Source organism: Rathayibacter sp. AC182 (assembly GCF_979253875.1).
Window position 1 is genome coordinate 569,788 of sequence record NZ_CEEDEK010000003.1, and the last position, 54,045, is coordinate 623,832.

The following is a 54,045-nucleotide window of genomic DNA, read 5'->3' on the forward strand; positions in this document are numbered from 1 at the left end:
GAGAACGCGTCGACCTGCCGGATGTTGTACCTGGTGGTCAGCGCGCCCAGCCGCTGGAAGCGCTCGCGCTGCGGGCGGGCGAGGCGGTTCACGACCTCCTGGGCCGTCGCGCGGGCCTCCTTGAGCCAGACGTCCTCCCCCTTCGTGGCGATGGCGTACTGCCGCTCCCTGCTGGCGAACGCGTCCTCGAGCCGCTCGAGCGCGGCGTCGACGTGCGGCGCGGAGTAGCCGCCCTTGCGCAGGGTGAAGGCGGTGTGGCGGAGGTCCGCCGCGCGAGGTCGGCCGGGCCTCCCGAGAGCTGGGCGTACGCCTCCCGAGCCGAGGAGAGGAAGGAGTCGACCTCCTCGACGCCGTAGCCGGGGCGGTTGTCACGGGCACGAGGGAAGGGAGCGGTCACCGGCCATCGCCAACTGCGGGGCCGAGTCCGAGCACCGGCGCGTCGCCGGGCGGTGGGAGCCGCCTCCGAGACCGGATCGACCTCGGTTCCTCTCGTCGCGCGCGAAGACGAAGCGCGTTTACGTACGCCGCCGCGGCGGCCGACGGCAGGATCGAGTCCAGCTGGTCGAGCACCTGGCCGTGGCCCGGCAGCCAGGAGCTCATGTCCTTGATGCCGATGTCGCGCTTGATCAGCGACTCCGCGAGGTCGCCCAGCGTGGCCGTGAGGAGCACCACCGCGCCGAACACGGCGCTGACCCACCACGGCTGATCCAGCAGCAGGACAGCGAGCAGGACTCCCGCGACGATGCCGGCCACGGCGGCACCGGCGAAGCCCTCCCAGGTCTTCTTCGACTGATCCGCGGCGCCATGGGGTGCTTCCCCACGTCAGACCGCTCGCGTACGCGGCGATGTCCACGAGGATCACGAGCAGCAGGAAGGAGAGCGCCCAGAGCTGACCCTCCTCGGCCACCAGGCGCACCGCGAAGGCGCCCAGGAACGTCACGTAGGCCTGCACGAACGCACCGAGGCCTGGTCGAGCAGCAGATCGCGGCGCGACGAGGAGGCATGGCCGAGGACCTGCTCCCCCAGCCGCCAGCGACGAGGAGCGAGCCGCCGAGGACCGCGAGCCAGGCGGCCGACAGTCCGCCGTAGTAGGCGGCAGGCACCACGATCACCCCGGCGATGCCGGTCGGGATCCGCGGGTCGCGGCCGGCGTGCCGAGCGCGTTCGAGAGCTCCAGCGCCGCGAGGAGCACAAGGGCCCCGGCCAGCACCATGAAGAGCTCCTTGATCAGGAGTACCACGCCCATGGCGCCGACGCCGATCAGGCCTTCGATCAGCGTGGCCGAGACGAGGTTGCGGCCGGATCGAGCGGTGAGCCGGTCGTTGTACTCCTCGAGCTGCGCCCGGGTCGCCTCCAGTTGACGCTCCACATCGGCGCGACGTTGCGCCCGCGCGACGAGAGCGTCGCGGGTGACCATCCGCGAGCCGCGGGCACCCGGGACGTGCGGGCGTTCGTCGCTCCTCCCCGTGCTCGGAGCCCTCGGATTCGTCGGCCACCACTAGACCTCGAGCAGCTCGGTTTCCTTGCGCTTGAGAGCCTCGTCGATCGCGTCGACGTGCTTCTTCGTGACGGCCTCGAGCTCCTTCTCGCGCGGCCGACTCGTCATCGCCCAGCTCGCCCTTCAGCGCGTCCAGGCTCGTCTTGCCCTTGCGGCGGATGTTGCGGACCGCGATCTTCGCATCCTCGGCCTTGTGCGGACGATCTTCACGAACTCCTTGCGGCGCTCGGCGGTGAGCTCGGGCAGGGTGACGCGGATGATCGTGCCGTCGTTCGTCGGGTTGGCGCCGAGGTTCGGCATGTCCCGGATGGCCTGCTCGATGTCGCGGAGCGAGCCCTTGTCGTACGGCGTGAGGACGAGGGTGCGCGCCTCCTGGTTCTGCATCGACGCCAGCTGCGAGAGGGGCGTCGGGGTGCCGTAGTAGCTCACGAGCACCCTGGAACATGCCGGGGTTCGCGCGGCCGGTCCGCACGGTGGCGAAGTCCTCCTTCGCGACCTCCACGGCCTTGTCCATCTTGGTCGTCGCGTCGGCGAGTACATCCAGATCACGGAGCTCCAGAAGAGTAGGCGGAAGCGGTCAGTCTAGTTCGAGACGAGAGTGCCGAGCCGGCCCCGCGGATGGCCTTCGCCACGTTGCCTGAGGGCTCCATGCCGAACACCTGCATCGGCATCCCGCTGTCCATGCAGAGGCTGAAGGCCGTGGAGTCGACGACCTTCAGGCCGCGCTGGAGCGCCTCCTGGTAGGTCAGCGCGTCGAGCTTCTTGCTGCTCGGGTTCAGGCGCGGGTCGGCGTCGTACACGCCGTCGACACCGTTCTTCGCCACGAGCACCACGTCGGCGTGGGTCTCGGCGCGCGCTGCGCGGCGACGGTGTCGGTCGAGAAGAAGGGCAGGCCGGCCTCGGCGCCGAAGATCACGACGCGCCCCTTCTCCATGTGCCGGATGGCGCGGCGGGGGGATGTACGGCTCGGCGAGACTGGGTCATCGCGATCGCGGACTGGACGCGCGTCTCGGCGCCGGCCTGCTCGAGGAAGTCCTGCGCGAGGGCGGCTCATCACCGTGCCCAGCATGCCCATGTAGTCGAGTCCGCGGTCCATGCCGCGCTGCGACAGTTCGCGGCCGCGGAAGAAGTTGCTTCCTCCGACCACGACCGAGATTTCGACCTCGGTCGCCGCGTCGGCGATCTCGCGAGCGAGCGCGCTGATCACATCGGGATTCACCCCGAGGGTCCCAATTCGAACGCCTCCCTCGAGAGCTTCAGAAGCACCCTGCGGCGCCGCCCGTCGTCATCGCATCCGTCTGCGTCATGGACGTTTCCTCCCGTGGACCTGCGCCAGTCCTGGTCCTGCGCGGAGCACGCCCCAGACCACGCCCGGGGCACTCCCCCGGGTAGAGCGAAGGGAGTCCGGTCGACTGAACGACCCGGACTCCCTGCTGCGTGCTACGCGCCGACCTTGAACCGGGCGAAGCCCGAGACGGTCAGGCCCGCGTCGCCGACGACCTTGCTGACGGACAGCTTGTTGTCCTTGGCGTAGTCCTGGTCGAGCAGCGCGATCTGCTTGAAGTACGCGTTGACGCGACCCTCGATGATCTTCGGCAGGGCGGCCTCGGGCTTGCCTTCGCCGCGCGAGACTTCGACGATGCGGCGCTCGTTGTCGACCTCCGACTGCGGGACGTCGTCGCGCGAGAGGTAGGACGGGTTGGCGAACGAGATGTGCTGCGCGATCGAGCGGCGGTCTCGGCGTCGTCCCTGGCGTAGCCCACGACCGCCGACCTGCGGGGGCAGGTCCTTGTTGGTCTTGTGCAGGTAGATGGCGAAGTGCTCGCCCTGCACGGTGGCGATGGCGGAGCCTCGACCTTCTCGCCGAGGATCGCAGCCTCGTCGTTGATGAGGTCGGCGACGGTCTCTATCACCGGCGGGGCCGCGAGGGCCTCCTCGACGGTGGTGGAGCCGGCGGCGACGATGGCGAGCACCGAGTCGGCCAGGGCGATGAACTTCGTGCCCTTGGCGACGAAGTCGGTCTCGCACGCGAGCTCGATCAGGGTGGCGACTCCGCCGTTCTCCGCGGCGGCCACGAGGCCCTCGCTGGTGAGCGGCCGGCGCGCTTCGCGTTGCCCTTGGCGCCCTTGAGGCGGAGGATCTCGACCGCCTTGTCCAGGTCGCCGTCGGCCTCGACGAGCGCGTTCTTCGTGTCGACCATGCCGGTACTGAGCTGCTCGCGCAGCGTCTTGACGTCAGCGAGGCTGAAATTGGCCATAGTTCTGCGAACCTTCTGTGGTTCTGGCGTCCGGCCGACCCGGTGGTTCCCGGTCGACTGCGGGACTCCAGTCTGTCTGAAGCGGCGATCGCGGTGGCGATCGGGTGCCTGTCCGAGCGAGCCGGGCGCCTGCGGTCAGCAGTGCGCCCGGCTCCGGCTCAGGAGGGGTGTCAGGCGGTGGCGGTCTCGTCGGCCGGGGCCTCGGTGGTCGCCTCGTCGGCGGCGGGCGCCCGGTCTCGGCGGGAGCCTCGTCCGCGGCGGGGGCCTCGGCGGCCGGCGACGGCCTCATCGGCGGTGGCGGCCTCGGCGTCGGCGACCTTCTCGGTCTCGGCGCCGGCCTGCGGCCCGCTCCGGCCCTGGAGAAGCTCCTTCTCCCACTCGGCCAGCGGCTCGACGGCGGAGACGCTGCCCTCGGCCTCGGGCTTCTGGTGGCGCTGAAGCCCTCGGCGGCGGCGTCGGCGACGATGCGGGCGAGGCTCACCGAGCGGATCGTCGTCGTTGCCCGGGATCGGGTACTCGACCTCGTCCGGTCGCAGTTCAGGCCGAGGATGCCGATGACCGGGATGCCCAGCTTGGCCTCGTCGATCGCGAGGCGTTCCTTCTTGGTGTCGACGACCCACAGCGCGGACGGGGTCTTCGACAGGTTGCGGATGCCGCCGAGCGACTTGTGCAGCTTGTCGAGCTCCCGCTTCTTGATGAGGAGCTCCTTCTTGGTGAAGCCGCTCTTGGTGGTGTCGTCGAAGCCGAGCTCCTCGAGTTCTTCATGCGCGCGAGGCGCTTGGAGACCGTCTGGAAGCGGCAGGCGGCCACCGAGCCAGCGCTGGTTCGCCGGCTGGCCGACGCGGGTCGCCTGCTCGGCGATCGCGTTCTGCGCCTGCTTCTTCGTGCCGACGAAGAGGATGGTGCCGCCGTGGGCGACCGTCTCCTTGACGAAGTCGTAGGTCTTGTCGATGTAGGCCAGCGACTGCCGGGAGGTCGATGATGTAGCTGCCCGAGCGCTCGGTCAGGATGAAGCGCTTCATCTTCGGGTTCCAGCGGCGGGTCTGGTGCCTGAAGTGGACGCCGCTGTCGAGCAGGCTGGCGCGAGCGGTGACGACTGCCATGAGTCGTTCTCCTTGTCTCGGGGTCCGGGCGCACGACGGCGCCGAACTCCCGTTCGGTTGTCTGCGACGGCCGGTCGGCACGTCGCCCTGGCGCCCGGCGTGCTCCCGCCTTCCCCGCGAGCGGAGGAGGACCGTGGGGAGCGGAGGCCGAATGGGCGCGCGTAGTCACCCCGACGAGCGAGGTGCTCCGAGCATCCTACTGCGGAGGCCGCCTCCCCCGCTGATGCGGGAGGGCCTCCGGGCGCCGTGGGGCGCCGCTAGTTGCGCGCCGACTTCATCACGGTGCGGATGCAGGGTGTCCATCTCCTCCAGCGATCGGCCCTTGGTTCCGGGCACGAACAGGCTGAAGATCGAAGACGAACGAGATGGCGGCGAACGCGGCGTAGAGGCCGTAGGCGAGCGTCAGCGAGACGTCCTGCGAGAGGACCGGGAACGTCACCGTGATGGCGAAGTTGGCGATCCACTGAGCCGAGGCGGCGAGTCCGAGCGCGGCGGCGCGGATCCGGTTCGGGAAGATCTCGCCGAGCAGGACCCAGACCAGCGGGCCCAGGTCGCGCCGAAGAAGACCACGAAGGCGTTGGCCGAGACCAGGGCGATCGGCCCCAGGCACTGGGCAGCGAGACGTCCTCGCCGTTGATCGTCGACTGGTTGAACGCGATCGCCATCAGAGCGAGCGAGACCGCCATGCCGGCGGAGCCGATGAGCAGCAGTGGCTTCCTGGCCGACCTTGTCGACCAGGAAGATCGCGACGAAGGTGACCACGACGTTCACGACGGAGGTGAAGACCGAGATGGCGAAGGAGTTCGACTCGTCGAAGCCGACCGCGCTCCAGAGCGACGTGGAGTAGTAGAAGATCACGTTGATGCCGACGAACTGCTGGAACACCGAGAGCAGGATGCCGACCCAGACGACGGGCAGGAGGCCCAGTGCGGGACCGCGCGTGCCCGAGCGCTTGGCGTTCTCGGCGTCCTCGTCGATGCGCTTCTGGATGTCGGCGAGGTGGCCGTCGACCTCTTCGCGGGCGTGACGGTCGCGAGGACGCGGCGCGCCTCCTCCGTCTTGCCGCGCGTGGCGAGGAAGCGGCGACTCCGGAAGGGTCAGGGCGAGCAGGCCGTAGATGACGGCCGGGACGGCGCAGGCGATGAACATCCAGCGCCAGGCGGCTACGCCGAACCAGTACGGCTCGGACGCGCCGTTCGCGCCCTCGGCGATGAGTGTGTCCGAGAGCAGCGCGGCGAAGATGCCGAGCGTGATCGCGAGCTGCTGCAAGCGAGGCGAGGGGAGCCCGGGCGGATCGCCTTGGGGGCGATCTCGGAGATGTAGGTGGGGGCGATCACCGAGGCGATGCCGATGCCGAGGCCTCCGACGACCCGCCACAGGACCAGGTCCCAGACGGCGAACGCGGCGCCGGCGCCGATGGAGGAGACGGCCAGGGCGATGCGGCGGCGCCGAGCAGCATGACCTTGATGCGGCCCCAGCGGTCGGCCAGGCGCCCCGCGATGTACGCGCCGAGCGCGCAGCCCAGCAGCGCGGACGCGACGAAGCCGATGAGCGCGGCGGAGAGGTCGAACTCGCCCTGCACCGCCTCGACCGCGCCGTTGACGACGGAGGAGTCGAAGCCGAAGAGGAACCCGCCGACCGCGGCGGCGATGGCCAGGCCGATCACCTTCCTCCGGAGCTTGGCGGCTGGAAGGGGCCGGTGTCTCGGATCGTCCGCTGGTCAAGTACCGTCTCCGCTCTTGCCGCCGGTCGGCGGCGCTGATGGCGCCCTCGTCCCGGATTCACGCGAAGCGACGTTACCCCGCCCGCGAGTCGGCCTCGACGGGTTGCGCTCGAGGTGATCAGGGAGACTCTCCACCGGAGGGGTTCGTGGAGCGCCCTGGTCGCGCCGCTGGTCGGCCCGCGGCGGTCGTCCGAGCACCAGGGTGGCGGGATGCCGACCTCCCCTCGCTGCCCGCCCGGGCGTGTTCCTGGCGCTCGCGCCGTTCGCCTCCGCCCTGCCTCCGGCCTTCCCGCCGCGTTCATCGCGCCTGCTGCGGCCTCGCCGGCGCCTGCGCTCTGGTCGTCTCCGGTGCCGGGCTTCGAGGTGATCGAGCCGTGGCGGGCGCCGGAGCACCGGTTCGCTGCGGGTCACCGGGGCATCGACCTGGCGGCGATCGCGGGCGCCCCGGTCGTGGCGGTGACCGGCGGGACGGTGTCGTTCGCCGGCCGCGTCGTGGACCGCGGGTGGTATACCGCACACGCCGACGGGCTGGTGTCGAGCCTGGAGCCGGTGGAGGCGACCGTGGCGGAGGGAGCCGTGGTCGTGGCCGGTGAGGTCATCGGCACCGTCGGAGCGGGAGGGCACTGCGACGGGCGCTGCGTGCACCTCGGAGTGCGGGCCGACGGGGACTACATCTCTCCGATGCGCTTCTACGGCGGCATCCTGCGGGCGGTTCTGCTGCCGCTCGACGGAGCGTCAGGCGCGCGGGTGCGCGAGCCGGTAGGCGTCGCGGATGCGCTCGGTCGAGACGTGTAGATCTGCGTGGTGCCCAGGCTCGCGTGACCGAGCATCTCCTGCACGGTACGGAGGTCCGCGCCTCCGTCGAGCAGGTGGGTGGCGGCGGAATGGCGGAGCGTGTGAGGACCCGAGGGGCCGGACCCGTCCTCGAGGAGGCGGGTGACCACCTGTAGACCGTGCGGGGCGTCAGGCGCGCACCGCGGCGGCCGAGCAGCGCGGTTCCGCGACTCCGGCTTCGCGAGGAGCGGCCGGGCCTTCCGAGGTAGGCGACGAGCGCTTCCTTCGCCGGGACCCCGGAAGGGGACGACGCGCTGCTTGGAGCCCTTGCCGGTGACGAGGACGGTGAGCCGCGAGAGGTCGAGGTCGTCGACATCGACGGCGACCAGTTCCGAGACGCGGATTCCCGACGCGTAGAGCAGCTCGATGATCGCCAGGTCGCGGAGGGCGACGGGATCGTCCGTGGTGCCGCGCGCCGCGACCACGTCGATCACCTCGCGTTCGCCCTGCGCCCGTGCGAGGACGCGGCGGGAGCGGCCGCCTCGGCCTTCGGGGTGCGCAGGCGTGCGGCGACGTCGGGATCCGCTCGGTCCGGGCTGCGCCCAATGACGAGAACGAGCGGACTGCCGCGGCGGGTGGCGCGCGAGCGTGGCGCGGGCGACTCCGGTCTGCGTCTGGTGCCAGAGCCAGTCGCGGGAGAGCTCGAGGTCGACGTCGGCGAGGGCCGTGACTCCCTTCGTGGCGGCATGCGCCGTCAGGGTGGCGAGATCGTCGCGGTAGCCCTTCGCGGTCGCCGGTGAGAGCGAGCGCTCGTCGAGGACGTAGCGGAGGAAGTCGTCGACGGCGCCGGCGAGGCTCTGCTCACGCACTTGGCCTCACGCCTCGACGGCGGGTGCGCGACCAGAGGTCGATGCGCCCTTGCTCGTCGAGCTCCTCGAGCCGCTCGAGGAGGTCGTGGTGCCGAAGCGGGTGGCGATCGGAGCCGACGCACTCGGCACGAGGGAGGTCGCGATCGTCTCGGGGTGCACGTGGACGAGCGAGAAGTCGCGCGGACCGTCGATGCCCTGCAGCCTGCGCTCGGGGGCGCCGAGATCCATGGTGTAGCTGGTGGCCTCGGCGACGAAGACGGGGACATCGGCGAACGTCGCGGCTGTGGGGTAGTGCAGGCGCCCGCCGAGGATCGCGCGGACGTCGCTGCCTCTGACCACCTCCTCGAGGCGCTCCATCCCGCGCAGCTCGAGCACCGTCATGGCGCCGAGCGAGTGGGGAGCGGCGGTGATGGAGGGCGGAGAGGACCGTGCCGAGCGGTGCGGGCGTCGCGTGAGTTCGCCGAGGCCTTCGAGCTGCGTGGCGGTGAGCTCGCCGTGGTGGAAGCTGAACTCGCGCTGTCGAGCGCGATGAGCCGAAGTCCGTCGAGGTCGACGACTGGGTCGACGGGGGTCTCGCGGTCGTCGGGCTGCTGCTCGAGGAGCACCCGGCGGAACGCGGACCGCTCGTCGTGGTTGCCCATGACCCAGACGACCGGGCAGCCGAAGCGCGCGCCGAGCGGATCGACGGCCGCCTTCACCCGCCGGTACGCGTCCTCCTCGCCCCGGTCGGCCACGTCACCCGTGATGACGATCGCGTCGAGCCGGCCGCCGCGCTCCTCGAGCCGCGCGAGGGCCTGGTCGAGGCGCGCGACCGTGTCGACGACTCCGTAGAGAGGAGCGCCTTCGGCGAGGAAGCGTGTGTCGCTGAGGTGGGCGACGGATCGGCCGCCCGGAACTGCCCGAGCTGCGGGCGCTCCCCCGTGTTCGCCTCGTCGTTCATGCCGCTCCCCTCACTGACCTGCTGTCAGCGTAGGGCGGACGACCGAGCTGGGCGGCGGGCCGACGAGTCAGAGGGTGGCCGCGGTCCACCTCCCGTCGTCGGCCCTGTCGATGTGCGCCTCGACGAGCAGCGCTCCGAGGATCGCGAGGGTGTCGGGAATCGGCGGAACTCCAGTTGTGCGCGAGAGCGCCGGTCTCCTGCGGGTACGTGCTCCCGGAGAGCAGCGACGATCCGGGAGGCGGGCTCGGGGCGCGACGTCCTCGGCAGGGCTCTCCCTCGCGCCGAGGAGCTCGAGGACTCGGAGCCGTGGTGACGCACGTCGCCGCGAACTCGCGGAAGAGGCGGTGGCAGCCTGCTGAGGACGCGCCGTCACGGGTCCGGGGACGGCGCCGAGCGGGACGGCCGAGGGCCGCCGCATGGCCCGCGGTGTTCAGCGAGCCCGAGCGGCCCCCGCCTCCACGACGACTGTCGCGTCCGCGGACGCCGCGATGAGCCTGTTCCTCTGAGAATCGCCACCTCGTGGGAGCGTTCCCGGCGGCACCCCCGTCACCACCGCGCATCCGGGGTCGCGATGATGCGGTGCAGGAGTTCGGAGTGGGCGGTCGGGTAGAGCCGGTCGGGGCCGCCGGCGAGGAAGGCGATCGGTAGTCCTCCGCGCCGAGGACGGCGTGACCGACGGCCGATCCGAAGGCCCGCCAGGACGACGAGGACGCCGCGGTCCGCGACTCACCGCGGCCAGTTCGGCCGTGACGTGCTCGCCAGCAGCCGAGTCGCCGCCGCGCACCGACGAGGGCCAGCCGGTGGGAGGGGGCGAAGGCGCCGGTGTCGCCGCGCGCCCACAGGACGAGCGGCGCGGTGCGGTCCGAGATCGTCTCATCGACTCCGGCCAGCCGGGCGAGCCCGGGAGGAGCAGATGAGCCCTCAGCTTCTGCGCGATCTCGACCCGGCGCAGGAGCAGCGCGCGATCCACGACGCGGCCGCCAGCGATCGAGACCCGCCGCGAGAGCGGTCAGCCCAAGCCGGGAGTGCAGTCGGAGTCGGCGAGGATCTCGGAGGCGGTCGCCGACGAGACCACGTGCGCAAGCGCCGTCGCGGGCCCGCAGGCGTCGACGAGCATCAGCCGCCACGGCGTCCCCCGGTTCCGTCAGACCGCTCCAGGCCGCGCGAGCGAGCACCTCAGCCGGCCGGAGGGCGTCGCCGACGGCGAGCAGGGACCGCCTCGGCGCGGAGCTCGGTGCGATCGAAGAGGTCGGCGGTCATGACGCACCTCCGCGCAGGACGAGCGCACGACCCAGGTGTGCGGCCGAGGGGCGGTCGACGTCGTCGAGATCGGCGAGCGTCCAGGCCAGGCGGAGGACGCGGTCGTAGCCCCGCATGGTGACGAGTCCGCGCTCGAGCGCCTTGTCGAGAGTGCGGGATTCGGCGGCGGTCGGCCGCTGGTCCGTGGCGCGGAGCCAGCTCCCGGAGACCTCGGCGTTCTTCGTCGACCAGGGCGCTCGACGGAGGCGCTCTGCGGCAAGGACGCGAGCGGCGGTCACGCGACGGCGCGCCTCGGCTGTGGTAGCCCCTGTTCGTCCCGCCGAGCGGCGAGCTGGGCGGCACCGATCCTCCGCACCGTCAGGCGCGATATCGACCCGATCGAGCAAGGGACCGCTCAGCCGCGCGAGGTGGCGGCGGCGCAGCGCGGGAGCGCAGGCAGGTCTCCCCGGGATGCCGCGCCGGCCGCACGGGCAGGGGTTCGCCGCGAGGACGAGTTGGACGCGCGCGGGGAACTCGGCGACCGCGCCTCGCCCGGTGGATGCGGATCACCCCCGACCCCCGAGCGGTTGCCGGGAGTGCATCGAGAGCGACGGAGCTGAACTCCGGCGCCTCGTCGAGGAAGAGGACGCCGCGGGTGGCGCGGGCGACGGCTCCGGGGCGGATGCGTCCGCCGGCTCTCCGCCAGACGACTTCCGCGCGGCGGCCGAGGCGGAGTGGTGCGGGCTCTCGAACGGCGGACGGCGGATCGCGAGGGCGCCGCCGGTTGGAGCACCGCGGACGAGGGACCGCATGAAGGTCGCTCCGAGCGCGGCGTCGTCGTCGAGGTCGGGCAGGATGCCGGGCAGCCGCGACGCGAGCATCGTCTTTCCCGCGCCGGGCGGACCCAGGAGGAACACGTGGTGACCACCGGCCGCCGCCGCGATCATCGCCTCCGCGGCTTCCTCGTTGCCGATCACGTCGGCGAAGTCCAGGCGCGAGACGGGTTCGACGGGGACTGTCATCGCAGTCGCGGGCTCCGGCAGCACCGGCACCTCCCACTCCGCCTCCCGTGCCACACCGCAGCCGCCGCGAGCGACGACACGCAGCGGGATGATCTCGACTCCGTCGATCAGCTCCGCCTCGGCGCGGTCCTCGAGCGGCACCATGACGCGCGCCGCCAGTCCTGCCCGGGCCGCGGCGAGCACCGCGGGCAGCACGCCGGGCACCGAGCGCAGCCGTCCGTCGAGACCGAGCTCACCGACGTGGACCACGGCCGCCACGGACTCGCCGTTCACCTCCCCCAGTGCCGCCAGCGCGGCGAGTCCGATCGCGAGATCGAACGCGGACCCGTGCTTGGGCATCGCCGCCGGCGAGAGGTTCACCGTGATCTTGTACTCCGGAGATCACGCCGCCCGAGTTGATCGCCGCCGACCGCACCCAGCTCCTTCGCCTGCGACAGCGCCGCATCCGGCAACCCGATGATCCCGATGCCGGGAGTGCCGTCGGAGGAGTGCGCCTCCACTCCGACGACCGCACCGGTGAACCCGACGGTAGCGCACCCACCGCGGAGGTGCGGCCCATCCCCATCACGCCACCGCCCGGAAGTGCCGCACCTGCACCGGCACCCCGTCCGGCGCGATGATGCCCACCGCGTCGATCCGCAGATGCCGCGACCGCTGACCGTGCTCCCGCGCCCACGCATACGCGAGCCGCCGCAACCGCTGGCAGCCTTCGCCCCTGGTGATCGCTTCGGATCGGCATCCCGAACCGCGCGCCGAGGAGCGCGTCTTCACCTCCACCACCACCAGCGCCACACCCTCGCGCGCCACGATGTCCAACTCGCCCTCCCGTACCCGCCAGTTCCGGTCCAGGAGCTCGAAGCCCTTCGCCCTCAGATGCTCAGCAGCGATGTCCTCGCCCCGCCGTCCCAACTCGTTCTGTGTCCATCATCACGACCTCCCGCACGAACCCTCACCGAGAAGGCATGCGCGGGAGGCCCCGTCGGAACGAACTGGGGAGAGGCGAGCGGATGCGGATGCGTGAGGGACTCAGACCACCCGAGCGTGATCCGCAGTGCCAGCGCCTGTCCCTCCGGCAGCTCGACCGCACCGTCGGCGTACGCGTCGTTGCGCAGCACCTCCGTCAGCGCGAAGCGCCGGCCCACCGGGGTCATGGTCATGCCCCAGGTGTCGATAACGTCGACCTCGAAGACGTCGCCCACTCCGGAGCCGCTCCCCCACGTCCCCCTGCGGCAGCCGGAAGCTCCACGACGCGGGCGACGACGACCCCAGATACTGCACGTACTGCACCCGCGGAACCCCGGCCACGTAGCCCGGGTCGTCCCACCGGTCGATCGGATCCGTGGCCGGGCACCACCAGCGAGTCGAGCACCTCGCGGAGGAACCCGAGGCGGGCCGGACTCGTGCCCCGCAGCTCCTCCGCCCTCCACGATGTGCAGGCTCGCCGCTCTGGGTGCGGAAGCCTCTCGCCGTGCGAGGCGCGTTGCAGCCGGCGACGGTCGCGACCCAGAAGCGGTGCACGAGCTCCTCGCCGGCCAGATGGCCCCAGCGGTCCTGGATGTCGCCCTCGTACTTGGGCGATCTCGTCGAGGACGATCGGCTTGGGGTACGCGTCGCGGTAGAGCGAAGCGCGGCCGAACTGTTCCGTTCGCCGCGCCGTTCTGGATCGACGCGTGGGTGACCCAGGGCTGGCTGTGGTCGTAGAACTCCATCCACCGGTGGATCGAGCGGGAGGCGCTGCGTGCGGGTCGACCCCGGCCAGCAGCTCGCCGAGGGCGAGTCCAGCGGCTCGACGGGACGCGGCAGGATGTCGAACTCGCTGCAGAGCGACCACCATACGTTCGGAGAACGCCGGACAGGCGGGCGACGAGGTAGCGCAGGTACGCCGCGTCCTCCTCCTCGCTAAAGCCGTCGAGTCCGAAGGCGCCGCCGTCGTAGGAGTTGAGGATCAGGACGTCGGCCTGGATCCCGTGCTGGCCGAGCGTCACGACGGCCTCGTCCAGGCAGCCGGAAGAAGGCGACGACGGGGCGCGAGACGTCCCACTGTCCGTCCTCGCCGCGCTCGAAGGCGCAGCAGCTTCGGGCACGTGCTCCACGTGACCGCCCGCCTGCGGGAACACCAGGAAGCGCAGCTTCGGTGAACTCCCGCGTCGACGATCGCGGTGACCGTCGAGGCGACCAGCTCGTCGGTCTGGTGCAGCCAGTTGTAGACGGTCGCCCCGACCGGACGGTACGGCGTGCCGTCGGCGTGGGCGAAGTGGCACGTCGCGACCACGCCCACGGGGCCGGGGGTCTCGCGCGGGTCGACCGAGACCGACCCCGACGCGCCGTCCAGTTCGGCCGTGCCGCTGCGGCTTCGTCCACGACCACGGACCCTCGAGCGACGGGCTGAAGCGCACACGGTAGACGTCGTCGCCGTCCCAGAAGCCCGGCACCTCGACCGACGCGTCGGCGTGCCGGAAGAGCACGGTCACCGGCGTGCGATCCGCCGGAAGCGCTTCGGCGGGACTGCGGAGCCCGAGCTCGACGACGCCTCCGACCGCGGTCATCGGCCGCTTCCGAGCACGCCGTCCACGCGGCGGGGCACGCCGAGCGGGTTCGACTCCCGAGCTCCTCGGGCAGCAGCTGCTCCGGTGCGTCCTGGAACGCGATCGGGCGCTGGAAGCGGCGGACGCTCGTTGCACCGACGGAGGTGAAGAGCGAGGTCGTGGCCGGCCAGGGTCCGCCGTGGTGCTGCGACCAGGTGACCGCGACGCCGGTCGGCCAGCCGTCGAACAGCACGCGGCCGACGCGCTCGGCGAGCACGGCGACGAGTGCGGCGACGTCCTCCTCGGCTCCGCGTGCACGGTGCCGGTGAGCGAGCCCTCGAAACCGGCCAGCGCCGCGACCGCCTCCCGAGGCCGGAGTAGGTGACGAGCAGCGTGACGGGGCCGAACAGCTCCTCGCGCAGGAGCGGCTCCGCGAGCAGCACCTCGAGGGGCACGCGCAGGAGGCCCGGCGTGACCCCCTCGGGGCCGGCGGTCGCCTCGGTCAGCACCTCGACGCCCGGGAGCGCGGCGAGCGAGGCCCAGCCGCCTGCGAACGCGTCGGCGATCGACGGAGTCAGCAGCTCGGCGGCCGCGGTCCCCGCCACGGCCGACGCGGCGGCACCGGGATCGCGCTCGCCTCGGGCACCAGCACGATGCCGGGCTTGCGCAGAACTGACCCGCGCCTGCGGTGAACGACGCCGCGAGTCCGCGCGCCAGCTCGTCGGCCCGGGCGTCGCTCGCTCCCGGAGTGACGACGACCGGGTTCACGCTGCCGAGCTCGCCGTAGAACGGGATCGGGTCGGGTCGTCCGGTCGCGATGTCGAAGAGGGCGCGACCGCCCGCGACCGAGCCGGTGAAGGACGCGGCTCGGACGGCCGGATGCGCGACCAAGGCCGTGCCCGCCTCGCGCCCCTCCACCAGGGCGAACACGCCGTCGGGCGCGCCCGCCTCGCGCAGGGCGTCGGCCACGACCTCGGCCGTGCGCCGGGAAAGCTCCCGGTGCCTGCTGTGCGCCTTGACGATCACGGGGCACCCGGCCGCCAGAGCGGCGGCCGTGTCTCCGCCCGCCACGGAGAACGCGAACGGAAGTTCGAGGCGGCGAAGTTCGCGACGGGACCCAGCGGCACGAGGATGCGGCGCAGATCCGGACGCGGCGGCACCGCCTGCGGGGCGGCGTGGTCGATCACGGCCTCGCGGAACGAGCCTCGCGGACCACCGCGGCGAACAGGCGGAGCTGCCCCGTCGTGCGCGCGACCTCGCCCACGAGGCGGGCCGGGGCGAGGTGCGTCTCGTCGTTCGCGATCGCGACGAGCTCGTCGCGGGCGGCGTCGAGGGCGTCGGCCACCGCCTCGAGCCAGCCCGCGCGGTCGGTGTCGGGGGTCGAGCGCAGGATGCGGGCGGCCGAGGAGGAGCGGTCGAGGACGGCGTCGAGCGCGGTCGTCTCGGTGAGGGTCACGGGGTCTCCAGGGAGGTCGAGGTGAGGGGCGGTGAGGTCGAGGCCGAGGCCGAGAGACGTGCCGACGGTCGCGGTGGCGCCGTCGATCCGCACCGGAGAGGGGAACGCGAGGACGCCGAGGGCGTCGAAGCCGGCGTCCTCCACGTCCTCGACCCAGGTCGGCTGCTCGCGCGCGACGGCGAGCTGCGCCGAGAGGTCGGGCAGGAGGTGCGGGCGACGATGACGCCGCGCTCGTCGGCCAGCGCGGCGATGGCGAGGAACGGCGTGATTCCGCCCACGCGGATGACGTTGGGCTGCACGACTCCGGCGTACCCGTCGTCCATCGCCTCGCGGAAGCGGTGGACCGTGTGCAGGTTCTCGCCGAGGGCGATGCGCACGTCGATCCGTTCGGCGAGTCGGCGGTACCCGGCGGTGTCGTCGGCGCGCAGCGGCTCCTCGATCCAGTCGAGACCGAACTGCGCCAGCTCGCCGGCGGCGCGCGCCGCTTGCTCGACGTCCCAGCGCTGGTTGGCGTCGATCATCAGCAGGCGTTCGGGGCCGAGCAGTTCGCGGACCAGTCCGACTCGCGCGACGTCCTCGCCGAGGTCCGGTCGGCCGACCTTGATCTTGACGGCGTCGAGGCCGCGAGCGATCCAGCGCCGGACCTGCTCGGCGAGCTCGTCCTCGCTGTAGTGCAGGTTGACCCCGGAGCCGTAGACGGGCAGCCGCTCCTGCCTGCGGCCGAGCAGGTCGGGCAGGCCGAGACCCCGCGAGCGCGCCCGCATGTCCCAGAGCGCCAGGTCGAGACCGGCCATGGCGATGGTCGTGATCCCTCCCCGCCCGCCTCGTGCAGGTGCTCCCACAGCCGGGGCCAGAGCACCTCGGATCCGCCCGCGCCCGAGCGCGAACCGCGGACGTCGTCGCGCAGCAGCGCGGCGACGGCGCTCGCCCCGATGGTCGGCGTCCACGAGAAACCGGAGCCGGAGCAGCCGTCCGAGTCGCGGACGTCGACCCGCACGAGGTGCAGATCGGGCGCCGACGGCACCCAGGGCCGCGGCATGCGGGCCGAGAGCGACCGGACGCTGATCGCCTCGATCGTGCTCATGCGGCGACGAGCTCCTCACCCGCGCGCAGGAGGGCCCGCGGAGTCGCTCGAGGTGCTCGGCTCCCGGGTCGGTCAGGGGGAGCGCACTCCGCCGACCTCGGCGCCGGAGAGCCGGAGACCGGCCTTGATCAGCGAGACGGCGTAGCCCGGGGTCGTGTCGCGCAGGTGGATGAGCGGATGGAAGAAGCCGACCAGCAGGCGGTCGCAGGCGGCCTGATCGCCCGCCGTGTACGCGCGGTAGAACGCGGTGGCGATCGCCGGGGCCATCGCGAAGACGGCGGAGGAGTAGAGGGCACGCCCAGCGCGCGGTACGCCGCCTGGCTCGCCTCCGCGGTGAGGAGCCCGTTGAAGAACTGCAGGTCGTCGCGGACGCTCCGCGCGGCGAGCACGATCTCCTGCGCGAGGGCGACGTCGCCCACGCCGTCCTTGAACCCGGCGATGGTCGGGTGCTCGGTCACGAGCCTCCGCACCGTCTCGGCCGTGAACTGCGCGGTGCCGCGGTGGTACACGACGACCGGCAGCCCGGAGGCGTCGGCCACCCGGCCGACGTAGCGGACAGTCCGTCCTGCGAGGAGCCGACGAGATAGGGCGGCAGGAGGAGGACGCCGTCGACGCCGACTCCCCGAGATCCCGCACCGAGGCGACGGCCTGGCCGAGGGCCCGCCCACGCCGGCGAGCACCGGCACGCGTCCGCCCACGACCTCGACCGCGTGGAGACAGCCAGCGACTCCTGGGGAGACAACGCGTGAACTCGCCCGCGCCGCAGGCGGCGAACACACCGCCGGGACCGTGCTCGAGACCCGCCGAGAGGACCTGCGCCGTCACCTCGAGGTCGACGTCGCCGCCGGCGTCGAAGGCGGTGACGGGGAAGTACAGGGGGCCGTCGGGAAGGCGAGGTCATGAGGGGGTCCTTTGCGAGAGGGCGGGTTCGTGAGCGGAGGCCGCGAGCGCGTCCGACGGCAGGAGGAGGCGAGCGCGGCCGGATCGAGTTCCGTCCGCCACGAGCGCCGGGCCACCCACCCGGTGTCGCGCTCGGCGGCCGAGCTGTCGAACGCGGGCAGCGTGCCCAGGAGGTTCCGGGCCGCGGAGGCGGTGCCCGACGTGCTCCGGCAGCAGCTCGGCGAGCGGACGGGTGGCGAACGCGTCCTGAGCACCGACGAAGTAGCAGGCACCGCTCGGAGCCGAATCGGCGGCGAGCCAGCGCTCGACGAACTCCCCGCGTCCCGGGCGTCGACGTAGTTGAAGAGCGAGACGGAGGCCAGCGCCGGGTCGCGCAGTCGATCCAGGATCGAGTGCCCCTGCTGGGTGGTCGCGCCGGCCCACCCTCGGGAGCGATCACGAAGCACGGGCGGAAGGACGCGAAGCGGACGCCGGGCGTCGACCGCGCGAACATCGCGGCCATCTCCTCGACGCAGACCTTCGACAGCGAGTAGGCGTGCGCGGGGGCCACCGGGATGCGCTCGTCGAGCGGCAGCCGCTCGGGACCCAGTCGCGCGCTCCGTAGCCGAGGACGGTCGGGCTCGACGCGACCAGCACCCGCGTCGCGCCGGCGGCGACGGCGGCCTCGACGACCGAGAAGGCCATGACCGTGTTCGTCGTGAAGATGCGGTGCTCGGGGCGCTGAACGGCACGGCGATCGCGGCCAGGTGGACGACCGCGTCCGGAGCGATGCCGGCGAGGACCGTGCGCGCGGCGACCGCGTCGACCAGGTCGACGGCGACCGCCCCCGGCCCCTCCGGCAGCTCGCGATCCAGTGGACGGACGTCGTGGCCTGCGCCGCGCAGCACCGCCACCACGCTCCGGCCGAGCCGGCCCGATGCTCCTGTCACAGCGATGCGCATGCTCCGCCTCCCATTGCACCGGCGATGTCGTCGACAAGTCAGAAACCGGTTTCTCGCCCACCGTAGCGGTCGGATATCCTCGCGGCAAGGATCCGACAATGGGACCCCGCACGCCAGGAGGACCCGGATGAGCACACCAGAGCAGGCGCGACCGGCCCGGATCGCCGACGTGGCCGCCGCCGCGGGCGTCTCCCGAGCCACCGTCTCGCGCGTGATGAACGGCCTGGCCACGGTCGATCCGGCGATCGCCGAACGCGTCCGCACGGCCGCGGTCTCGCTCGACTACCGCCCCAGCGAGATCGCCCGCAACCTCTCCCTGGGACGCACGCACACGGTGGCCGTGGTCGTTCCCGACCTCGGGAACCCGATGTTCCAGGCCATCCTGCGAGGGGTGACCCGCGCCGCCGCGGAAGACGGCTACCGGGTGCTCGTCGGGGACACGCAGGAGACCGCGGAGGCCGAGCCGGACGCCGCCGTCCAGGCGCGGCGCCGCTGCGACGCGCTGATCCTCTGCGCCCCGCGCATGAGCGACGAGCGCCTGGCCCGGATCGTCGACGAGACGGCGCCGGTGGCCCTGATCAACCGTGTCGTGGCGCGGGACGGAGTGCCGCAGGTCTCGATGGACTACGCGCAGGCCGTGAACCTCGTCGTCGACCACCTGGTCGAGCTCGGTCATCGGCACCTGGTCTACCTCGGCGGACCGATCACGAGCGCCTCGAACCGGCTCCGCATCGCCGGCCTCGACGCGGCGGAAGCGCGCATCGACGGTCTGCGGATCGACCGGCGGACGGTGGGCTCGAGCCTGGACGACGGCTTCGAGAGCGCCGAGGCGGTCCTCGAGACAGGAGCGACCGGAGTGGTCGCCTTCAACGACCTGACCGCGCTGGGACTCCTCCCGCGGCTGCGCGAGCTGGGGGTCGACGTGCCCGGGCGCCTCTCGGTGGTCGGTGTCGACGACATCCCCTACGCGCGGTTCAGCGAGCCGACTCTGACCACCGTCTCGGTTCCGCAGGACGATCTCGGGGTGGACACGTGGCGGCGACTCCGACTCGCGATCGACGGGCGGGCGGTCCCGGGTCCGCTCTGGCTCGAGGGAGCGCTCCGCCAGCGCGAGAGCTCCGGCCCCGCGCCGCGCTGAGCTCAGGCCGCGACCGCCTCCCCGTGCTCGGCGAGCTTCGCGAACAGGTCCTCGAGCAGGTAGCGCACGTCGATCCGCTCGACGACGGACACCGCCGACCCCGCCGTCGCCGGCTCCCAGTGCCCGGTCGAGGTGAAGCGGACGGGCGTCTGCCGACGGAACACCGCGCACCACGGATCCAGCATCAGGGCGATCGCCGGGGAGTCGCCGAGCGCAGCGCGATTCCACCGGCACGCGGTGGTGCTCGCGGTTGAAGTCGGCGACGGTCTGCACGAGGTACCGGCCCAGCGCGCCGTGCGGCTCCACCTTGCGGCGCAGCTCGGCGTAGCCCACGCTCACCAGGCGGTAGACGTCCGACGGCACCTGCTGGAGGGTGATGCCGGAGCCGAAGACGACGTTGGCGGCCGCGATGTCGTCTCCCGCAGGTTGAACTCGGGCCAGGTGCCGCGCCACTCGACGTCGCCGTAGGGCGGGCCGCCGATCCAGATCACGGTGGTGTCGGTCGCGGCGAGGTCCGGAGCGAGGAGGAGCGCGCTCGCGACGTCGGTCAGCGGCCCGAGGACTGCGACGAACAGCGGTCCGGCATCGGCGCGACGCGCCTCCTCGATGATCAGGCGGGCGCCCGGGCTGTCCTGCGGCTCGGTCTCACCGGCCAGCGCGCCGGTCGCTCCGTTCGCGGATCGGCACCGTGCCGGTGCGTCCCATCAGCTCCAGGAGGCGGTCGAGCTCCTCGCGCGAGTCGAGCATCGACCGCGACGACCGGGAGTCGCCGAAGTGGGAGGGCGCGACGGCCCGGACGTCGAGGGACGGCGAGAGCAGGGCGTGCACGACGGCGAACTGGTCGTCGGCCTCGTTCGCGACGTCCGACACCACGATGACGCGGCGGGTGGGGGGTCGTCGACGATCACCGCGGCGCCTCCCCGTCGCGGTCCATCGCCAGGGCGGCGAGGGCCAGCGGACCCGCCATCACGACGACCAGCAGCGGCACGACGGCGATCACGGCGCCGGCGGAGGCGACGGCCAGGATCAGGACGAACGGTCCCGCCGGCGTCGGCGGACATCCGGCGCCACGCCAGGGCGAGAGTGCGGCGAGCCGGCACATCGTCGCGCCAGGCCCCCGCCACCCGCAGCGCCACGGCGCCCGCGGTCGCCGCGAGCACGATCGGGACGACCGCGGCGGCGGTCGTCGGCGCCGAGGAACGGCAGCACGAGCACATCGAGCACGAGCAGCGCCGCGACGACGGTGGGCAGCAGCTGCGCCACCGGGTGCCGGAGGCGCCGGCCGAAGGCCCGCAGGACGGAGCCGACGCTCACGTGCCCGTCCGCCGCCCGCGCCTCCCGGAGAGCCTGCACCCCCGCCCCGAGGGCGGCGAAGCCGGTGACGACGGGCAGGGACAGAGCGAAGACGAGGACTCCGGTGTAGAGCACGTCCGCGAACGCGTGGAAGGTGTCCGAGTGGGGATCGAGGCCGCTGCGGCGCCGGATCGGAGCCGGCGCACGGTCGTCGACCCTCGTCGCGCTCATCCTTCAGCCCCGACGTCGCGACCCCGTCGACGAGGTAGCGCTGGAAGAGCGCGAAGAAGATGACCACGGGCAGGATCGCGAGCACGCTCATCGCGAACATCGGGCCGAACGCCGACGCGCTCGTCTGGTCGACGAAGAGCCGCAGACCCATCTGCAGCGTGAACGACTCCGGCCTGTTCAAGTAGATGAGCTGCGGGAAGAAGTCGTCCCAGCTCCAGATGAACGAGAAGATCGTCGTCGTGATGAGTGCCGGCCGCATCAGCGGCAGGATGATCGACCAGAACGAGCGGTACGGACCGGCGCCGTCGATGAACGCGGCCTCGTCGAGCTCGCGCGGGATGCCCCGGATGAACTGCACCATCAGGAAGACGAAGAACGCCTCCGTCGCCAGGAACTTGGGCAGCACGAGCGGCAGGAACGTCCCCACCATCCCGAGCTCGTTGAAGATGATGAACTGCGGGATCAGGACCACGTGCATCGGCAGCATGATCGTGGAGATCATGAAGGCGAACAGCAGCCCGCGCCCGCGGAATCTCAGCCGCGCGAAGGCGCACGCCGCCAGGGCGCAGCTCACCACGTTGCCGATGACCGACAGCGCCGAGATGGTGAGCGAGTTCCCGAGCAGCTGGGCGAGGCTCAGTCCCGCCACGCCCTGCACCGCGATCTCGAAGTTCTCGAGGGTGAACTGCCGCGGGATCGGCGTGGGGTTCGTGAGGATCTCCGTGCCGGGCTTGAACGCCGACCCGAGGAGCCAGAGCACGGGGTACAGCAGCACCGCGAGCAGGGCGAACGAGAAGACGTGCCAGGCGACCGAGGCGAGCCGCGCCTTCAGGAGCGGGGGGCGGTGGGCGACGGCGGCGGGGCGCGCGGCGGTGGCGGTCATCGGTCGTCTCCTGCGTATGGACCCAGTCCGCGGGAGCTCCGGAAGATGAGGGCCGTGACGACGGCGATCACGATGAGCAGGAACCACGCCATGGCGGAGGCGTAGCCCATGTCGAACGCCGTGAACGCCCGGTCGTAGAGGTAGAGCGTGTAGAAGAGCGTCGAGTCGATCGGCCCGCCGCGCCCGCCGCTGACCACGTACGCCGACGTGAACGACTGGAACGCTCCGATCATCTCGAGCACCAGGTTGAAGAAGAGGACGGGCGAGAGCATCGGCCAGGTGACCGACCAGAAGCTGCGCCACTTGCCCGCTCCGTCGACCGACGCCGCGTCGTACAGCTCGGACGGCACCTGCTTCAGCCCGGCGAGGAAGATCACCATCGGCGCGCCGAACTGCCACACAGCGAGCGAGACCAGCACGTAGAGCGCGAGCGACGGGTTCGAGATCCAGCCGCCGAGGTCGAGCCCGACGAGTCCGAGACCGGAGTCGACGACGCCGTCCTGCGAGTAGAGCGTGCGGAAGACGATGGCGACCGCGACGCTCGCTCCGAGGAGGGACGGCGCGTAGAACGCCGAGCGGTAGAAGCCCTGCCCCCGCCGGGGACGGTTGAGCAGCAGCGCCACGGCGAGGGCGAGGCCCAGCTTCAGCGGGACCGCGACCAGGACGTAGGTGAGCGTCACGCCCACGGACTTCCAGAACCGCGGATCCTCCGTCAGCATGCGCTGGTAGTTGTCGAACCCGACGAACTGCGGCTGCGTGAACAGGTCGTAGTCGGTGAACGAGAGGACCAGCGAGGCGATCATCGGCCCGATGGTCAGCAGGGTCGCCCCGATCACCCACGGCGAGAGGAACACCCAGGCGGCGCTCTCGGACCGCCGCTTCGACCTCCTCGGGCGGGTGGGCGCGCTCGCGGGCGCCTGAGGAGGGCGGGGTGACCGCCTCTTCGGTGAGGGTCATCGCCGTGCCTCCTGATGGGGTGACCCCGCCGACCGGCGGGTCACGAGATCGCGGCCTCGAAGGTCGCGTAGAGCGACTTCGCGGCGTCCTTGTTCGACTGCTGACCGAAGGTGATGCCCTCGTAGGCGAGGGTGAAGTCGGCGGGCAGGGTGCTCACTCCCGGAGGAGCCAGCGGCGCGGGGTCCGGAGAACTGCGGCTGGTACTTCTGCACGAAGTCGTTGACGATCTTGTCGCCACCGCTCAGCGTCGGCGCCAGAGCGTCGTAGTTGTCGGTGTTGAGCGGGATGCCGCGGCTGAGCTTCAGGATCTCGGCCGCCTCGGGGTCGTTGATCAGGAAGTCGAGGAACGCGGCCGCCTCCTCGGGGTGGTCCGACTGCGGCGAGATCGCGGCCACGTTCGTCCCGGCCATGCCGAGCCCGATCACACCCGTGTCGGTCGGCATCGGAGCGAGTGCGACGTTGCCCTCCCCGAGCGTGTCGACGAACGCGCCGGTGATCGACGCCGCGATGAACTCGCCGGCGGCGAGCCCACGGGCGAATCCGGAGTTCTGCATGCTCTGGTCGATCGTCGACGTCGTCTGCGGGTCGGTCGAGGCGCCGGAGTCGCGCAGCTCCTGCATGAGGTCGAACCAGCCGAGCAGGTCCTTCTCGGTGAAGCCGAGCTCGCCGTCCTCGGTGAACAGGAGCTTGTCCTGCTGGCTCAGCCAGGTCGAGAACAGGGCGATGTAGCCGCCCGGGTCGCTGATCGCGGCTTTGGCGCCTCCGCTGGCCTCGCGGATGGCGGTGCCCGCGTCGATCAGGTCGTCCCAGGTGAAGTCCTCGTCCGGCGTCTCGAGTCCGGCGGCGGCCCAGACGTTGGGGTCGTAGGCCCACCCGTAGGTGGCGGTGCCGAGAGTGAAGCCGTAGGTCTTCCCGTCGATCTGCCCGATCTTCTGCGTGGCCTCGGGGATCTTGTCGACCGAGATGATGTCGCCCACGTACTCGCTGATGTCGGTGGTGGCCTGCTTCTGCGTGTACTCCTTCACCGACTCCATGGGGATCAGGAACAGGTCGGGCTGCGACCCCGAGGCGATCTGCGTCGCGAGCTTGGGGATGTAGGAGTCGATGGCCGAGAAGGACGTCTCGACCGTCACTCCCGGGTTCTTCTCCTCGAACACGTCGATGGCGGCCTCGGTGAGCTCGGCACGCTCGTCGTTGCCCCACCACTGGAAGGAGATGGTGACGGGGCCGGCGGACTCCTCGCCGGCCTCCTGGGACGGGCCGGAGCAGGCGGTGACGCTCACGGCCAGGCCGAGCGCGACGGCGCCGGCGCTGAAAGCCCTGAGCGCCCGGTGCGGGGTGGGACGGATCATGTGCAACTCCTCGTTGAGCGTGCGCCCGGTTCGGGCGATGGCGGCGGCCGGGTCAGGTCGCTCGAGACGGTTCCGAGAAACCGGTTTCTCACGTACTGTAGCAGGAGGCACACAGGGTGCCAACAGGTGCACTGCAAGAAAGGCGACGATGCCCGACGACCGCGAGACCACCTCCGTGTACACGAATCCCTCTGCTGGATCACGACGTCCCCGATCCCGATGCGATCGCCCTCTCGACGGGCGGATGGGGCCTGGTCGCCTCCAGCTTCGACCGCGCTCCCGGACTCCCGCTCTGGCACTCGGACGACCTGATGACCTGGAGGCCCGTCGGCCACGCCGGCGGCTACCGGCCGGACTCCCCTCACGACGGCGGAGTCTGGGCGCCCAGCATGAGGGAGCACGAGGGCCGCCTCTTCGTCGTCTGGGGGGATCCCGACCGCGGGGTGCTCGTGGTGGACGCGCCCTCGATCGAGGGTCCGTGGAGCGAGCCGCGACTCGTGCTCGAGGCGAGAGGAGTGATCGACGCGTGCCCGTTCTGGGGCGAGGACGGAGCGGTGATCGTGCACGGCTGGGCCCGCTCCCGCGCCGGCTCCGCCAACCGACTCGACGTGTTCGACGTCGATCCGGCGCTGACTCGCGCTCTCGGGGCCTCGCGCACGGTGATCGACGGTGACGCGATCGAGGGCTGCTCGACCCTGGAAGGCCTGAAGGCCTACTCCCGCGACGGGATGCTCTGGGTGCTCGCGCCGGCAGGCGGAGTCGCGACCGGCTGGCAGTACGCCTTCCGCGCACCGACGTGGGACGGACCGTGGGAGCACCGCCTCGTGCTCGAGCAGGGTTCGACACCCGTCAACGGCCCGCACCAGGGCGCGTGGATCCGGGGCGAGGACGGGGAGGAGTGGTTCCTGCACTTCCAGGCGAAGGGCGCGCTGGGCCGGGTGCTGCATCTGCAGCCGCTGCGCTGGAGCGACGACGGCTGGCCGCTGATCGGGGAGACGGACGAGGACGGCACCGGGACCCCGGTGCCCTCCTGGCCGACTCCGCGCGGCGGATCGGCGCCCGCGCCGCGACCGCGCGGTGGAGACGCGTTCTCCGAGGAGCGGCTCAGCGCTGCCTGGCACTCCCGGCACGCGCTGCCTGCGGAGCTGGTCGAGTCCGTCGGCGGCGGGCGGCTCACCCTGCTCGGGCATCCCGACGCCGCGCTCCTGCGCCTGCTCGACGGCGCGCACCGCCGCATCGAGACCGACGTGCTCTCCGCGCACGGCGCCGAGGCCGCGTTCGTCCTCGTCGACTCCGTCACCAGGGAGCTGCGCCTGGACGCCGACGGCCGTGCCCACCTCGTCCTGGGCGACTCCCCCGCGACGCCGCTGGACGCCGTCGGCACCCGGATCGGCGTCGGCATCGACGGATCCGTGGCGCGGTTCCTGCTCGACGGCCGCGCCGTCGGCGAGCCGTTCGCCCTCGAGGGCCGGCGGTGGACGGGCGCGGAGTGGGGGCTCGCGGCCCGCGGGCCCGGCCGGGTCGCATTCGGACCCGTCGAGGTGACGGCGTGAGCGCCGGCGACCACGCGGTCAAGCGCGAGCGGGTCCTGGCGCTGCTCGACGGATCCGACGCCGACGCCGTCGCGCTCACGTCCTCCACCGCCCTCTCCTGGTACCTCGAGGGGCACGGGTGCACACGAGTCCGCTCGGCGCCCCGATCGCCGCCGTGCTCGTCGACCGCGAGTGCGACCGGGTCCGCGTGTTCTCGAACGAGGTCGACCGCCTGCTCGACGAGGAGCTCGGCGCACTCGCCGGGAGCGTCGCCGTCGAGACCGTCCCGTGGCACGCGCCGCTCCTGCCCGAGGGCGTCGGCCGCGTCGAGATCCGAGGAGTCGCTGGCCGCGGGCCTGCGCGCCGCCCGCGCCGTGCTGCTGCCCGTCGAGCGCGAGCGCTACCGCTCCCTCTGCCGGGACGCCGCCGCAGCCCTCACCCGCGAGCTCGTCGGTGCTCACCCGGAGGACTCGGAGAGGGAGATCGCCGCTCGGCTGGCCGGAGCGCTCGTCTCCGCAGGGGCGGATCCCGTCGTGGTGATGGTGGCCGGCGACGGACGCCTCGCCCACCGCCACCCTCTCCCGACCTCGGCTCCCTCGGCCGCCGGGCGATGATCGTCGTCTGCGCGCGCCGCCACGGACTGGTCGCCAACCTCAGCCGCTGGATCCGCTTCGACGCCGAGGATCCGGCCGCCGCCGCGCGCTCCGCCGCCCTGCGGCGGGTCGAGGCGGACGCGCTTCCGCGCCACCCGACCGGGAGCGCCGCTCTCGGAGGTCCTCGCCGAGATCGCCGCCGCCTATCCGCGCCACGGCTTCGACGAGCACGAGTGGACCCGCCACCACCAGGGCGGCGCCGCGGGATACGCCGGGCGGGACCCCCGTGCCACGCCGACCGCGGACGATGTCGTGCACGACGGCCAGGCCTTCGCCTGGAACCCGACCGCCTCAGCGGCCAAGATCGAGGACACGATCGTGATCGACGGCGAGCGGGTGGAGGTCCTGACCCGTGACGGCGAGTGGCCCGAGACCCTCGTCGACGCGGTGCCGCGTCCCCTGGAGCTGATCCTGCTGACCACCCTCGCCCGCACCGGCACCCGACCCGACCCGGAAGGACTCCCCGCCATGGGAACCGACTCCCCGCCCGCCCGCTCCGCTACGCCCTCGTGGGCTCCGGCCACCGCGCCGAGATGTACATCGCGGCGATCGCCGGACCCCACGCCGACGTGGCCGAGCTGGTCGCCGTCATCGAGTCGAATCCGACGCGCGCCGAGTACGCCGCGGAGGCGGCGCTGCGCCACGGCGCCGCCCCACGACCCCGTCTCGCCGGACCGGACGAGCTGGAGCGCGCACTGGCGCAGGAGCGGGTGGACCGCGTCGTGATCACGACACCCGACGTCACGCACGCCGGACTGCTCGACCGCTGCCTCCGCGCCGGCGTGGACGTCGTCGTCGAGAAGCCGCTCACGATCGACGAGCCCGGCGCTCGGCTGGTCGCCGAGGCAGCGCGCGACACCGGACGAGAGCCGGTCGTCACCTTCAACTACCGGTACTCGCCCCGCAATTCCGCCCTCAAGGAGCTGATCGCGGGCGGAGCGATCGGCGACGTCACGTCGATCACGTTCGAGTGGCTGCTCGACACCGCGCACGGTGCCGACTACTTCCGCCGCTGGCACCGCGACAAGCGCAACTCGGGCGGCCTTCTCGTGCACAAGGCCTCCCACCACTTCGATCTCGTGAACTGGTGGATCGGCGACGTCCCGTCGCGCGTCTTCGCCTCGGGGGTCTGCGCTTCTACGGCGAGGCCAACGCCGGCCGTCAGAGCGCACCGGTCAGCACCGAGCGCGGGAGCAGCGACGCGTCGGCGGCCGATCCCTTCGCCCTCGACCTCCGCCGCGACCCTCGCCTGCGCGCGCTCTACCTCGAGGCCGAGCACCACGACGACTACCGGCGCGACCAGTCGGCGTTCGGAACCGGCATCACCATCGAGGACAACCTCGCGCTGGTCGTCGACTACCGCCGTGGAGCGACGTTGAGCTACTCGCTGAACGCGCACTCGCCGTGGGAGGGGTACCGCGTCGCCGTGAACGGCACCCGCGGCCGCGTCGAGCTCGACGTCGTCGAACGCGGGGCCGTCCTGCCCGGGCCCGACGGACGGATCGCCGTGGATCCCTCGCTGGCCGGCGCGGAGGCCGCCGACTACGGCCCGCGACCCGACAGCGACCGCCTGCTCCTCCAGCGGCACTGGCAGGCGGCCGAGGAGATCCCGATCCGCACCGAGGGCGGCGGGCACGGAGGCGGCGACGACAGGATGCTGCGCGACCTGTTCCGGGGTGCGGCGGAGGATCCGCTGGGCCGGGCGGCGGACTACCGCGATGGGCTCCGCTCGATCGCCGTCGGGATCGGCGGCAACCGCTCGCTCGATACCGGCTCCGCAGTCGCGATCGACGAGCTGGGGATCCTCGTGGAGTGAAGCGCGGAGCGCTACTCGTCGAGCGCGAGCTCCTTGGGGAGCTCGAACTCCTTGCGGGAGAGCTCCTCGACGTTGACGTCCTTGAAGGTCAGCACGCGCACCGACTTCACGAAGCGGTCGGAGCGGTAGACGTCCCAGACCCACACGTCGCGCATCGTCAGCTCGAAGTAGAAGTCGTGCTCGGTGTCGCGGCGCACCAGGTCCACCTCGTTCGCGAGGTAGAAGCGGCGCTCGGTCTCGACGACGTACGAGAACTGCGAGACGACGTCGCGGTACTCCCGGTACAGTGCCAGCTCGACCTCGCGGTCGTAGTCCTCGAATTCGTCCTCATCCATCGTCCGTCAATCCTACGCCGGTGCGGGAGCGCCGGACGCCGAGAGCTCGTCAGCGGGGGCGGCCTCCTCGGCGGGCGCGGCGTCCACGGCCGGAACCGCCTCGCGCGGCTTCGACAACCACGTCACCCTGTGCAACGGGGACGGCCCCACGCGATCCAGCCCCGCCCAGTGCGCGGCGCTGCCGTAGCCCTTGTTGCTGTCCCAGGCGTAGTCGGCGAACTCGTCGTGGTGGCGCACCATCTGGCCGTCGCGGCCGACCTTCGCCAGGACGGAGGCGGCCGAGACCGACGCGCAGTCGCGGTCGGCCTTGATGCGGGTGACGATGGTCAATTGCGCGGCCCACTCCCCCAGCGCGGGCGTCAGCCAGTCGTGCTTGCCGTCGAGGAGCACCACGGACGTCGCGAGGTCGACTCCCTGGTCGACGAGGCGCTCGATCCCGCGGGACGCGGCGCGGCCGAGGCCGGCGATGATGCCGGAGTCGTCGATCTCGTCGGCGGAGGACTCGCCGATCGCCCAGCCGGACACCCACCTCACGACGCCGGGCAGCAGCGCCTCACGGCGGGCGGGAGCCAGCAGCTTGGAGTCGCGCAGTCCTTCGGGGAAGCGGCCGCAGCGACGGGCGATCGAGACGACGCCGACCGAGACGGGGCCGGCGATCGCTCCGCGGCCCACTTCGTCGCAGCCGATGATGCTCTCGTAGCCCTGGCGGAACAGGCGCCGTTCCATCGTCAGAGTGGGTTCAGTGACGACCACCTAGTCCTGCCCGGCCTCGGAGGAGGAGTCCGAGGAGTCCGACGACTCCGCGTCGTTCTCGACCCCGCGGAACACGGCCGGGTAGTCGTCGAGCCATGCCCACTGCTCCACCGGCCAGGTCACGAGGATCGCGCGGCCGACCACGTTGTCGATCGGCACGAAGCCGCCGCCGGGCTTGTCGGTGTTGTAGCGGGAGTCGGCGGAGTTGTAGCGGTTGTCGCCCATCACCCAGAGCGATCCCTCGGGCACGACCACGTCGAAGGGCGTCGCCGAGACGGCCTGGACGCCGTCGGGCAGCTTCACGTAGGGCTCGTCGATCGGCTTGCCGTTGACCTCGACCTGGCCGAGCGGAGTGCAGCAGGTGACGGTGTCGCCGGGCAGCCCGATGACCCGCTTGATGAGGTGGTCGTTGCTGTCGGGAGCGGTGAGGCCCACGATCGCGAGAGCCGAGTCGACGGCGGCCTGGAACGGCGGCACATCGGGCTCGGTGCTCGGCGAGAGCCATCCGCCCGGATCGCGGAAGACGACGACGTCGCCGCGCGAGATCGGCACGAGATCCGGCACGAGCTCGTTCACGAGGATCCGGTCGTTCTCGACCAGCGTCTGCTCCATCGAGGAGGACGGGATGTAGAACGAGCGGATGAGGAAGGTCTTCACGAGGAAGGAGACCAGCACCGCGACGACGAAGATGATCAGCACGTCGCGGAGGAAGAGCAGCACCCGCGGCGACGGCGCGGCCGGTGCCCGTCGCCCGGTGCGGCGGAGTGGCGCGCGTGGTCGCCGTCGCTGTGGATCGTGACCGGGGCCGTGCTGTCTGTCATCGCGTGCCGTCGCCCCTACTGTGCATCATCCGGGGCCGTGCATCCCCGGTCGGGAGAGGCCCCTGGAAAGGGTCGAACCCCGGTCCATCATAAGTGGACCGGGGTTCGGGGAGAGTGTGCGGAGACCCGCTGGGGGTCAGCGCTTCTCCTTGATCTTGGCCTTCTTGCCGCGCAGGTTGCGGAGGTAGTAGAGCTTCGCGCGACGCACGTCTCCGCGGGTGACGACCTCGATGTGGTCGATCACCGGGGAGTGCACCGGGAAGGTGCGCTCGACGCCGACCTGGAAGCTGACCTTGCGGACGGTGAAGGTCTCGCGGACGCCCTCGTTGGAGCGGCCGATGACGACGCCCTGGAAGATCTGGACGCGCGAGCGGGTTCCCTCGACGATGTTGACGTGGACCTTGACGGTGTCGCCCGCACGGAAGTCGGGGATGTCGGTCCGGAGTGACGCCGCATCGACGTTATCGAGGATGTGCATGTTCTATCGCTCTCCCGTGCCCGCCACAGGTCGAGCACCGTTTCGTGGGTGGGAAGTCGGTGCGCGCCCGCGTCGTAGCGGCTCCCCTGTGGCAGAGCCTGCGCGAGGCACAAGCGCTTATTCTGTCACGGCGCGGCGATCGGCGTCAAAGTGGAGACGGCGGGACGGTCGGCCGCGCTGCGACGGCGCGCTCCCCTCGGGGAAGGAGCGTCCGCTCGCGCGGTCAGAGGATGAGCGTCTGCCCGTCCTGGGGGCGCTCGGGATCGAAGCCGTCGCCCACCACGGGCCGCTGCCCGCCCTGCGCCTGCACCGCGGACGCCTCGGCGAACGCGATCAGCGTGGCGCGCGCGTCCTTCACGAACCGCCACAGGGAGTGACTGAGCGCCACGACCCCGAGGAGCACCGACAGCAGTCCGATCGCCCACGCCCCCGGAGGGAAGAAGCCGAGCGCGATCAGCGACGCGTGCCAGGCGCCGACCGCGGCGACGTCGCCCCACGCGGGGGTGCGAGTCGGCCGCACGGTCACCGAAACGCCACGATGCTCGCCACGGCGGCGAGGCTGAGCGCCAGAATGGGGAGGGCGATGACGAGACCGACGACGGTCCACCCGCTCGATCCCCCGAAGAGTCCGTACCCGAGGAGGATCCACAGGGCAGGACGATCGCGGCCGGATACTGCCAGGAACCGAATGCCCGTCGCGTGCGCATGCACCGACCGTACCCACCACCGCTGAGCAACGCCTCAGCGACCCCGGAGGATCAGGATGATCGAGCTGCGCACGCCCGCCGAGATCGAGGAGATGCGGCCCGCCGGCCGCTTCGTGGCCGAGGTCCTGCAGGCCACCGTCGCCGCCGCCGGGGTGGGAGTGAACCTCCTCGAGCTCGACCGCCTCGCGCACGACATGATCCGGAAGGCCGGGGCCGAGTCCTGCTACATCGACTACCACCCGTCCTTCGGGGCCAGCCCGTTCGGCAAGGTGATCTGCACCTCCGTCAACGACGCCGTGCTGCACGGCCTGCCGTTCGACTACCGCCTCGCGACGGCGATCTGCTGACCCTCGACTTCGCCGCCTCCGTGAACGGCTGGGTGTCCGACTCCGCCGTCAGCGTCGTGGTCGGCACGCCCCGTGCCGAGGACCTGGCGCTGATCGACACCACGACGCGCGCTCTCGACGCCGGCATCGCCGCGGCGAAGCCCGGCGGGAAGATCGGCGACATCTCGCCGCGATCGCCGCGGTCGCCCACGCCGAGGGGCTCACCATCAACACCGACTTCGGCGGGCACGGCGTCGGCCGCACGATGCACGGCGACCCGCACGTCCCGAACGACGGCCGTGCCGGACGCGGATTCCCCCTGCGCCCGGGGCTCGTGATCGCGATCGAGCCGTGGTTCCTGCAGACCACCGACGAGATCTTCACCGACAAGGACGGCTGGACCCTGCGCAGCCGCGACGGCTCGCGCGGCGCCCACATGGAGCACACGATCGCGATCACCGAGACGGGGAGCGTCGTCCTCACCGCACGCGACTGATCTCGCCGTCGCTCTGGACAGCGACACTATCGGATAGCAATACTCTCCGTATGCGCATCTCCCGAGCTCGGACGGCTGACCGGCGTCAGCGTCGCGACGATCAAGTACTACATCCGCGAGGGGATCCTCGCGGCGGGCGAGTCCTCGGCCCCCAGCGGGCGGAGTACGGTGACGACCACGTCGCACGGCTCCGCCTGCTCCGCGGCCTCATCGAGAGCGGAGGAGTCGGGATCGCCGGCGCGAAGCGGATCACGGCGGTCCTGGACAGCGGCGCCCCTCCGGCCCACGCGTTCGAGGTCGCCCAGGACGTGGTCTCGGCGCACGCCGACTCCGACTCCCCGCCACGGACGCCTCGCTCGAGCGGGTCCGCGCGCTCGTCGGGCCGATGATGCGAGCACCCTGCGGTCGCCACGGCCGCCCGGGCACTCGACGCGCTCGGGCGTCGGGAGAGTGCGATGACGCCGGACTGGCTCCAGCGCTACGAAGAGGCCGCCGAGCTGGTCGCCCGCGCCGACCTCGACGAGCTCGAGGCGCGCGCGAGCGTGAGCGAGCAGGCGTCGATCGCGGCGGTCGGCACCGCACTGGGCGATGTCGTGCTCCAGTCGCTCCGCCGCGTGGCGCAGGCCCGCGAGACGCAGCGCCGGTTCGCTCCGGCCGACGACTCGGCGGAGGCGGCGCGATGACCGCCGTGCGCGAGGCGCCGGTCGCCGACGCGGTCGCCCGCCCGCACCGCCCCCTGCTCGCTCTCGCGATCGCGATGGGCGTCGGCGCCCTCCTCTGCGCGGTCGCCCTCCTGCTCGACCCGCGCGAGCTCGGCGGGCAGTCGGTCTGGGCGAAGCCGCTGAAGTTCTGCCTCTCGATCGCGGTCTACTCGCTCACCCTCGCCTGGCTGATCGGCCTGCTCCCCCGCCGCCGCCGTCTCGGGCGGATCCTCGGCACCGTGGCCACCGCGGGCCTCGTCGTCGAGATGGTCGTCATCGGCGGTGCGGCGGCGGTCGGCGCCGCGAGCCACTTCGACGTGAGCACTCCTGCACTCGATGATGTGGACGACCATGGCCGTCTCGATCGTGGTCGTCCGGCTCGCCACTCTCGTGCTGGCGATCCTCCTGCCAGCCCGGCTGCACCTCGGCGACGGCGCGCTGACGACCGCCGTGCGAGGCAGGACTGGTCATCGGACTGATCGGGATGGCGCTCGCCTTCCTCGCGACCGGCCCGACCGCCGACCAGCTCTCGGACTACGGCGGAGTCGTCGGCGCCCATGCGGTCGGCGTCGCGGACGGCGGCCGGGACCCCGCTCCTGGGCTGGAGCACGACGGGCGGCGATCTGCGCATCCCGCACTTCCTCGGGATGCACGCTCTGCAGGTGCTGCCGCTGCTCGCCATCGGCCTCCGCCTGCTCGGACGCCGCCTGCCGGTCCTCGGCGAGGCGGCGGTGCGCGCCCGCCTGCTCGTCCTCGCCTCGGCCGGCTGGGCCGGTGCCGTCGCGATCCACCTGCTGGCAGGCGCTCCCGAGGGCAGTCGATCGTCGCACCGGACCCGCTCACCCTCACCGCCGGCCTCGTGCTCGGCGGCCTCCTCCTCGTCGGCACCGCCGTCGTGCTCGCCCGCCCCGTACCCCGGAGGTCTCCCGATGACCCGTCTGCTGAAGGGCTGGACTGCGCTGGCGCTGGTCTACCTCGTCCTCGCCGTCCTCGGTCTCGTCGGGACCTGGACGCACAACATCCCGCGGTGCTCGGGCGTCGACTTCCTCGGGGCCTGGTTCGACGGCGGACCGGCCGTGTCCTCGCTCACGACCGATCTGCTGATCGTCGCGATCGCAGCCGTCGCCCTGATCGTCGTCGAAGGACGCCGACTCGGGATGACGCGGCTGTGGGTCTACGTGCTGCTCGCACCGCTCGTCGCACTCGCGTTCGCGTTCCCGCTGTTCCTCGCGGTCCGCGAGCGGCACCTCGCCGCGCGGAGGGCGGACGGGTCGGAGAGGATCTGGGGCAGCAGCTCGGGGCGCACGCGGCGGGTGCGCTCGACGCTCTGCTCGTGACGCCAGGCGGCGATGGCTCCGTGGTTGCCGCTGAGCAGCACGGGAGGCACGTCGAGGCCGCGCCAGGACGCGGGCTTGGTGTAGCTGGGGTACTCGAGGAGGCCGTCGGAGTGGCTCTCCTCGACGAGGCTCGCAGGGTTGCCGACGACGCCGGGCACCAGGCGGCCGACAGCCTCGATCATGGCCATGACGGCGACCTCGCCGCCGTTCAGCACGTAGTCGCCGAGGCTGATCATCCGCACGCGGGCGCGGGTGGCGGTGTGGTCGACGACGCGCTGGTCGATGCCCTCGTAGCGGCCGCAGCCGAACACGAGCGCCTTCTCGTCGGCGAGCTGCCGGGCCGTGGCCTGCGTGAAGACCCCGCCGGCGGGCAGGGGAAGATCACGAGCGGATCCGCGTCGGCGTCGGCCTCGAGGATGCTGTCGAGCGCCTCACCCCGGCTCCGGCCGCATCACCATGCCGGCGCCGCCGCCGTAGGGCGTGTCGTCGACGGTGCGGTGCCGGTCGTGGGTGAACGAGCGCGAGATCGTGCACGCCGAGCTCGATCAGCCCGCTCGAGCGCGCGCCCGAGCAGGCTGATGTCGAGCACCCCGAAGAACTCCGGGAAGATCGTGACGATGTCGATCCTCACGACCGGGTGTCCTCCGCGGGCGCCTCGTCGTCGGTGGAGGCGGCGTCCGCTGCGGGAGTGCCGGAGTCGTCCTCGGCGGAGGCGTCGGACTCCTCGTCCTCGGCCCGAGTCGCGAGGGCCGAGTCGAAGGTCGACGTGCGAGAGGTCGACCTCGGCCGGCTCCACCTCGACGACCTCCTCGAAGGCCGGTGGAGAGCGTGACGGTGACGATCCCGCGCGACGGGATCGATCGACGGCACGATCGCGGTGACGAACGAGCACCATGACCTCGCCGGACGGGGTCGCAACGATGAGCAGGTCCTGCGCCGGGAAGTGGTCGACGCGGCGCACGGTGCCGACCTCGGCGCCGTCGCGGACGACCTTCATGCCGACGAGCTGGTAGTCGTACCAGAGTCGTCGTCGCCCGGCGCGGTGCGGACCTCCTCGTCGATCCAGAGGATCGCCTTGAGGAGGGTCTCGGCGGCGCTGCGGTCGTCGACGCCCTTGAAGAACACCGCGACGGGGTGGCTGTTGTACCAGCGGATGCTCCGACGAGCTCCGAGCTTCACCCTCGGCGTGCCACTCGGAGGTGCGGGGCACCTGCAACGCGTAGACGTGGATCGAGGGTGAAGCGCTTGTCGGGCTCGTCGGTGTAGAGCTCGAGTCTTGATGGCGCCCTTGAGGCCGTGCGCCTTGGTCAGTCGGGCGACTGCGCGGGCTGCGTCCTGCCCGGTTCGGGGGTCGGCGCTCTCCTTGTCGGTGTCGACGACGTCGGCGCTGGACGCGACGGCCGTCGGCGAAGAGCGGCGACCAGGGTACGCAGGACTGGCACTTGGCGGTTGCGACCGGAGCGTCCGATCACCGCGGCCGAGGTCCTCGGGGGTGCGCACCTCGAGGACCTCTCCGCGTGGGGAGCCCGTCGCCACGACACGGACCTCATCGGGGTTCCTCGACGATCCCCTTGACGAGGTGCTCGACGGCGGGAGCGAGCATGGACTGGGCCTCGGTGGAGGTCTCGTCGGCGGTGTCCTCGGCGGGGGCGGCCTTGGCCGGGCGCCCTCGGTCTTGGGCTTGAGGACGGGCTTCTTCTGCGCGTCGATGACGAAGGGGGCCTTGGGCTCCTTCACCTTGGCAGAGATCGCTGACGACGGCGTCGGCGTCGCCCTTGAAGCGGCCCCAGTCGCCGGTCAGCTTGAGGATCGCGGCGACCTGCTCGGTCGGCTGCGCGCCGACTCCGAGCCAGTACTGCGCGCGCTCCGAAGTCGACCTGGATGAACGAGGGGAGCTCCTCGGTGGGGTGGTACTTGCCGATCTCCTCGATCACGCACGGCCGTCGCGCCCGGTGCGCGAGTCGGCGACTGACGTCCCTGCGGTAGTAGGGCGCCGGATCTTGCCCAGGCGCTTCAGACGAATCTTGACAGCCACAATTCTCCTGTGTGGTCGTTGACCTGTAGAAGGTGCGGATGGATGAACTGAGCCGTGAGCAGTGGGGTCGCACCCGGCCGGAAGCTCGAGGGGGTTTCTTCGGCGGTGAGTAGAGGGTCGACCGCCTCGGACCCGACGGATCATTCTGCCAGAAAAAACCCCGGCGTGCGGGCGCGACATGCGGCTCATCGCGCGGGAGGACGCGCAGCCGCCCCCGGCCCCGCCCTCGGCCCCGTCCCGGCGGCTCGTGGGACGATGGGACCCGCGTCGCCGAAACCCGGTGGACGCCGGATCGACGAGAACGACGCCATGGAGATCAGCTTCGCCCAGTCCGACCGCTCCACACTCGGGATCGAGTGGGAGGTGCGCGATCGTCGACCGGCAGACGGGGGACACTCGCCAACGTCGCCGACGTCGTGCTGGAGGCTCTGCGCGGCGAGGACGGCGAGCCGCACGCCCATACCGGCGAGCTGCTGCGCAACACCGTCGAGCTCGTCTCGGGCGTGCACACACGCGAGGTCGGCGACGCCGTCGCGGATCTGCAGGACCAGCTGCGCCAGGTGCGCGAGATCACCGACCCGATGGGCCTGGACCTCGTCTGCCTCCGGCACCCGCCCGTTCGCGCAGTGGTACGACCAGAGCATCACCGACAAGGAGCGCTACCACCGGCTCATCGACCGGACCCAGTGGTGGGGCCGCAGCATGATGATCTGGGGCATCCACGATGCACGTGGGGATCGAGGACCGGGACAAGGTGGCGCCGCGATCCTGAACTCCCTGCTCGACTACTACCCGCACCTCCAGGCGCTCTCGGCCTCGAGCCCGTTCTGGGGCGGCGTCGACACCGGCTACGCGTCCAACCGCGCTCATGTTCCAGCAGCTGCCGACCGCCGGCCTCCGCGCGCGAGTTCGGAGCATGGGCGAACTACGAGGAGCGCGTCGACGACGTGATGCGCACCGGAGTCGTCGAGCGACCACACCGAGGTCACGCCGGGACATCCGCCCCTCGCCGCAGTGGGGGACGCTCGAGATGCGCGCGTGCGGCGGGCTCGTCCTCGGCCGAGGAGATCGGCGCCGTCGCCGCGCTCATCCAGTGCCTCGTCGAGCGACACCTGTCCACCCGGCTCGACGACGGCGAGGACCTGCCGACGATGCAGCCCTGGTACGTGCGCGAGAACAAGTGGCGGGCCGCCCGGTACGAAGCCTGGACGCCGAGATCATCCTCGACAGCGCGGGCGCCGAGCGCCTGGTGACGGACGACATCCGCACCGACCTCCTGGTGACGCGCGGCATCCGGTCGCCCCGGAGCGCCCTGGACTGCGCGAAGGGCTCGCCGACGTCGAGCTGGTCCTCGTCCGCGGGCGCGAAGCACGCAGCGGCGGCTGCGGGTCGCCGCGGCCCACGGCGGCGGCCTCCGTGCCGTCGTCCGAGGCGCTCGCGGGCGAGCTGCGCGACGGGCTGCGGGACCCGCTGGGCATGATCGCGACGCGGCGGCTTTCGCCGCGATCGGCGTGCTCGTGCTCGCTCTCGCGAAGTGCTCCTCCGCGGCGGAGCCCGCGTCCGAGTCCTCGGCGACGACCGCCCCCCTCGGCGACGAGCGCGCGCTCTCCGACGCCGGGGGCTCCCGCTGCCGGGGACCCCGCTCCGCTCGAGGTGGGCGGGGTCGAGTCCCCGCCGGTTCGAGGGTCACCGTGGTCGGCGACAGCATCGTCAGGGAGCCACGAGTGCTCGACGCCGGGGCGGCCTGGCCGGCTCTCGTCGGCGACGCGTTCGGCTGGACGGTGACGAGTCTCGGCTGCGACAGAGGGCGGCTTCGTGCGCTGGCGTACTGCAGGGAGCCGATCGGCGACCGCGCGGACGACATCGCCGCGACGTCGCCGGACGTCGTGATCGTCGTCGCGAGCAGCAGCGATCTCGGAACCCCGTCGAGGACGTGGTCGCCGCGATCCCGCCGGCCCGTGGACGCGACCGCCCGGGCCGTGCCGTCGGCGAGGAGCTGACCGCGCTCGAGCTTCCGTCTGGGGGCCTGACCCGCGACCCGGAGATCTGGACGCGTACGACGCCGCCCTGGTCGACGCCGTCGCGTCGGCCGGAGGCTCAGCGCTCGAAGTACCCGGACCCGCTGAGGACCGACTGGCCTCCTCGCCGAGGACGGCGTGCATCCCACCGAGGCCGGGCGGCTCGCTCTGGCGGAGGCGTTCGCGCTGGCCGCTCAGAAGGCGAAGGCCTGGGCGAGGAAGCGTGCCGGCCGACTCCCGACGCCCACCCGCGAGGAGTAGGGGCGGGCGGCCCGGGAGCCGCCCGCCCCTCGTCGCCCTCAGCTGGCTGGTGCTGTTCTTGCCGTGCCGCCCGCGACGGGAAGCTCGCGCACCGGCGCGAGGTCGATGTCCGGGTCCGCTGATGCCGAGTGTGAACAGGCGCGCTCGAGCTCGTGCTGCTGGTCGGCGGCGCGCGGACGCTCCGTCACCGCCCTCGGCGGGGATGTTCACCCCGGTCGACACCTCGATCGCCGACAGGTCGCGGCCGACCTTCCCGCACCAGTCGCCGAGGACGCCGAGCTTGCGCTCCAGGGTCGGGACGTCGGAGAAGCTGTGCCAGATGTCGGCGTGCTCGGCCACGATCCGCAGCGTCTTCTTCTCTCCGCCGCCGCCGATCATGACGGGGATCTCGCGGGTGGGAGCCGGGTTGAGCACGCCCCAGCGACTCCGGATGCGCGGCATCGCCTCGGAGCTCGTCCAGACGCGAGCCGGCGGTGCCGGGCACTCGTAGCCGTACTCCTGGTAGTCGCGCTCGAACCAGCCGGAGCCGATGCCGAAGATCAGGCGCCCCTCGGCGCCCTTGGCGCTGATGTGGTCGACGGTGCGGGCCATGTCGGCGAGCAGGTCGGGGTTCCGGTAGCTGTTGCAGGTGACGAGCGGGCCGAACTCGATGCGGCTGGTCTGCTCGGCCCAGGCGGCGAGCATGCTCCAGCCCTCGAAGTGCAGGCCGTCGGGCTCGCCGGAGAGCGGATAGAAGTGGTCCCAGTTGAAGGCGATGTCGACGCCGAGGTCCTCGAGCTCGGCGAGCGTGTCGCGGATGACCTCGTAGGAGACGTGCTGAGGGGCGATCTGGACGCCGATGCGGACCGGGCGCGCGGTGGTGGTTGTCATGCCCACCACGCTGGAGCCTCGACGGTGGCGGAGGTCCGCCGGTCGACGGGGATCTCGAGGGACGCCTGCTGGGCGAGCTCCTCGATCAGCGAGGGCCCCCACTGCGCAGGCTACTCGCCGGCCGGGTCCGGAGCTGCGGTCGGGGCCTCGTCGACCGTCGAGCGGGCGAGCTTGACGCGGTGGTCGCGCCCTCGTCGTCGAAGGGGCGGAGCCGGCCGCCGTCGATCGCGGCCATCGACGCCTCGGCGAAGATCGTCGGCAGCGCGACACCGTCGCAGGCGATGAACGTGCTCGGACCGGCGTCGACGCTGAGCGCGCCCTCGTCGTCGATCGCCCACTCCCCCTGCGCGCCGTTGCAGCCGTCGGAACCGGTCCAGGTCCCGTCGTCGGCGATGAGCAGGAAGGGCACCTCGGGCGACTCGTACGCACCCCGGTGATCCAGCGCCCGACGAGCTCCTCGGGCGCCGGAGCCGACATCGCCTCGGCGCCGGACGTCTCAGCGCGACCCGGTGAGCCCGAGCACGGCCACGGCCGCGAAAGCCGCCACGGCGAGGCTCCGCCGCACGGTCATCGACCGAGGAACTTCTGCAGCTGCTCCAGCTCCTCGAGGGTCGGCTGCGCCTGCGCGCCCGCGCCGCCACCGAGACCGAAGCCCGATCCGCCGGCGTCGCCGAAGGCGGGGCCGGACGTGATCGCCGCGTTCTCGGCCGCGCGCTTGGCCGGGTTGCCGACTTCGACGTCTTCTTCTTCTGCGGCTTCGGGCGGCCCTGGTAGCCGGCTCCGAGGCACAGGGCCCATGCCCGGCACGTTCGGCATGCCGCCCTTGGCGACGGTCTTCATCATCTTCGCGGCCTGCTCGAACAGCTGCACCAGCTGATTGACGTCGGTGACGGTCATGCCGGAACCGCGCGCGATGCGCAGGCGCCGCAGGCCGTTGAGGAAGCTTGGGGTTGATCCGCTCCGCCTTCGTCATCGACTGGATGATCGCCTCGGTGCGCACGATCTCGCGCTCGTCGAACTGGTCGAGCTGCTCGCGCATGCCCTTCGCGCCCGGGAGCATGCCGATCATCTTCTTGATCGAGCCCATGTTGCGCAGCTGCTGCATCTGGCCGAGGAAATCGTCGAGCGTGAACGAGTCGCTCATGATCTTCTCGGCGACCTTGCGCGCCTCGTCCTCGTCGAACGCGGACTGCGCCTGCTCGATGAGGGTCAGCACGTCGCCGAGGTCGAGGATCCGGCTCGCCATGCGGTCGGGGTGGAACTGCTCGAAGTCGTCGAGGCCCTCGCCCGTGGAGGCGAAGAGGATCGGACGCCCGGTCAGCGAGGCGACCGACAGCGCTGCTCCGCCTCGCGCGTCGCCGTCGAGCTTCGAGAGCACGACGCCGGTGAAGTCCACGCCCTCCTGGAAGGCCTTGGCCGTGGCGACGGCGTCCTGGCCGATCATCGCGTCGATGACGAAGAGGACCTCGTCGGGGTTCGTGACGCGGCGGATGTCGGACGCCTGCTTCATCATGTCGGCGTCGACGCCCAGGCGGCCGGCGGTGTCGATGATGACCGTGTCGTACTGCTTGTCGACGGCGAACTTGATCGCGTTCTGCGCGACCTTGACCAGGTTGCCGACCCCGTTGCCGGGCTCGGGAGCGTAGACCGCGACTCCGGCCTGCTCGCCGACGACCTGCAGCTGCTGCACCGCGTTGGGGCGCTGGAGGTCGGCCGCGACGAGGAGCAGGGTGTGCCCGTCCTTGCCGAGGTACTTGCCGAGCTTGCCGGCGAGGTCGTCTTGCCCGCACCCTGGAGGCCCGCGAGCATGATGACCGTCGGCGGACGCTTGGCGAACTCGAGGCGGCGCGACTGCCCGCCGAGGATCGCGACGAGTTCCTCGTTGACGATCTGGACGACCTGCTGAGCCGGGTTCAGCGCCTTGTTGACCTCGTCGCCGAGGGCGCGTTCGCGGACCTTGCCGGTGAAGGCCTTGACCACGTCCAGCGCCACGTCGGCGTCGAGCAGGGCGCGCCGGATCTCGCGAACGGTGCCGTCGACGTCGAGGCCGAGCTTGCCCTTCGTGCGCAGGTTCTTGAAGGTCTCGACGAGTCGATCGGAGAGGGTGCCGAAAGTAGCCATGATGCCCGGAATTCTACCGGAGCCGCGGAGTGCTCGGTTCTGCCGCCGTTCCTCCCGGATTAACTTGGGCTGAGTGCAGGAATGCGTCTAGGGTGACGATGTGATCGAGACTCTGCTGGCGGGCGACTCCGCCGATCCCCTGGACTACCGCGACGGCTGGGAGCTGCAGCGCCGGCTCCACGACGAGGTCGTCGCCGGGCGCGACGGCGTGCTGGTGCTCTGCGAGCACGCGTCCGTCTACACGGCGGGCAAGCGGACCGAGGCGCACGAGCGCCCGGTCGACGGCTCCCCCGTGGTCGACGTCGACCGCGGCGGCCGGATCACCTGGCACGGACCGGGTCAGCTCGTCGGCTACCCGATCGTGCGGCTGCGCGAACCGGTCGACGTGGTCGCCTATGTCCGCTCGCTCGAGGGGATGCTGATCGCCGTTCTCGCCGACCCTGGGCGTCGCGGGCGAGCGCATCGACGGACGCTCGGGAGTCTGGATCCGCCGGCCGCTCGGCGCGGACAAGATCGCCGCCATCGGCATCCGGGTGGCAGGAGGCGTGACGATGCACGGCTTCGCCCTCAACGTCTCGAACAGCCTCGGGCCCTACTCCCGCATCGTCGCCTGCGGCATCGCGGACGCCGGAGTGACGACGATCGAGCGCGAGACGGGGAGCGAGGTCTCGATGGAGGCGGTGCGCGCCCTGGTCGATCGGCGGTTCCGCGAGTGCTCGCTCGAGTTCTCGGCCGAGCAGGCCGCGGTGGTGGCCGCGTGAGCGCCGAGGTGGGCGGACGCAAGCTGCTCCGGCTCGAGATCCGCAACGCCGAGACTCCGATCGAGCGCAAGCCCGACTGGATCAAGACCAAGGCCACCATGGGGCCGGAGTACCGCCAGCTGCAGTCGCTCGTGAAGAGCGAGGAGCTGCCACGGTCTGCCAGGAAGCGGGCTGCCCCAACATCTTCGAGTGCTGGGAGGACCGCGAGGCCACGTTCCTCATCGGCGGCGCGCAGTGCACCCGCCGCTGCGACTTCTGCCAGATCGACACCGGCAAGCCCGCCGACTACGACGCCGACGAGCCGCGGCGCGTGGGCGAATCGGTGGCGCGGATGAACCTCCGCTATGCCACGGTCACCGGAGTCGCGCGCGACGACCTGGCGGACGAGGGCTCCTGGCTCTACGCCGAGACGATCCGGCAGATCCACGCCCAGTCCCCGGAACGGGAAGTCGAGATCCTCGTGCCCGACTTCACCGGACGTCCGGAGCACCTCGGGCGCGTGTTCGACGCGCGCCCGGAGGTGTTCGCGCACAACGTCGAGACCGTGCCGCGGATCTTCAAGCGGATCCGGCCCGCGTTCCGCTACGAGCGCTCGCTGGACGTGCTGACCCAGGGGCGGGACGCGGGGCTTATCACGAAGTCGAACCTCATCCTGGGCATGGGCGAGGAGCGCGAGGAGATCTCGCAGGCCCTGCAGGACCTGCACGACGCCGGCACCGACCTCCTGACGATCACGCAGTACCTGCGGCCGACCCCGCGGCACCTGCCGGTGGACCGCTGGGTGCACCCGGAGGAGTTCGTCGCGATCAAGGAGGAGGCGGAGGACATCGGGTTCCTCGGCGTGCTCTCGGGGCCGCTCGTGCGCTCGTCCTACCGGGCGGGCCGCCTGTGGGCGCAGTCGATGGAGTCGAAGGGGCGGCCGGTGCCGGAGCACCTGCGGCACCTCGCTGATGCGGCGCTGGGGTTCTCCCAGGCGGTGTGACCGCTCCTGCGTCGGCGTGGCTGCTCACCGGACGCGGATCGGCGGACCGCGTCCGGTGGCGTCCGCGTATCCTGGCGGCATGTCAGCCGTGACGGAGTACGCGAGCACCATGCGTCGGACGATCGACGCGCGACGCGACGCGCTCGTCGCGGTGCTCGCCCATTACGGCGCGACCAACCCCCGGCTCTTCGGGTCGGTCGCTCGGGGAGACGCCGGACCGGGCAGCGATGTGGACCTCCTCGTCGATCTCGACGAAGGAGCGGGAAATCCACTCCTCCGAGTCGCCGGCATCGGAGAGGAGCTCGGCGGGCTCCTCGGTGTACGGGTCGACGTCGTGGCGGAGTCGCTGCTGCGGGACCCGGTGGCGACGAGCGCACGACGTGACATGGTTCCGTTGTGAGGAGGTCGGTCGAGGAGCGGTTCTCGGACATCCTCGCGGCGATCGACCGTTGCCTCGAGTACAGAGAGCATCTCGGCGGTGGCGACACCGCCCTCGCGCGGATGGCGCTCGACGCCGTCCTCCGGAACCTCGCGGTGATCGGCGAGGCGGTGCGCGCGCTGCCGGTCGAGGAGCGCGACGGATTCGCGGCTGTCCCGTGGGCGGCGATCGCGGGACTGCGGAACGTCATCGTGCACGAGTACTTCCGGATCCAGCCCGAACTGATCCTCGGCATCCTCGACGACGAGCTGATCTCCCTCGCCAACGCCCTCCCGCGCCCGACGACGCTGATCCGGCCTCGCCTCCGGTGACCGGCAGAGGTGGGCGGTACCGCCGTGGACGTCTTCCGGTGCTCAGCCGACGAGCTGCTGGGCGAAGACGTGCGGGGTGAAGCCGGTGAGGTCGCCGATGCCCTCGCCCTGGCCGACGAGCTTGATCGGGATGCCCGTGCGCTCCTGGACGGCGAGGACGAACCCGCCCTTGGCGGAGCCGTCGAGCTTCGTGATGACGAGGCCCGTCACTCCGGCGTGCTCGATGAACGCCTCGGCCTGGCTCAGCCCGTTCTGACCGGTCGTCGCGTCGAGCACGAGCAGGATCTCGGAGATGGGCGCCTGCTTCTCGATGACGCGCTTGATCTTGCCGAGCTCGTCCATCAGCCCGCCCTTGGTGTGCAGGCGGCCGGCGGTGTCGATGATGACCATCTCGATGCCGTTGTCCTTCGCGAACTGGACGGTCTGGAAGGCGACCGAGGCCGGGTCCTGGCGCTCCTGCTGCGGGCGCACGATCTGCGCGTCGGCGCGCTGGGCCCAGGTGGCGAGCTGGTCGACGGCGGCGGCGCGGAACGTGTCGGCCGCTCCGACCACGACGCTCCGGTCGTAGTTGCGGAGGAACTTGGCGAACTTGCCGATGGTCGTGGTCTTGCCCACTCCGTTGACGCCCACGACGAGGATCACGGCCGGGCGCTCGCTGAGCTTGAGCGTCGTGTCGTACTTCGACAGCCGCTCCTCCATCGACTCGCGGAGCATGCGCCGGAGGTCGCGCGGATCGGTCGTGCTGTAGCGCTCGACCTTCGCACGGAGGTCCTCGACGATCTCCTCGGTGATGTCGGGACCGAAGTCGGCGGTGATGAGCGCGGTCTCGAGGTCGTCCCACGTCTGGTCGTCGATCGTGCGCTTCTCGAACAGGCCGCGCAGTGCGCGGCCGAGCGACCAGGAGGTGCGTTCAGCCATGTGCTCCAGGGTACCGGCGACGGCTCGGCCCGACCGCCTCTGCCGAGGGAACCCCGAGCCGTCGAGGAACCAGCCGGAGCGGGCTCCCTCGACGGCGAGAGGTTCCCTCGGCGGGAGGGCGAGGGTCAGTCGGCGGGTGCCTGCACGCGCTGGCCGACCACGGCCGAGACTCCGTCCTGCCGCATCGAGACGCCGTAGAGGGCGTCGGCGATTTCCATCGTGCGCTTCTGGTGGGTGATCACGATCAGCTGGCTCGAGGTGCGGAGGTCCTGGAAGATCGTCAGCAGGCGGCCGAGGTTGGCGTCGTCCAGCGCCGCCTCCACCTCGTCCATGATGTAGAACGGGCTGGGCCGCGACTTGAAGATCGCGACCATGAAGGCCACCGCGGCGAGCGAGCGCTCACCTCCCGAGAGCAGCGAGAGCCGCTCGATCTTCTTGCCCGCGGGGCGCACCGCGACCTCGATGCCCGTGGTGAGCAGATCGTCGGGGTCCGTCAGGCGGATGCTGCCCGTTCCTCCGGGGAACAGCACGGGGAACACGTCGGCGAAGGCGGCCTGCGTGTCGTCGAAGGCCGAGGCGAAGACCGTCTGCATCGTCTCGTCGAGCTCCTCGATGATGAGGAGCAGGTCGCGACGGGTGTTCGTGAGGTCGGTCAGCTGCTCGGTGAGGAAGACGTGGCGCTGCTCGAGCGCCGCGAACTCCTCGAGCGCGAGCGGGTTCACCCGGCCGAGCTGGGCGAGCTGCTTCTCGGCCTTCTCGAGTCGGCGGCGCTGCTCGTCCCGCGCGAACGGGCGCGCAGGCGCGTCCTCCTCCTCGCCGGGCACGCCCACCTCCGGCCCGTACTCGGCGACGAGCACGTCCTCGACCAGTCCGAGCTCGGACCCGCTCGCTCCAGCAGCCCCGAGAGCTGCAGGCGCTTCTCGTAGATCTGCAGCTCGAGCCCGTGCACGCTCTCGGTGACCGACTGCAGTCGCTCGCGCAGAGCGGACTCCTGGCGGCGGAGCCCCTGCAGCTCCTCGTTCTGCTGCGATCGGGCGGCCTCGGCCTGCACGAGCTCGGCGCGGGCCTGCTGCACCGACCGGTCGACGGAGGCGAGGACCGCCGGGATCGCGCGGGTCACGTCGGCCGCGGCCTCGTGCTGACGACGGCGGATCACGGCGCGGCGGGCGGCCTCGTCGGCGGCGGCGCGATCGGCGGCGAGCTGTCGGGCGAGCGCCTCGCCGCGGGACTGCTCGGCGCGCACGCGCTCCTTCGCGGTCTCGACTCCGAGCCTCGCCTCGATCTCGCGCTCCCGGGCCGAGTCGACACCCTGCTGCAGGGCGTCGCGTCCGGTCACGTCGAGGATCGGGCGGGGGCGCGAGCGCGCGGTGTCGAGCTCGCTCCTGGCCTTCTGCGCGGCGCGCTCGGCGTCGCCGACCCGGTCGGACGCGATCGCGAGCGCCTTCTCGCCGCGGCCGAGCTCGGCGACGGCCGACTCGTGCTGCGCACGGACGCGGCCGAGGCGCTCCGTGTGCGCGGCGCGAGCGGAGTCGTGCTCGCGCAGGGCGGCGAGGGCGAGGCGCGACTGCTCCTTGGCGCCCTTGAGGGCCCCGGTCTGCTCGGCGAGGTCGAAGCGGAGCCGGTCGATCCGGCCCACGATCTCCTCGAGTGCGGCATCGGCCGCGTCGCGCTCCGAGACGAGCTCGCGGACGGCTGCGCTGCCCGCCCGCTCCGCCGCTCAGGACGAAGTCCGAGACGGTGGCGCCGTCGCGGGTGACGACGGTGACAGGATGCTCCCGACCGGCCAGTCCGGGCCAGATCCGGCGGGCCGCGGCGAGATCGTCGACGACGACGACCTGCTCGAGCAGGGCGACGACGGCTGGCGGGCCGGTGACGAGATCGCGGGCCCGCGTCGCTCCGTCGGGCACGGCGAGATCCAGCGGCGCCCGCGAGGACGCCGCCACGAGCAGCTCGACCCGGCCGAGGTCGCGGCGGACCGCCTCGTCCAGCGCCGCCTCGGCGTGCGCCGCCTCGTCCGCGAGGACCGCGTCGGCGAGGGTGCCGAGCGCGGCGGCCACGGCGGCCTCGTAGCCGGGTCGCACCTGGATCCGCTCGGCGACGCGCCCGTCGACTCCGTCGAGCCGCGCGGCGAGGAGCTCGGACGAGCCGTCCGAGACGTCGAGCGCGAGGGACAGGGCGCTCGTGCGGGCGGCGAGCCCGTCGCGCTCGCGCTCGAGCGCGTGCAGCTCCTCGCGCAGTCGCTCGATCTCGCCCTCCGCCTCGAACACGGCCGACTGCGCGAGCTCGTAGCTCTCGTCGAGGGCGCCGTCGGTGCCTCCGCCCGCCTCGCCGATCTCGTCCTCGAGCGCGTCGAGCTGGCGCTCCGCGGCGTCGCGGCGCTGCACGGCGGAGTCGAGGGTGTTCTGCGCACGGAGCACCTCGCCGCGGACGGCGGCGAGCCGGGAGGCCGCCGAGTCGGCCTGCCCGCTGAGCTGCGAGATCTCGGGGTCGTGCCGGGAGACGAGCGCGGACTGCGCGGCGATCTCGTCGTCGAGGGCGTCGAGCGCCTGCCGGGCGCGGACGGTGTCCTTCTGCGAGGCGGCCCAGGCCTCCTCCGCGTCGAGCACGGCCCGCCGGAGCCGCTCGAGCTCGTCGTGCGCCTCCTGGAGGAGCTGCGGCGTCACGCGCGGCTGCCTGCGGCTGCTCCGACTCCGCTTCGAGCAGGGCGAGCCGCTGGCCCGCGAGCGCGGCGAGATTGCGCAGCCGCTCCTGCACCGACTCGAGCTCGAACGTGGTGCGGCGGGCGTCGTCGACGGCGTCGCCCACCATCTCGGACTCGATCCGCGCCATCCGCAGCGTCGCCTGCTCGAGCTTCTCCTGCAGCACGATGCGCTCGCCGTGCCGCTCGCTCTCGGAGCGCGCGAAGCCGTCGAGGGCCGTCCGCAGGGTGACGACGTCGTCGGCGAGCAGGCGAGCACGGGCGTCGCGCACGACCGCGGCGATGGTCTGCGCCTGACGGGCGACCTCGGCCTGGCGCCCGAGCGGCTTGAGCTGGCGGCGGATCTCGCCGGCGAGGTCGGAGAGGCGCGTGAGATTGGTCTGCATCGCCTCGAGCTTGCGGAGCGTCTTCTCCTTGCGACGGCGGTGCTTGAGGATCCCCGCGGCCTCCTCGATGAAGCCGCGGCGCTCCTCCGGAGTCGCGTGCAGCACGGCATCGAGCTGGCCCTGCCCCACGATGACGTGCATCTCGCGCCCCAGACCGGAGTCGCTCAGCAGCTCCTGCACGTCGAGCAGCCGGCAGGAGCGCCCGTTGATCGCGTACTCGCTGCCGCCGTTGCGGAAGAGCGTCCGGGTGATCGTGACCTCGGTGTACTCGATCGGCAGGGCGCCGTCGGTGTTGTCGATCGTGAGGGCGACCTCGGCGCGGCCGAGCGGACCGCGGGTCGAGGTGCCCGCGAAGATCACGTCCTCCATCTTGCCGCCGCGGGAGGTCTTCGCCCCCTGCTCCCCCATCACCCAGGCGAGCGCGTCGACGACGTTGCTCTTGCCCGAGCCGTTGGGGCCGACGACGCAGGTGACCCCCGGCTCGAAGGCGAACGTGGTCGGCTGAGCGAAGGACTTGAACCCCTTGAGGGTCAGGCTCTTCAGATGCACCCGCCGGCCTCGCTCCTGTCGAAAAACGCTCCCCACGGTACTGGACGAGTGCCGCCGATCCGCGGAGGCGGGCTCTCCGCGCCCCGCGGCGTGCACACTGGAGCGGTGACTCCTCCGCTCCCCTCCGCTCCAACGCTGCCGGTCGAACCGGGCCCGCCGCTCACCGCCGCGGAGCAGGAGCGCTTCGCGCGGCAGATCCGGCTCTCCGCACTGGGCGAGCTCGGCCAGCGCCGCCTCCGGAACGCCCGCGTGCTGGTGCTGGGAGCGGGCGGCATCGGATCGCCGGTGATCACGGCGCTCGCCGCGGCCGGCATCGGCCGGCTCGGCGTCGTCGACGCGGACGTGGTCGAGCCCTCGAACCTGGCGCGGCAGACCGCGCACGACGACTCCTCCGTCGGGCTCTCGAAGGCGGAGTCGGCCGTCGCGACCGCGCGCCGCCTCTCCCCCGGGATCGACGCCCGCGCCTTCCCCGTCTCCTTCACCGCCGCGAACGCCGACGCTCTCGTCGCCGGCTGGGATGTGGTCGTGGACGGCTTCGACACCTTCGGCTCGCGCTACCTCGCCTCGGACGCGACCACCCGCGCAGGCGTGCCGCACGTCTGGGGCTCGGCGCTGGGCTTCGACGGGCGGCTCTCGACCTTCTGGTCGCGGGCGCCGGGCGGAGGCGTGACGCTGCGCGCGCTGCACCCCGAAGCCGAGGACGCGGCCGACAGCTGCGCGAGCGTCGGCGTGCTCGGCTCCCTGTGCGCCGCGATCGGATCCGCCATGGCGAGCGAGGTCGTCAAGCTCGTGACCGGCGTCGGCGCTCCGCTCGTCGGCCGCATCGTCGTGCACGACGCCCTCGACGAGATCCTGGACCGAGCTGCCGCTGGAGCGCCGGGTGCCCGAGGTGCCTGCCCCTGCGGCGGTCGCGGGAGCCGTGACCGCCCCGGAGCTGCGCGCGCGGCTCGAGGGCGGCGCACCGCTCACCGTGGTCGACCTGCGCGAGGACTCCGAGGACCGCTCGATCGCGGTGCCCGGCGCCGTGCGGCTGCCGATGTCGCGCTTCGATCCGGCGGACCTGCCGGCCGGACCGCTCGTCCTCTACTGCGCGTCCGGGGTACGGTCGCGGATCGCGGCCGACCGGGCGGCAGCCGCCGGGATCAGCGCCGACTCGCTCGTGGGCGGGGCGGCGGCGCTGCGGAGCTGACCGCTCAGCCTCCGGCGAGCAGCGGCAGCACGTCGACCGCTGCGCTCGCGGGCAGGGCGGTCGCCCGATCCGTCGTCGACACCCCGTCGACGAGATAGGTGCACCGGCCGAGGACCGCGGCGGCGGACAGAGTCGCCGTGACCAGCCGCGACTCGGGCGGCGAGATCGAGGACGCCGTCGAACTCGTCGGACGCGCGCCCGAGAGCGGCCTTCGCCGCGGCGAAGTAGCGGACCCGCACGCTCATCCGCCGATCGCGCTCATCGTGCGCTCGGGCTGCACGAACCCGACGCGGTTCATCTCGTGCCCGGCGGGCTTCGCCCGCATCGCGCCCCGCCAGAGCTGGGCGACGTGGTGGTCGTCGACACCGGAGCGCATCGGGCCGAGCAGATCGGTCTCCTCGTTCGAAGAGGCAGCTCGGACGCCGCCCTCGGCCGTCAAGCGTGTGCGGCGGCAGTCGCCGCAGAACGGCTCGGTGACGGAGGCGATGATGCCCACCTGCCCGAGCAGCGGTCCGCCCTCGCGGGCGTGCACGTCGAACAGCTCGGCGGGGGCGCCGTCGCGGGGCGCGGGGTGGGGGCTCAGGGCGAAGCGCTCCGAGAGCAGCTCGCGGATGCGCTCGGCCGTGATCATGGTCGCGCGGTCCCAGCCGTGGTCGGCGTCGAGGGCCATCTGCTCGATGAAGCGGAGCTGGTGGCCGCCGGCGAGCGCCCAGGCGAGCAGCTCGGGCGCCTCCGAGGTCGTTGATGCCCGGGAGCAGCACGGCGTTGATCTTCGTCTGCGCGAGGCCCGCGGGCGCCAGGGCGTCGATGCCGGCGAGCACGCGGTCGAGGAAGGGGCGGCGGGTGACCTTCGCGAAGGTCTCGGCGCAGATGGAGTCGAGCGACACGTTGACGCGGTTGAGCCCCGCCTCGGCGAGCGCCGCCGCCCGGCCGGACAGGCCGATCGCGTTGGTGGTCAGCGAGATCTCGGGGCGGGGCTCCAGGGCTGCGACACCGCGGATGATGTCGACGAGGTCCTTGCGCAGCAGCGGCTCCCTCCGGTGAACCGGATCTGCCGGACGCCGAACTGCTCGACGGCGATGCGGGCGAGCCGCACGATCTCGTCGCGGGTGAGCAGGGCCGCGGGCGGCTGGAAGGGGAGTCCCTCGGCCGGCATGCAGTAGGTGCAGCGCAGGTTGCACCGGTCGGTCAGCGAGATGCGCAGGTCGTCGGCGGCGCGTCCGTAGGTGTCGACGAGGAGCGGGGTCTCGGGTCGGTCGGCCGGGAGTTCGGCGCCCCGGGGGCGGGGGCGGACGCCGGGCATCCCGAGTACTGTGCTCATCCGCTCAGACTACGCGCCGGATCCGTGTGCGACCCGGCAAGATAGGAGTCCTGCCCGCCGCTCGCGGGACGCCCGCCGGAGAGGACCCGATGACCTCGATCGACATCCACGCCGCCCGGGTGCGGGCGCTGCTGGCGCCGCTCGCGACGCGCGGGGCACGCGAGACGCTCGCGCTCGATCCGGGCGCCGTGGCCGCCGACCTCGGCGCGTACGACCGCCGGGTGCTGGCCCGCACCGTGCACTCGCCGCTGGACCTGCCCCGCTTCGACAACTCGCAGATGGACGGGTACGCCGTGCGTGCGTCCGATCTCGCTGCAGCCTCCGCCGAGCGTCCCGTCGTCCTTCCGGTAGCCGCGCCCGTCCCCGCGGGCGACAGCGCACCCCGTCACTCCCCCGGCACCGCGGTTCCGATCATGACGGGCTCGCCGCTGCCCGCGGGCGCCGATGCCGTCGTCCCGATCGAGCGGGTCGACCCGCCGCGGTTCCCGGACGCGGCCGACGAGGCGCGGGTCGCGTTCGCGAGCCCCGTCACTCCCACCACCTTCGTGCGCGCCCGGGGCAGCGACGCACAGGCGGGTGCGGTCGCGCTGCCGGCCGGCACCGTCCTGCGCGCCGCCCACTACGGGCTGCTGGCCTCGCTCGGTCTCGTCGAGGTCGAGGTGCTGCCGCGGATCCGCGTGCTGATCGTGCCGACCGGCAACGAGATCCGCCCAGCCGGCAGCGACCTCGAGGACGCGCAGATCTACGACGCGAACGGCGCGCTGCTGGCCGAGGCGGTCCGCGAGGCGGGCGGGGTGCCCGTCGTGGCCCCCTGCACGAGCGACCGGGCCGAGGACCTGCTGGCGATCCTCCGCTCGCGCGCCGGCGACGTCGAGCTGGCGATCACGATCGGCGGAGTGAGCGCCGGAGCGTACGAGGTGGTGCGCGACGCGCTGGGTCCGGCCGGTTCCGAGTTCGGCCACGTCGCGATGCAGCCGGGCGGCCCGCAGGGGCTCGGCCTGGTCGCGGTGGCCCCCGACGTGCACCTGCCGATCGTGTCGCTGCCGGGCAACCCCGTCAGCGCCCTGGTCTCGTTCGAGGTGTTCCTGCGCCCCGTGCTCCGCTCGCTCGCCGGACGGCTGCCGGCCGAGCGGCCGCGGATCCGCGCGCGACTCGGCACGGCGCTCGACTCGCCCGCCCACCTGCACCAGATCCGGCGGGGGGTCCTCGACGACGAGGGCCTCGTGCACCCGGTCGGCGGGCCGAGCTCGCACCTGCTCGCGTCCTACGCGCGCTCGAACGTCCTCATCCACGTCCCGGTCGGGACCGAGCACGCAGCGACCGGCGACACGGTCGAGATCTGGAGGATCGATGAGTGAGAGCCTGACCCACGTCCGCGGCGACGGGGCCGTGCACATGGTCGACGTCGGCGCGAAGGAGGTCACCTCGCGCACGGCCGTCGCCGAAGGCGTCGTCATCACCACCCCCGAGGTGGTGCGGCTGCTCGCGCAGGGCGAGCTGCCCAAGGGCGAGGCCCTCGGCGTCGCGCGCATCGCCGGCATCATGGGCGCGAAGGCGACCGCCACCCTCATCCCGCTCTGCCACCCGCTGGCGCTGGACGGGGTCGACATCGACCTCGAGACGCTCGAGGACCGGGTGCGGATCGAGGCGCGCGTGCGCACGAGCGGGCGCACGGGGGTCGAGATGGAAGCGCTCACCGCCGTCAGCGTGGCGGCGCTCACCGTCTACGACATGATCAAGGCCGTCGACCGCGGAGCCGTCATCAGCGGCATCCGCGTGCTCGCGAAGGACGGCGGCAGGAGCGGCTCGTGGAGCAGGGAGTGAGCCGGCGCGCGGTCGCGGTCGTGGCCTCCACGCGCGCCGCGTCCGGCGTGTACGAGGACCGCACCGGACCGGCGCTGCTCGCGTGGTTCGAGAGCCGCGGCTGGAGCGGCGACGTGGTCGTCGTGGCCGACGGCGACGCGGTGGGCGAGGCGATCGGCGACGCGCTCTCCTCCGGGATCGACGTCGTGGTCACGACCGGCGGCACCGGCGTCGCTCCGAGCGACGTCACTCCGGAGCAGACCGCGCCGCTGCTGGAGCGCACGCTGCCCGGTCTCGCCGAGGCGATCCGTGCACGGGGCGCGGCGAAGGTGCCGACGGCGGTCCTCGGCCGCGGCACCGCAGAAGTCTCGGGTCGCAGCGTCGTGGTGAACCTCCCCGGCTCGCCCGGAGGCGTGCGCGACGGCATCGACGTGCTCGACCCGGTGATCGGGCACCTCCTGGACCAGCTGGGCGGAGGCGACCATGTCCGCTGATCCCGTCGCCCTCGTGCGCATCTCGAGCGAGCCGATCACCGTCGACGAGTGCGAGGACGCCGTCGACTCCCCCGCGCACGGCGCGGTCGTCACCTTCGCAGGGGTCGTTCGCGACCACGACGAGGGCCGCGGAGTGGTGCGACTGGGGTACGAGGCGCACCCGGACGCGTCCGCCGCGCTCGCCGCCTCCGCCCGGCGCATCGTCGAGCGCTTCCCCGAGGTCCGCGTCGCCGCGGTGCACCGGGTGGGCGATCTGGTGGTCGGCGACCTCGCCCTGGCCTGCGCGGTCGCCTCCCCGCATCGCGCGGCCGCCTTCGAGGCCTGCGCGGCCCTGGTCGACGACATCAAGGCGTCGGTGCCCATCTGGAAGAGCAGTCCTTCGTCGACGGCACGTCGGAGTGGGTCGCCTCGCTGGGCTGAGCGGGTTGGCGGATCCGCCAGGGTCGCCGACGGGCGATCGGCGGACCGCCCGGCACGGGAAACACCGGTGTCACATGCGTGCTGTTCACTGGAGGAGCGCGCATCCGGCGGGCACCGGCGGGAGGCGGACCATGGACCTCAGCACGATCCAGCGCGTCCGCGTCGTGCGCGAGCGCTCCGATCTGGCCGCCATGGGGCCGCGGACGGCGGTCATCGGCGGCGGCTCCTGGGTCTTCTCCCTCCCGCACGACCACCTCGACGAGCTGCTCGACCTCCAGGGCTTCGGCTGGGAGCCCGTCCGCGAGGGCGCCGACGGCCTCTCGATCGCC

57 protein-coding genes and 19 pseudogenes (2 of these 76 cut by a window edge) are annotated in these 54,045 nt (G+C 72.2%); 25 read left to right on the plus strand and 51 right to left on the minus strand.

Translation table 11 applies throughout. From position 1 onward, the window contains the following. The 14 genes and pseudogenes from AC0CII_RS06050 to AC0CII_RS06115 form a co-directional block, all read right to left on the minus strand. Positions 1–242, minus strand: partial view of a DivIVA domain-containing protein gene (locus tag AC0CII_RS06050; protein ID WP_465229068.1) — the 5' portion only. 154 nt of this gene lie to the left of the window's left edge; only the first 242 of its 396 coding nucleotides appear in the window; its start codon is at positions 240–242; the stop codon falls past the left edge of the window. 151 nt (positions 243–393) lie between these two features. Beyond that, a complete protein-coding gene (locus AC0CII_RS06055; RefSeq protein WP_465228868.1) occupies positions 394–753 on the minus strand; it encodes a phosphatidate cytidylyltransferase in 360 nt (119 codons plus the stop codon). Between the two features lie 355 nt (positions 754–1,108). Further along, entirely contained in the window at positions 1,109–1,417 is a 309-nt protein-coding gene (locus AC0CII_RS06060; protein ID WP_465228869.1) for a hypothetical protein, read from the minus strand. Between the two features lie 81 nt (positions 1,418–1,498). Beyond that, a pseudogene (gene frr, locus AC0CII_RS06065) lies at positions 1,499–2,012 on the minus strand (ribosome recycling factor). Positions 2,013–2,080: 68 nt separating this feature from the next. Further along, positions 2,081–2,764: pseudogene (locus tag AC0CII_RS06070) on the minus strand (amino acid kinase family protein). A gap of 174 nt (positions 2,765–2,938) precedes the next feature. Then, positions 2,939–3,331, minus strand: coding sequence for a hypothetical protein (locus AC0CII_RS06075; RefSeq protein WP_465229069.1), 393 nt, complete (start codon positions 3,329–3,331; stop codon positions 2,939–2,941). Positions 3,332–3,408: 77 nt separating this feature from the next. Then, a pseudogene (locus tag AC0CII_RS06080) lies at positions 3,409–3,573 on the minus strand (translation elongation factor Ts); the annotation flags it as partial. Further along, positions 3,537–3,755, minus strand: coding sequence for a hypothetical protein (locus AC0CII_RS06085; protein ID WP_465228870.1), 219 nt, complete (start codon positions 3,753–3,755; stop codon positions 3,537–3,539). The gene AC0CII_RS06085 and the pseudogene AC0CII_RS06080, both read right to left, overlap by 37 nt. Beyond that, positions 3,733–4,716, minus strand: coding sequence for a 30S ribosomal protein S2 (gene rpsB / locus AC0CII_RS06090; RefSeq protein WP_465229070.1), 984 nt, complete (start codon positions 4,714–4,716; stop codon positions 3,733–3,735). Before rpsB ends, AC0CII_RS06085 begins: the two co-directional genes overlap by 23 nt. Before the next feature lie 52 nt (positions 4,717–4,768). After that, positions 4,769–4,858 (minus strand): annotated as a pseudogene (locus AC0CII_RS06095) (30S ribosomal protein S2); the annotation flags it as partial. 277 nt (positions 4,859–5,135) lie between these two features. After that, positions 5,136–5,408 carry an MFS transporter gene (locus AC0CII_RS06100; RefSeq protein ID WP_465229071.1) on the minus strand — a complete coding sequence of 91 codons (273 nt, stop codon included), beginning with the start codon at positions 5,406–5,408 and terminating at the stop codon, positions 5,136–5,138. Further along, the gene (locus tag AC0CII_RS06105) at positions 5,294–6,127 is read right to left on the minus strand and encodes an MFS transporter (RefSeq protein WP_465228871.1); all 834 of its coding nucleotides are present in this window, start codon (positions 6,125–6,127) and stop codon (positions 5,294–5,296) included. Before AC0CII_RS06105 ends, AC0CII_RS06100 begins: the two co-directional genes overlap by 115 nt. Then, positions 6,022–6,297, minus strand: coding sequence for an MFS transporter (locus AC0CII_RS06110; RefSeq protein WP_465229072.1), 276 nt, complete (start codon positions 6,295–6,297; stop codon positions 6,022–6,024). Before AC0CII_RS06110 ends, AC0CII_RS06105 begins: the two co-directional genes overlap by 106 nt. Beyond that, positions 6,192–6,524 carry an MFS transporter gene (locus AC0CII_RS06115; RefSeq protein ID WP_465228872.1) on the minus strand — a complete coding sequence of 111 codons (333 nt, stop codon included), beginning with the start codon at positions 6,522–6,524 and terminating at the stop codon, positions 6,192–6,194. The genes AC0CII_RS06110 and AC0CII_RS06115 overlap by 106 nt, the downstream gene beginning before the upstream one ends. 171 nt (positions 6,525–6,695) lie before the next feature. Here AC0CII_RS06115 and AC0CII_RS06120 point away from each other — a divergent pair, with 171 nt between their 5' ends. After that, positions 6,696–7,376, plus strand: a complete 681-nt coding sequence (locus AC0CII_RS06120) for a M23 family metallopeptidase (protein ID WP_465228873.1) — start codon at positions 6,696–6,698, stop codon at positions 7,374–7,376. Here the strand turns inward: AC0CII_RS06120 and AC0CII_RS06125 are convergent. The 3 genes and pseudogenes from AC0CII_RS06125 to AC0CII_RS06135 all read right to left on the minus strand — a co-directional run. Continuing rightward, complete coding sequence (locus tag AC0CII_RS06125) at positions 7,271–8,224, minus strand: tyrosine-type recombinase/integrase (RefSeq protein ID WP_465228874.1); 954 nt, start codon at positions 8,222–8,224, stop codon at positions 7,271–7,273. The genes AC0CII_RS06120 and AC0CII_RS06125 overlap by 106 nt on opposite strands. A 6-nt stretch (positions 8,225–8,230) precedes the next feature. Continuing rightward, positions 8,231–8,605: a hypothetical protein gene (locus tag AC0CII_RS06130; protein WP_465228875.1), complete on the minus strand. Its 375-nt coding sequence runs from the start codon at positions 8,603–8,605 to the stop codon at positions 8,231–8,233. Next, a pseudogene (locus AC0CII_RS06135) lies at positions 8,602–9,090 on the minus strand (metallophosphoesterase); the annotation flags it as partial. The pseudogene AC0CII_RS06135 and the gene AC0CII_RS06130, both read right to left, overlap by 4 nt. Before the next feature lie 742 nt (positions 9,091–9,832). Here AC0CII_RS06135 and AC0CII_RS06140 point away from each other — a divergent pair. After that, the gene (locus AC0CII_RS06140) at positions 9,833–10,081 is read left to right on the plus strand and encodes a hypothetical protein (RefSeq protein WP_465228876.1); all 249 of its coding nucleotides are present in this window, start codon (positions 9,833–9,835) and stop codon (positions 10,079–10,081) included. A gap of 339 nt (positions 10,082–10,420) precedes the next feature. Here AC0CII_RS06140 and AC0CII_RS06145 read toward each other — a convergent pair. From AC0CII_RS06145 to AC0CII_RS06180, 8 genes and pseudogenes are all read right to left on the minus strand, one after another. Beyond that, positions 10,421–10,882: pseudogene (locus AC0CII_RS06145) on the minus strand (magnesium chelatase subunit ChlI family protein); the annotation flags it as partial. Further along, positions 10,782–11,087 carry an ATP-binding protein gene (locus AC0CII_RS06150; protein WP_465229074.1) on the minus strand — a complete coding sequence of 102 codons (306 nt, stop codon included), beginning with the start codon at positions 11,085–11,087 and terminating at the stop codon, positions 10,782–10,784. The gene AC0CII_RS06150 and the pseudogene AC0CII_RS06145, both read right to left, overlap by 101 nt. Then, entirely contained in the window at positions 10,970–11,785 is an 816-nt protein-coding gene (locus tag AC0CII_RS06155) for an ATP-binding protein (RefSeq protein WP_465228877.1), read from the minus strand. Before AC0CII_RS06155 ends, AC0CII_RS06150 begins: the two co-directional genes overlap by 118 nt. After that, positions 11,782–11,925, minus strand: a complete 144-nt coding sequence (locus tag AC0CII_RS06160) for a hypothetical protein (protein WP_465228878.1) — start codon at positions 11,923–11,925, stop codon at positions 11,782–11,784. The genes AC0CII_RS06155 and AC0CII_RS06160 overlap by 4 nt, the downstream gene beginning before the upstream one ends. A gap of 64 nt (positions 11,926–11,989) precedes the next feature. Further along, positions 11,990–12,334 carry a YraN family protein gene (locus AC0CII_RS06165; RefSeq protein WP_465228879.1) on the minus strand — a complete coding sequence of 115 codons (345 nt, stop codon included), beginning with the start codon at positions 12,332–12,334 and terminating at the stop codon, positions 11,990–11,992. Continuing rightward, positions 12,295–15,021: an aldehyde dehydrogenase family protein gene (locus AC0CII_RS06170; RefSeq protein ID WP_465228880.1), complete on the minus strand. Its 2,727-nt coding sequence runs from the start codon at positions 15,019–15,021 to the stop codon at positions 12,295–12,297. The genes AC0CII_RS06165 and AC0CII_RS06170 overlap by 40 nt, the downstream gene beginning before the upstream one ends. A gap of 112 nt (positions 15,022–15,133) precedes the next feature. Then, positions 15,134–15,406, minus strand: coding sequence for a hypothetical protein (locus tag AC0CII_RS06175; protein ID WP_465228881.1), 273 nt, complete (start codon positions 15,404–15,406; stop codon positions 15,134–15,136). Next, entirely contained in the window at positions 15,403–16,353 is a 951-nt protein-coding gene (locus AC0CII_RS06180) for a mandelate racemase/muconate lactonizing enzyme family protein (RefSeq protein WP_465228882.1), read from the minus strand. Before AC0CII_RS06180 ends, AC0CII_RS06175 begins: the two co-directional genes overlap by 4 nt. Between AC0CII_RS06180 and AC0CII_RS06185 the strand changes: the two genes are divergently transcribed. Continuing rightward, entirely contained in the window at positions 16,339–16,635 is a 297-nt protein-coding gene (locus tag AC0CII_RS06185; RefSeq protein WP_465228883.1) for a hypothetical protein, read from the plus strand. The two genes, AC0CII_RS06180 and AC0CII_RS06185, sit on opposite strands and share 15 nt — an antisense overlap. Here the strand turns inward: AC0CII_RS06185 and AC0CII_RS06190 are convergent. From AC0CII_RS06190 to AC0CII_RS06200, 3 genes and pseudogenes are all read right to left on the minus strand, one after another. Next, positions 16,619–17,188: a dihydrodipicolinate synthase family protein gene (locus AC0CII_RS06190; RefSeq protein ID WP_465228884.1), complete on the minus strand. Its 570-nt coding sequence runs from the start codon at positions 17,186–17,188 to the stop codon at positions 16,619–16,621. The two genes, AC0CII_RS06185 and AC0CII_RS06190, sit on opposite strands and share 17 nt — an antisense overlap. Positions 17,189–17,847: 659 nt before the next feature. Then, positions 17,848–17,940 (minus strand): annotated as a pseudogene (locus AC0CII_RS06195) (hypothetical protein); the annotation flags it as partial. Positions 17,941–18,118: 178 nt separating this feature from the next. Next, positions 18,119–18,331 (minus strand): annotated as a pseudogene (locus AC0CII_RS06200) (NAD-dependent epimerase/dehydratase family protein); the annotation flags it as partial. A 127-nt stretch (positions 18,332–18,458) separates the two neighbouring features. Between AC0CII_RS06200 and AC0CII_RS06205 the strand changes: the two are divergent. After that, the gene (locus tag AC0CII_RS06205) at positions 18,459–19,469 is read left to right on the plus strand and encodes a LacI family DNA-binding transcriptional regulator (RefSeq protein ID WP_465228885.1); all 1,011 of its coding nucleotides are present in this window, start codon (positions 18,459–18,461) and stop codon (positions 19,467–19,469) included. Positions 19,470–19,471: 2 nt separating this feature from the next. Here the strand turns inward: AC0CII_RS06205 and AC0CII_RS06210 are convergent, their stop codons facing one another. From AC0CII_RS06210 to AC0CII_RS06235, 6 genes are all read right to left on the minus strand, one after another. Further along, positions 19,472–19,654 (minus strand): hypothetical protein, encoded by a 183-nt coding sequence (locus tag AC0CII_RS06210; RefSeq protein WP_465228886.1) that lies wholly within the window; start codon positions 19,652–19,654, stop codon positions 19,472–19,474. A gap of 150 nt (positions 19,655–19,804) precedes the next feature. Beyond that, a complete protein-coding gene (locus AC0CII_RS06215; protein WP_465228887.1) occupies positions 19,805–19,960 on the minus strand; it encodes a hypothetical protein in 156 nt (51 codons plus the stop codon). A gap of 154 nt (positions 19,961–20,114) precedes the next feature. Then, on the minus strand, positions 20,115–20,342 hold the full coding sequence (locus AC0CII_RS06220; RefSeq protein WP_465228888.1) for a hypothetical protein: 228 nt from the start codon (positions 20,340–20,342) through the stop codon (positions 20,115–20,117). A 31-nt stretch (positions 20,343–20,373) separates the two neighbouring features. After that, positions 20,374–21,876: a carbohydrate ABC transporter permease gene (locus AC0CII_RS06225; protein ID WP_465228889.1), complete on the minus strand. Its 1,503-nt coding sequence runs from the start codon at positions 21,874–21,876 to the stop codon at positions 20,374–20,376. After that, positions 21,873–22,730 carry a carbohydrate ABC transporter permease gene (locus tag AC0CII_RS06230; RefSeq protein ID WP_465228890.1) on the minus strand — a complete coding sequence of 286 codons (858 nt, stop codon included), beginning with the start codon at positions 22,728–22,730 and terminating at the stop codon, positions 21,873–21,875. The genes AC0CII_RS06225 and AC0CII_RS06230 overlap by 4 nt, the downstream gene beginning before the upstream one ends. Positions 22,731–22,829: 99 nt before the next feature. After that, complete coding sequence (locus AC0CII_RS06235) at positions 22,830–24,185, minus strand: ABC transporter substrate-binding protein (RefSeq protein ID WP_465228891.1); 1,356 nt, start codon at positions 24,183–24,185, stop codon at positions 22,830–22,832. Between the two features lie 116 nt (positions 24,186–24,301). On the opposite strand from AC0CII_RS06235, the gene AC0CII_RS06240 reads away from it, so the two are divergent. The 4 genes and pseudogenes from AC0CII_RS06240 to AC0CII_RS06255 all read left to right on the plus strand — a co-directional run bounded on the left by AC0CII_RS06240 (position 24,302) and on the right by AC0CII_RS06255 (position 28,186). Beyond that, positions 24,302–25,738 (plus strand): family 43 glycosylhydrolase, encoded by a 1,437-nt coding sequence (locus tag AC0CII_RS06240; protein ID WP_465228892.1) that lies wholly within the window; start codon positions 24,302–24,304, stop codon positions 25,736–25,738. Next, a complete protein-coding gene (locus AC0CII_RS06245) occupies positions 25,735–26,331 on the plus strand; it encodes a hypothetical protein (RefSeq protein ID WP_465228893.1) in 597 nt (198 codons plus the stop codon). Before AC0CII_RS06240 ends, AC0CII_RS06245 begins: the two co-directional genes overlap by 4 nt. Beyond that, positions 26,328–26,726 carry a hypothetical protein gene (locus AC0CII_RS06250; protein WP_465228894.1) on the plus strand — a complete coding sequence of 133 codons (399 nt, stop codon included), beginning with the start codon at positions 26,328–26,330 and terminating at the stop codon, positions 26,724–26,726. Before AC0CII_RS06245 ends, AC0CII_RS06250 begins: the two co-directional genes overlap by 4 nt. A gap of 177 nt (positions 26,727–26,903) precedes the next feature. Then, positions 26,904–28,186, plus strand: a pseudogene (locus tag AC0CII_RS06255) (Gfo/Idh/MocA family protein). 11 nt (positions 28,187–28,197) lie between these two features. Here AC0CII_RS06255 and AC0CII_RS06260 read toward each other — a convergent pair. From AC0CII_RS06260 to AC0CII_RS06285, 6 genes are all read right to left on the minus strand, one after another. Next, positions 28,198–28,521 carry a DUF2469 domain-containing protein gene (locus AC0CII_RS06260; RefSeq protein WP_055792576.1) on the minus strand — a complete coding sequence of 108 codons (324 nt, stop codon included), beginning with the start codon at positions 28,519–28,521 and terminating at the stop codon, positions 28,198–28,200. Positions 28,522–28,533: 12 nt separating this feature from the next. Continuing rightward, the gene (locus tag AC0CII_RS06265) at positions 28,534–29,274 is read right to left on the minus strand and encodes a ribonuclease HII (RefSeq protein WP_465225723.1); all 741 of its coding nucleotides are present in this window, start codon (positions 29,272–29,274) and stop codon (positions 28,534–28,536) included. After that, the gene (gene lepB / locus AC0CII_RS06270) at positions 29,275–29,994 is read right to left on the minus strand and encodes a signal peptidase I (protein ID WP_465228895.1); all 720 of its coding nucleotides are present in this window, start codon (positions 29,992–29,994) and stop codon (positions 29,275–29,277) included. Further along, positions 29,967–30,095: a hypothetical protein gene (locus AC0CII_RS06275; RefSeq protein WP_465228896.1), complete on the minus strand. Its 129-nt coding sequence runs from the start codon at positions 30,093–30,095 to the stop codon at positions 29,967–29,969. Before AC0CII_RS06275 ends, lepB begins: the two co-directional genes overlap by 28 nt. A 136-nt stretch (positions 30,096–30,231) precedes the next feature. Beyond that, positions 30,232–30,573, minus strand: coding sequence for a 50S ribosomal protein L19 (rplS, locus tag AC0CII_RS06280; protein WP_207402350.1), 342 nt, complete (start codon positions 30,571–30,573; stop codon positions 30,232–30,234). Between the two features lie 223 nt (positions 30,574–30,796). Further along, a complete protein-coding gene (locus AC0CII_RS06285; protein ID WP_465228897.1) occupies positions 30,797–31,099 on the minus strand; it encodes a hypothetical protein in 303 nt (100 codons plus the stop codon). A gap of 237 nt (positions 31,100–31,336) precedes the next feature. On the opposite strand from AC0CII_RS06285, the pseudogene map reads away from it, so the two are divergent. The 5 genes and pseudogenes from map to AC0CII_RS06310 all read left to right on the plus strand — a co-directional run bounded on the left by map (position 31,337) and on the right by AC0CII_RS06310 (position 34,140). Continuing rightward, positions 31,337–32,102: pseudogene (map, locus tag AC0CII_RS06290) on the plus strand (type I methionyl aminopeptidase). Positions 32,103–32,152: 50 nt separating this feature from the next. Continuing rightward, the gene (locus AC0CII_RS06295) at positions 32,153–32,491 is read left to right on the plus strand and encodes a MerR family transcriptional regulator (RefSeq protein ID WP_465228898.1); all 339 of its coding nucleotides are present in this window, start codon (positions 32,153–32,155) and stop codon (positions 32,489–32,491) included. Positions 32,492–32,557: 66 nt separating this feature from the next. After that, a complete protein-coding gene (locus tag AC0CII_RS06300) occupies positions 32,558–32,785 on the plus strand; it encodes a hypothetical protein (protein ID WP_465228899.1) in 228 nt (75 codons plus the stop codon). After that, positions 32,782–33,282, plus strand: coding sequence for a hypothetical protein (locus tag AC0CII_RS06305; RefSeq protein ID WP_465228900.1), 501 nt, complete (start codon positions 32,782–32,784; stop codon positions 33,280–33,282). Before AC0CII_RS06300 ends, AC0CII_RS06305 begins: the two co-directional genes overlap by 4 nt. 78 nt (positions 33,283–33,360) lie before the next feature. Then, complete coding sequence (locus AC0CII_RS06310) at positions 33,361–34,140, plus strand: DUF2834 domain-containing protein (protein WP_465228901.1); 780 nt, start codon at positions 33,361–33,363, stop codon at positions 34,138–34,140. Positions 34,141–34,148: 8 nt separating this feature from the next. Here the strand turns inward: AC0CII_RS06310 and trmD are convergent. The 4 genes and pseudogenes from trmD to rpsP all read right to left on the minus strand — a co-directional run. Beyond that, positions 34,149–34,667, minus strand: a pseudogene (gene trmD, locus AC0CII_RS06315) (tRNA (guanine(37)-N(1))-methyltransferase); the annotation flags it as partial. Further along, on the minus strand, positions 34,592–35,137 hold the full coding sequence (locus AC0CII_RS06320) for a hypothetical protein (RefSeq protein WP_465228902.1): 546 nt from the start codon (positions 35,135–35,137) through the stop codon (positions 34,592–34,594). The gene AC0CII_RS06320 and the pseudogene trmD, both read right to left, overlap by 76 nt. After that, entirely contained in the window at positions 35,134–35,676 is a 543-nt protein-coding gene (locus AC0CII_RS06325) for a ribosome maturation factor RimM (protein WP_465229075.1), read from the minus strand. The genes AC0CII_RS06320 and AC0CII_RS06325 overlap by 4 nt, the downstream gene beginning before the upstream one ends. 114 nt (positions 35,677–35,790) lie before the next feature. Further along, positions 35,791–36,175 (minus strand): annotated as a pseudogene (rpsP, locus tag AC0CII_RS06330) (30S ribosomal protein S16); the annotation flags it as partial. 309 nt (positions 36,176–36,484) lie between these two features. Here rpsP and AC0CII_RS06335 point away from each other — a divergent pair. Continuing rightward, positions 36,485–37,126, plus strand: a complete 642-nt coding sequence (locus AC0CII_RS06335; protein WP_465228903.1) for a glutamate-cysteine ligase family protein — start codon at positions 36,485–36,487, stop codon at positions 37,124–37,126. Next, positions 37,126–37,428, plus strand: coding sequence for a glutamate-cysteine ligase family protein (locus AC0CII_RS06340; protein WP_465229076.1), 303 nt, complete (start codon positions 37,126–37,128; stop codon positions 37,426–37,428). The genes AC0CII_RS06335 and AC0CII_RS06340 overlap by 1 nt, the downstream gene beginning before the upstream one ends. Here the strand turns inward: AC0CII_RS06340 and AC0CII_RS06345 are convergent. From AC0CII_RS06345 to ffh, 3 genes and pseudogenes are all read right to left on the minus strand, one after another. Continuing rightward, on the minus strand, positions 37,393–39,324 hold the full coding sequence (locus AC0CII_RS06345; protein WP_465228904.1) for an LLM class F420-dependent oxidoreductase: 1,932 nt from the start codon (positions 39,322–39,324) through the stop codon (positions 37,393–37,395). The two genes, AC0CII_RS06340 and AC0CII_RS06345, sit on opposite strands and share 36 nt — an antisense overlap. Positions 39,325–39,409: 85 nt before the next feature. After that, positions 39,410–39,733 (minus strand): META domain-containing protein, encoded by a 324-nt coding sequence (locus AC0CII_RS06350; RefSeq protein WP_465228905.1) that lies wholly within the window; start codon positions 39,731–39,733, stop codon positions 39,410–39,412. Positions 39,734–39,891: 158 nt separating this feature from the next. After that, positions 39,892–41,445: pseudogene (ffh, locus tag AC0CII_RS06355) on the minus strand (signal recognition particle protein). Between the two features lie 100 nt (positions 41,446–41,545). Here ffh and lipB point away from each other — a divergent pair. From lipB to AC0CII_RS06375, 4 genes and pseudogenes are all read left to right on the plus strand, one after another. Continuing rightward, positions 41,546–42,206, plus strand: a pseudogene (gene lipB / locus AC0CII_RS06360) (lipoyl(octanoyl) transferase LipB). Then, positions 42,203–43,188: pseudogene (lipA, locus tag AC0CII_RS06365) on the plus strand (lipoyl synthase). The pseudogenes lipB and lipA overlap by 4 nt, the downstream one beginning before the upstream one ends. Before the next feature lie 79 nt (positions 43,189–43,267). Beyond that, positions 43,268–43,588 (plus strand): nucleotidyltransferase family protein, encoded by a 321-nt coding sequence (locus tag AC0CII_RS06370; RefSeq protein WP_465228906.1) that lies wholly within the window; start codon positions 43,268–43,270, stop codon positions 43,586–43,588. Then, positions 43,585–43,938: a HepT-like ribonuclease domain-containing protein gene (locus AC0CII_RS06375; protein ID WP_465228907.1), complete on the plus strand. Its 354-nt coding sequence runs from the start codon at positions 43,585–43,587 to the stop codon at positions 43,936–43,938. Before AC0CII_RS06370 ends, AC0CII_RS06375 begins: the two co-directional genes overlap by 4 nt. 42 nt (positions 43,939–43,980) lie before the next feature. Here AC0CII_RS06375 and ftsY read toward each other — a convergent pair whose 3' ends face one another. The 3 genes and pseudogenes from ftsY to AC0CII_RS06390 form a co-directional block, all read right to left on the minus strand. After that, positions 43,981–44,856, minus strand: a complete 876-nt coding sequence (gene ftsY, locus AC0CII_RS06380) for a signal recognition particle-docking protein FtsY (RefSeq protein ID WP_465225712.1) — start codon at positions 44,854–44,856, stop codon at positions 43,981–43,983. 125 nt (positions 44,857–44,981) lie between these two features. After that, positions 44,982–48,050, minus strand: coding sequence for a coiled-coil domain-containing protein (locus AC0CII_RS06385; protein WP_465228908.1), 3,069 nt, complete (start codon positions 48,048–48,050; stop codon positions 44,982–44,984). After that, positions 47,953–48,585, minus strand: a pseudogene (locus tag AC0CII_RS06390) (chromosome segregation SMC family protein); the annotation flags it as partial. The pseudogene AC0CII_RS06390 and the gene AC0CII_RS06385, both read right to left, overlap by 98 nt. Positions 48,586–48,594: 9 nt before the next feature. Between AC0CII_RS06390 and AC0CII_RS06395 the strand changes: the two are divergent. Then, positions 48,595–49,776 (plus strand): HesA/MoeB/ThiF family protein, encoded by a 1,182-nt coding sequence (locus tag AC0CII_RS06395; RefSeq protein ID WP_465228909.1) that lies wholly within the window; start codon positions 48,595–48,597, stop codon positions 49,774–49,776. 143 nt (positions 49,777–49,919) lie between these two features. Here AC0CII_RS06395 and moaA read toward each other — a convergent pair. Beyond that, positions 49,920–50,999, minus strand: a pseudogene (gene moaA / locus AC0CII_RS06400) (GTP 3',8-cyclase MoaA). A gap of 89 nt (positions 51,000–51,088) precedes the next feature. Here moaA and AC0CII_RS06405 point away from each other — a divergent pair. The 5 genes and pseudogenes from AC0CII_RS06405 to AC0CII_RS06425 form a co-directional block, all read left to right on the plus strand. Continuing rightward, positions 51,089–52,357 carry a molybdopterin molybdotransferase MoeA gene (locus tag AC0CII_RS06405; RefSeq protein ID WP_465225708.1) on the plus strand — a complete coding sequence of 423 codons (1,269 nt, stop codon included), beginning with the start codon at positions 51,089–51,091 and terminating at the stop codon, positions 52,355–52,357. Continuing rightward, positions 52,350–52,823, plus strand: coding sequence for a cyclic pyranopterin monophosphate synthase MoaC (moaC, locus tag AC0CII_RS06410; RefSeq protein WP_207402371.1), 474 nt, complete (start codon positions 52,350–52,352; stop codon positions 52,821–52,823). Before AC0CII_RS06405 ends, moaC begins: the two co-directional genes overlap by 8 nt. Beyond that, positions 52,820–53,296: a molybdenum cofactor synthesis domain-containing protein gene (locus AC0CII_RS06415; RefSeq protein ID WP_465228910.1), complete on the plus strand. Its 477-nt coding sequence runs from the start codon at positions 52,820–52,822 to the stop codon at positions 53,294–53,296. Before moaC ends, AC0CII_RS06415 begins: the two co-directional genes overlap by 4 nt. Continuing rightward, a pseudogene (locus tag AC0CII_RS06420) lies at positions 53,286–53,588 on the plus strand (molybdenum cofactor biosynthesis protein MoaE); the annotation flags it as partial. The gene AC0CII_RS06415 and the pseudogene AC0CII_RS06420, both read left to right, overlap by 11 nt. 319 nt (positions 53,589–53,907) lie before the next feature. Next, positions 53,908–54,045, plus strand: a pseudogene (locus tag AC0CII_RS06425) (FAD binding domain-containing protein) (its annotated part continues 252 nt past the right edge of the window); the annotation flags it as partial.

Bases quoted from the DNA above. Each gene is read 5' to 3' on its own strand.
- AC0CII_RS06060 (WP_465228869.1), bottom strand. From the start codon at position 1,417: ATGGTCACCCGCGACGCTCTCGTCGCGCGGGCGCAACGTCGCGCCGAT.
- AC0CII_RS06085 (WP_465228870.1), bottom strand. From the start codon at position 3,755: ATGGCCAATTTCAGCCTCGCTGACGTCAAGACGCTGCGCGAGCAGCTC.
- AC0CII_RS06130 (WP_465228875.1), bottom strand. From the start codon at position 8,605: ATGACGGTGCTCGAGCTGCGCGGGATGGAGCGCCTCGAGGAGGTGGTC.
- AC0CII_RS06185 (WP_465228883.1), top strand. From the start codon at position 16,339: ATGGTCGGCGTCCACGAGAAACCGGAGCCGGAGCAGCCGTCCGAGTCG.
- AC0CII_RS06205 (WP_465228885.1), top strand. From the start codon at position 18,459: ATGAGCACACCAGAGCAGGCGCGACCGGCCCGGATCGCCGACGTGGCC.
- AC0CII_RS06210 (WP_465228886.1), bottom strand. From the start codon at position 19,654: ATGCTGGATCCGTGGTGCGCGGTGTTCCGTCGGCAGACGCCCGTCCGC.
- AC0CII_RS06225 (WP_465228889.1), bottom strand. From the start codon at position 21,876: ATGACCGCCACCGCCGCGCGCCCCGCCGCCGTCGCCCACCGCCCCCCG.
- AC0CII_RS06235 (WP_465228891.1), bottom strand. From the start codon at position 24,185: ATGATCCGTCCCACCCCGCACCGGGCGCTCAGGGCTTTCAGCGCCGGC.
- AC0CII_RS06250 (WP_465228894.1), top strand. From the start codon at position 26,328: ATGATCGTCGTCTGCGCGCGCCGCCACGGACTGGTCGCCAACCTCAGC.
- AC0CII_RS06260 (WP_055792576.1), bottom strand. From the start codon at position 28,521: ATGGATGAGGACGAATTCGAGGACTACGACCGCGAGGTCGAGCTGGCA.
- AC0CII_RS06275 (WP_465228896.1), bottom strand. From the start codon at position 30,095: ATGACAGACAGCACGGCCCCGGTCACGATCCACAGCGACGGCGACCAC.
- rplS (WP_207402350.1), bottom strand. From the start codon at position 30,573: ATGCACATCCTCGATAACGTCGATGCGGCGTCACTCCGGACCGACATC.
- AC0CII_RS06295 (WP_465228898.1), top strand. From the start codon at position 32,153: ATGCGCATCTCCCGAGCTCGGACGGCTGACCGGCGTCAGCGTCGCGAC.
- AC0CII_RS06300 (WP_465228899.1), top strand. From the start codon at position 32,558: ATGACGCCGGACTGGCTCCAGCGCTACGAAGAGGCCGCCGAGCTGGTC.
- AC0CII_RS06305 (WP_465228900.1), top strand. From the start codon at position 32,782: ATGACCGCCGTGCGCGAGGCGCCGGTCGCCGACGCGGTCGCCCGCCCG.
- AC0CII_RS06310 (WP_465228901.1), top strand. From the start codon at position 33,361: ATGCGGTCGGCGTCGCGGACGGCGGCCGGGACCCCGCTCCTGGGCTGG.
- AC0CII_RS06320 (WP_465228902.1), bottom strand. From the start codon at position 35,137: ATGAAGGTCGTCCGCGACGGCGCCGAGGTCGGCACCGTGCGCCGCGTC.
- AC0CII_RS06335 (WP_465228903.1), top strand. From the start codon at position 36,485: ATGGAGATCAGCTTCGCCCAGTCCGACCGCTCCACACTCGGGATCGAG.
- AC0CII_RS06340 (WP_465229076.1), top strand. From the start codon at position 37,126: ATGCGCACCGGAGTCGTCGAGCGACCACACCGAGGTCACGCCGGGACA.
- AC0CII_RS06345 (WP_465228904.1), bottom strand. From the start codon at position 39,324: ATGACAACCACCACCGCGCGCCCGGTCCGCATCGGCGTCCAGATCGCC.
- AC0CII_RS06370 (WP_465228906.1), top strand. From the start codon at position 43,268: ATGTCAGCCGTGACGGAGTACGCGAGCACCATGCGTCGGACGATCGAC.
- ftsY (WP_465225712.1), bottom strand. From the start codon at position 44,856: ATGGCTGAACGCACCTCCTGGTCGCTCGGCCGCGCACTGCGCGGCCTG.
- AC0CII_RS06385 (WP_465228908.1), bottom strand. From the start codon at position 48,050: ATGCCGTGCTGCACGCGACTCCGGAGGAGCGCCGCGGCTTCATCGAGG.
- AC0CII_RS06405 (WP_465225708.1), top strand. From the start codon at position 51,089: ATGACCTCGATCGACATCCACGCCGCCCGGGTGCGGGCGCTGCTGGCG.
- moaC (WP_207402371.1), top strand. From the start codon at position 52,350: ATGAGTGAGAGCCTGACCCACGTCCGCGGCGACGGGGCCGTGCACATG.